General features: G+C 63.5%; 50 protein-coding genes and 2 pseudogenes. 32 read left to right on the top strand and 20 right to left on the bottom strand.

Annotation, left to right across the window (positions count from 1 at the left end):
* Window positions 1–514: 514 nt before the first annotated feature.
* The 3 genes from AWB68_RS21920 to AWB68_RS21910 form a co-directional block, all read right to left on the bottom strand.
* Window positions 515–2,125, bottom strand: coding sequence for a DHA2 family efflux MFS transporter permease subunit (locus AWB68_RS21920; protein WP_087646444.1), 1,611 nt, complete (start codon window positions 2,123–2,125; stop codon window positions 515–517).
* A gap of 73 nt (window positions 2,126–2,198) precedes the next feature.
* Window positions 2,199–2,987, bottom strand: coding sequence for an ABC transporter substrate-binding protein (locus AWB68_RS21915; RefSeq protein WP_200828757.1), 789 nt, complete (start codon window positions 2,985–2,987; stop codon window positions 2,199–2,201).
* A 36-nt stretch (window positions 2,988–3,023) separates the two neighbouring features.
* Window positions 3,024–4,178, bottom strand: a complete 1,155-nt coding sequence (locus tag AWB68_RS21910) for a methionine aminotransferase (protein WP_087646443.1) — start codon at window positions 4,176–4,178, stop codon at window positions 3,024–3,026.
* A 111-nt stretch (window positions 4,179–4,289) separates the two neighbouring features.
* Here AWB68_RS21910 and AWB68_RS21905 point away from each other — a divergent pair, with 111 nt between their 5' ends.
* Window positions 4,290–5,207, top strand: coding sequence for a LysR substrate-binding domain-containing protein (locus AWB68_RS21905; RefSeq protein WP_087646442.1), 918 nt, complete (start codon window positions 4,290–4,292; stop codon window positions 5,205–5,207).
* Window positions 5,208–5,242: 35 nt separating this feature from the next.
* On the opposite strand, the gene AWB68_RS21900 is transcribed toward AWB68_RS21905, so the two are convergent.
* Together AWB68_RS21900 and AWB68_RS46710 are read right to left on the bottom strand one after the other, a co-directional pair.
* A complete protein-coding gene (locus tag AWB68_RS21900; protein ID WP_087646441.1) occupies window positions 5,243–6,403 on the bottom strand; it encodes a branched-chain amino acid ABC transporter substrate-binding protein in 1,161 nt (386 codons plus the stop codon).
* A 15-nt stretch (window positions 6,404–6,418) separates the two neighbouring features.
* Complete coding sequence (locus AWB68_RS46710; RefSeq protein WP_125482997.1) at window positions 6,419–6,664, bottom strand: hypothetical protein; 246 nt, start codon at window positions 6,662–6,664, stop codon at window positions 6,419–6,421.
* 21 nt (window positions 6,665–6,685) lie between these two features.
* Between AWB68_RS46710 and AWB68_RS21895 the strand changes: the two genes are divergently transcribed.
* The 3 genes from AWB68_RS21895 to AWB68_RS21885 all read left to right on the top strand — a co-directional run bounded on the left by AWB68_RS21895 (window position 6,686) and on the right by AWB68_RS21885 (window position 9,146).
* Window positions 6,686–7,132 carry a MarR family winged helix-turn-helix transcriptional regulator gene (locus AWB68_RS21895; protein ID WP_087646440.1) on the top strand — a complete coding sequence of 149 codons (447 nt, stop codon included), beginning with the start codon at window positions 6,686–6,688 and terminating at the stop codon, window positions 7,130–7,132.
* Between the two features lie 104 nt (window positions 7,133–7,236).
* A complete protein-coding gene (locus AWB68_RS21890) occupies window positions 7,237–7,944 on the top strand; it encodes an SDR family oxidoreductase (protein WP_087646450.1) in 708 nt (235 codons plus the stop codon).
* 11 nt (window positions 7,945–7,955) lie between these two features.
* Window positions 7,956–9,146 carry a thiolase family protein gene (locus AWB68_RS21885; RefSeq protein WP_087646439.1) on the top strand — a complete coding sequence of 397 codons (1,191 nt, stop codon included), beginning with the start codon at window positions 7,956–7,958 and terminating at the stop codon, window positions 9,144–9,146.
* Between the two features lie 57 nt (window positions 9,147–9,203).
* Here the strand turns inward: AWB68_RS21885 and AWB68_RS21880 are convergent, their stop codons facing one another.
* The gene (locus AWB68_RS21880; protein WP_087646438.1) at window positions 9,204–9,617 is read right to left on the bottom strand and encodes a YciI family protein; all 414 of its coding nucleotides are present in this window, start codon (window positions 9,615–9,617) and stop codon (window positions 9,204–9,206) included.
* 195 nt (window positions 9,618–9,812) lie between these two features.
* Between AWB68_RS21880 and AWB68_RS21875 the strand changes: the two genes are divergently transcribed.
* The 8 genes from AWB68_RS21875 to AWB68_RS21840 all read left to right on the top strand — a co-directional run bounded on the left by AWB68_RS21875 (window position 9,813) and on the right by AWB68_RS21840 (window position 19,047).
* Window positions 9,813–10,838, top strand: coding sequence for a LacI family DNA-binding transcriptional regulator (locus AWB68_RS21875; protein ID WP_087646437.1), 1,026 nt, complete (start codon window positions 9,813–9,815; stop codon window positions 10,836–10,838).
* Between the two features lies 1 nt (window position 10,839).
* On the top strand, window positions 10,840–12,336 hold the full coding sequence (locus tag AWB68_RS21870) for a sugar ABC transporter ATP-binding protein (protein ID WP_087646436.1): 1,497 nt from the start codon (window positions 10,840–10,842) through the stop codon (window positions 12,334–12,336).
* The gene (locus tag AWB68_RS21865) at window positions 12,317–13,333 is read left to right on the top strand and encodes an ABC transporter permease (protein WP_087646435.1); all 1,017 of its coding nucleotides are present in this window, start codon (window positions 12,317–12,319) and stop codon (window positions 13,331–13,333) included. The genes AWB68_RS21870 and AWB68_RS21865 overlap by 20 nt, the downstream gene beginning before the upstream one ends.
* 904 nt (window positions 13,334–14,237) lie before the next feature.
* Window positions 14,238–15,200: a substrate-binding domain-containing protein gene (locus AWB68_RS21860; RefSeq protein ID WP_087646434.1), complete on the top strand. Its 963-nt coding sequence runs from the start codon at window positions 14,238–14,240 to the stop codon at window positions 15,198–15,200.
* A 70-nt stretch (window positions 15,201–15,270) separates the two neighbouring features.
* Window positions 15,271–16,332, top strand: a complete 1,062-nt coding sequence (locus AWB68_RS21855; RefSeq protein WP_087646433.1) for a sugar phosphate isomerase/epimerase family protein — start codon at window positions 15,271–15,273, stop codon at window positions 16,330–16,332.
* Window positions 16,329–17,471, top strand: coding sequence for a Gfo/Idh/MocA family protein (locus AWB68_RS21850; protein WP_235028445.1), 1,143 nt, complete (start codon window positions 16,329–16,331; stop codon window positions 17,469–17,471). The genes AWB68_RS21855 and AWB68_RS21850 overlap by 4 nt, the downstream gene beginning before the upstream one ends.
* A gap of 137 nt (window positions 17,472–17,608) precedes the next feature.
* Complete coding sequence (locus AWB68_RS21845) at window positions 17,609–17,905, top strand: type II toxin-antitoxin system RelE/ParE family toxin (protein WP_087646432.1); 297 nt, start codon at window positions 17,609–17,611, stop codon at window positions 17,903–17,905.
* Window positions 17,902–19,047 (top strand): HigA family addiction module antitoxin, encoded by a 1,146-nt coding sequence (locus AWB68_RS21840; RefSeq protein WP_235028444.1) that lies wholly within the window; start codon window positions 17,902–17,904, stop codon window positions 19,045–19,047. The genes AWB68_RS21845 and AWB68_RS21840 overlap by 4 nt, the downstream gene beginning before the upstream one ends.
* Window positions 19,048–19,140: 93 nt before the next feature.
* Here the strand turns inward: AWB68_RS21840 and gnd are convergent, their stop codons facing one another.
* On the bottom strand, window positions 19,141–20,547 hold the full coding sequence (gene gnd, locus AWB68_RS21835; RefSeq protein ID WP_087646431.1) for an NADP-dependent phosphogluconate dehydrogenase: 1,407 nt from the start codon (window positions 20,545–20,547) through the stop codon (window positions 19,141–19,143).
* A 312-nt stretch (window positions 20,548–20,859) separates the two neighbouring features.
* Here gnd and AWB68_RS21825 point away from each other — a divergent pair, with 312 nt between their 5' ends.
* The 14 genes from AWB68_RS21825 to AWB68_RS21760 all read left to right on the top strand — a co-directional run bounded on the left by AWB68_RS21825 (window position 20,860) and on the right by AWB68_RS21760 (window position 33,798).
* Window positions 20,860–21,201 (top strand): hypothetical protein, encoded by a 342-nt coding sequence (locus AWB68_RS21825; protein ID WP_087646429.1) that lies wholly within the window; start codon window positions 20,860–20,862, stop codon window positions 21,199–21,201.
* A gap of 35 nt (window positions 21,202–21,236) precedes the next feature.
* Entirely contained in the window at window positions 21,237–22,178 is a 942-nt protein-coding gene (gene panE, locus AWB68_RS21820) for a 2-dehydropantoate 2-reductase (RefSeq protein WP_087646428.1), read from the top strand.
* 86 nt (window positions 22,179–22,264) lie between these two features.
* A complete protein-coding gene (locus AWB68_RS21815; RefSeq protein ID WP_087646427.1) occupies window positions 22,265–22,831 on the top strand; it encodes a chromate transporter in 567 nt (188 codons plus the stop codon).
* Window positions 22,828–23,355: a chromate transporter gene (locus AWB68_RS21810; protein WP_087646426.1), complete on the top strand. Its 528-nt coding sequence runs from the start codon at window positions 22,828–22,830 to the stop codon at window positions 23,353–23,355. The genes AWB68_RS21815 and AWB68_RS21810 overlap by 4 nt, the downstream gene beginning before the upstream one ends.
* Before the next feature lie 82 nt (window positions 23,356–23,437).
* Entirely contained in the window at window positions 23,438–23,776 is a 339-nt protein-coding gene (locus AWB68_RS21805) for a thioredoxin family protein (protein ID WP_087646425.1), read from the top strand.
* 103 nt (window positions 23,777–23,879) lie between these two features.
* On the top strand, window positions 23,880–24,584 hold the full coding sequence (locus tag AWB68_RS21800; RefSeq protein ID WP_087646424.1) for a FadR/GntR family transcriptional regulator: 705 nt from the start codon (window positions 23,880–23,882) through the stop codon (window positions 24,582–24,584).
* A gap of 24 nt (window positions 24,585–24,608) precedes the next feature.
* Entirely contained in the window at window positions 24,609–25,511 is a 903-nt protein-coding gene (gene ltnD / locus AWB68_RS21795) for an L-threonate dehydrogenase (protein ID WP_087646423.1), read from the top strand.
* Window positions 25,511–26,800 carry a 3-oxo-tetronate kinase gene (gene otnK / locus AWB68_RS21790; protein ID WP_087646422.1) on the top strand — a complete coding sequence of 430 codons (1,290 nt, stop codon included), beginning with the start codon at window positions 25,511–25,513 and terminating at the stop codon, window positions 26,798–26,800. Before ltnD ends, otnK begins: the two co-directional genes overlap by 1 nt.
* A 2-nt stretch (window positions 26,801–26,802) precedes the next feature.
* Window positions 26,803–27,456, top strand: coding sequence for a 3-oxo-tetronate 4-phosphate decarboxylase (gene otnC, locus AWB68_RS21785; protein WP_200828758.1), 654 nt, complete (start codon window positions 26,803–26,805; stop codon window positions 27,454–27,456).
* Window positions 27,457–27,494: 38 nt separating this feature from the next.
* Entirely contained in the window at window positions 27,495–28,832 is a 1,338-nt protein-coding gene (locus AWB68_RS21780; protein ID WP_087646421.1) for an MFS transporter, read from the top strand.
* 21 nt (window positions 28,833–28,853) lie between these two features.
* On the top strand, window positions 28,854–29,651 hold the full coding sequence (gene otnI, locus AWB68_RS21775) for a 2-oxo-tetronate isomerase (RefSeq protein WP_087646420.1): 798 nt from the start codon (window positions 28,854–28,856) through the stop codon (window positions 29,649–29,651).
* Window positions 29,652–29,672: 21 nt separating this feature from the next.
* A complete protein-coding gene (gene denD, locus AWB68_RS21770; protein WP_087646419.1) occupies window positions 29,673–30,629 on the top strand; it encodes a D-erythronate dehydrogenase in 957 nt (318 codons plus the stop codon).
* A 269-nt stretch (window positions 30,630–30,898) separates the two neighbouring features.
* Window positions 30,899–31,978, top strand: a complete 1,080-nt coding sequence (locus AWB68_RS21765; RefSeq protein ID WP_087646446.1) for a DedA family protein/thiosulfate sulfurtransferase GlpE — start codon at window positions 30,899–30,901, stop codon at window positions 31,976–31,978.
* Between the two features lie 92 nt (window positions 31,979–32,070).
* A complete protein-coding gene (locus AWB68_RS21760; protein WP_374729595.1) occupies window positions 32,071–33,798 on the top strand; it encodes an FAD-dependent oxidoreductase in 1,728 nt (575 codons plus the stop codon).
* On the opposite strand, the gene AWB68_RS21755 is transcribed toward AWB68_RS21760, so the two are convergent.
* Genes AWB68_RS21755 through AWB68_RS21745 form a run of 3 tightly spaced genes read right to left on the bottom strand, consistent with a single transcriptional unit; the run spans window position 33,799 to window position 36,307 of the window.
* Window positions 33,799–34,194: a VOC family protein gene (locus AWB68_RS21755; RefSeq protein ID WP_087646417.1), complete on the bottom strand. Its 396-nt coding sequence runs from the start codon at window positions 34,192–34,194 to the stop codon at window positions 33,799–33,801. It abuts the gene before it with no gap.
* Between the two features lie 8 nt (window positions 34,195–34,202).
* Window positions 34,203–35,624: a heavy metal sensor histidine kinase gene (locus AWB68_RS21750; RefSeq protein WP_087646416.1), complete on the bottom strand. Its 1,422-nt coding sequence runs from the start codon at window positions 35,622–35,624 to the stop codon at window positions 34,203–34,205.
* A gap of 11 nt (window positions 35,625–35,635) precedes the next feature.
* On the bottom strand, window positions 35,636–36,307 hold the full coding sequence (locus AWB68_RS21745; RefSeq protein WP_087646415.1) for a heavy metal response regulator transcription factor: 672 nt from the start codon (window positions 36,305–36,307) through the stop codon (window positions 35,636–35,638).
* Window positions 36,308–37,145: 838 nt separating this feature from the next.
* On the opposite strand from AWB68_RS21745, the gene AWB68_RS21740 reads away from it, so the two are divergent.
* Genes AWB68_RS21740 through AWB68_RS21730 form a run of 3 tightly spaced genes read left to right on the top strand, consistent with a single transcriptional unit; the run spans window position 37,146 to window position 39,182 of the window.
* Window positions 37,146–37,739 carry a cytochrome b/b6 domain-containing protein gene (locus AWB68_RS21740; RefSeq protein WP_235028443.1) on the top strand — a complete coding sequence of 198 codons (594 nt, stop codon included), beginning with the start codon at window positions 37,146–37,148 and terminating at the stop codon, window positions 37,737–37,739.
* A gap of 3 nt (window positions 37,740–37,742) precedes the next feature.
* Window positions 37,743–38,525, top strand: a complete 783-nt coding sequence (locus tag AWB68_RS21735; protein WP_087646413.1) for a molybdopterin-dependent oxidoreductase — start codon at window positions 37,743–37,745, stop codon at window positions 38,523–38,525.
* A gap of 42 nt (window positions 38,526–38,567) precedes the next feature.
* Window positions 38,568–39,182: a hypothetical protein gene (locus tag AWB68_RS21730; protein WP_087646412.1), complete on the top strand. Its 615-nt coding sequence runs from the start codon at window positions 38,568–38,570 to the stop codon at window positions 39,180–39,182.
* A gap of 61 nt (window positions 39,183–39,243) precedes the next feature.
* Here the strand turns inward: AWB68_RS21730 and AWB68_RS21725 are convergent, their stop codons facing one another.
* The 3 genes from AWB68_RS21725 to AWB68_RS21715 all read right to left on the bottom strand — a co-directional run bounded on the left by AWB68_RS21725 (window position 39,244) and on the right by AWB68_RS21715 (window position 41,578).
* On the bottom strand, window positions 39,244–39,633 hold the full coding sequence (locus AWB68_RS21725; RefSeq protein ID WP_087646411.1) for a tautomerase family protein: 390 nt from the start codon (window positions 39,631–39,633) through the stop codon (window positions 39,244–39,246).
* Between the two features lie 52 nt (window positions 39,634–39,685).
* Window positions 39,686–40,102, bottom strand: a complete 417-nt coding sequence (locus AWB68_RS21720; RefSeq protein ID WP_087646410.1) for a MarR family winged helix-turn-helix transcriptional regulator — start codon at window positions 40,100–40,102, stop codon at window positions 39,686–39,688.
* Window positions 40,103–40,168: 66 nt separating this feature from the next.
* On the bottom strand, window positions 40,169–41,578 hold the full coding sequence (locus AWB68_RS21715; protein ID WP_087646445.1) for an aminotransferase-like domain-containing protein: 1,410 nt from the start codon (window positions 41,576–41,578) through the stop codon (window positions 40,169–40,171).
* 157 nt (window positions 41,579–41,735) lie between these two features.
* Between AWB68_RS21715 and AWB68_RS21710 the strand changes: the two genes are divergently transcribed.
* Entirely contained in the window at window positions 41,736–42,047 is a 312-nt protein-coding gene (locus AWB68_RS21710; protein ID WP_087646409.1) for a DUF2917 domain-containing protein, read from the top strand.
* A gap of 80 nt (window positions 42,048–42,127) precedes the next feature.
* Here AWB68_RS21710 and acnA read toward each other — a convergent pair whose 3' ends face one another.
* The 7 genes and pseudogenes from acnA to AWB68_RS21680 form a co-directional block, all read right to left on the bottom strand.
* Window positions 42,128–44,845: an aconitate hydratase AcnA gene (gene acnA, locus AWB68_RS21705; protein WP_087646408.1), complete on the bottom strand. Its 2,718-nt coding sequence runs from the start codon at window positions 44,843–44,845 to the stop codon at window positions 42,128–42,130.
* Window positions 44,846–44,918: 73 nt separating this feature from the next.
* A complete protein-coding gene (locus AWB68_RS21700; protein WP_087646407.1) occupies window positions 44,919–46,370 on the bottom strand; it encodes a bifunctional 2-methylcitrate dehydratase/aconitate hydratase in 1,452 nt (483 codons plus the stop codon).
* Between the two features lie 51 nt (window positions 46,371–46,421).
* The gene (locus AWB68_RS21695) at window positions 46,422–46,934 is read right to left on the bottom strand and encodes a hypothetical protein (protein ID WP_087646406.1); all 513 of its coding nucleotides are present in this window, start codon (window positions 46,932–46,934) and stop codon (window positions 46,422–46,424) included.
* A gap of 85 nt (window positions 46,935–47,019) precedes the next feature.
* The gene (gene prpC, locus AWB68_RS21690; protein ID WP_087646405.1) at window positions 47,020–48,195 is read right to left on the bottom strand and encodes a bifunctional 2-methylcitrate synthase/citrate synthase; all 1,176 of its coding nucleotides are present in this window, start codon (window positions 48,193–48,195) and stop codon (window positions 47,020–47,022) included.
* Window positions 48,196–48,245: 50 nt separating this feature from the next.
* Window positions 48,246–48,344 (bottom strand): annotated as a pseudogene (prpB, locus tag AWB68_RS46690) (methylisocitrate lyase); the annotation flags it as partial.
* 20 nt (window positions 48,345–48,364) lie between these two features.
* Window positions 48,365–49,387, bottom strand: coding sequence for an HpcH/HpaI aldolase/citrate lyase family protein (locus tag AWB68_RS21685; RefSeq protein ID WP_087646404.1), 1,023 nt, complete (start codon window positions 49,385–49,387; stop codon window positions 48,365–48,367).
* A gap of 144 nt (window positions 49,388–49,531) precedes the next feature.
* A complete protein-coding gene (locus AWB68_RS21680) occupies window positions 49,532–50,518 on the bottom strand; it encodes a malate dehydrogenase (RefSeq protein WP_087646403.1) in 987 nt (328 codons plus the stop codon).
* 577 nt (window positions 50,519–51,095) lie between these two features.
* Here AWB68_RS21680 and AWB68_RS21670 point away from each other — a divergent pair.
* Both AWB68_RS21670 and AWB68_RS21665 read left to right on the top strand, forming a co-directional pair.
* Window positions 51,096–51,881, top strand: coding sequence for a GntR family transcriptional regulator (locus tag AWB68_RS21670; protein ID WP_087646401.1), 786 nt, complete (start codon window positions 51,096–51,098; stop codon window positions 51,879–51,881).
* Window positions 51,882–52,048: 167 nt separating this feature from the next.
* Window positions 52,049–52,126: pseudogene (locus AWB68_RS21665) on the top strand (succinate dehydrogenase, cytochrome b556 subunit); the annotation flags it as partial.

Genomic DNA, 52,126 nt, shown 5'->3' with positions numbered 1-52,126 from the left:
AGTGGACCAGCAGTCATTCATCCGGCTTCGCGCTACGCGCTCACCCGTCAGGCAAACTGAAACCCGAAACCCATCGCTGAATCTACGTCCTACGTTCGTGTTGCCGCTTGCTTCAATTCACCACGATTGGCAAACCTGTCGTCGGGCACGAAGTGCCATGACGGATGAATGACTGCTGATCCACTCCCTGTCGCGGTGCGACGTGCGCGCCTTTTCTACATGCCAACAACGGTGAAACCCCGCTAACGACACTCCCCCGGTTGGACCACTCCGACATAACGGTCTGGCGGCGCATGGCAAGGATTTGCGTTGTGAAGCTGCTTTCTTTGCTTACTTTCTTTGCAGCAGCAAAGAAAGTGAGTCCCGCCCCGGACAGGGGCAGAGCAAATAAACCAAAAACAAAGCAAGTTCCATAGGAGCCTGAGCGCATCAAACGGTTGAAGCCCGACCCCAACCCCGACCCGAACCCCGACCCGAACCCCGACCCGAACCCCGACCCCAAGCGCCAGCGCCCCTAATGCGCTCCAGCGGCAGCGCCCCCGCCGCCCCCTCCCCGAGCCCGCTTGGTAATCCAGATCAACGGAATGATCGCCAGAAAAATCACCGCCGATGCAAAGAAGATATCGTTCAGGCCCATCATCGCAGCCTGCGTGCTGACCGTAAAATTGAACATCCCGCGCGCCTGCGCATCGTTGACGTTCAACACCGCCTGCGACATCCCCACCGACTGCGCGAACGCCGGGTTATAAACATTCGCCAACTCGGTCAGCCGCTCGTGATGCAGCGCGATCCGATCGTCCCACGCATTACCGAACAGCGACGTCCCCACCGCGCCGCAAAACACGCGCGCGAAATTCGACAGGCCGGCCGCCGCCGGTATCTTCGAAGGCGGCAACCCCGACAACACAATCGACGTAAGCGGCACGAAAAAAAGCGCCATCGGAATGCCTTGCAGCAGCGTCGGCAACACGAGATGCCAGGTGTCGATCTCGATCACATACTTCGAGCGCATATAGAACACGATCGCGAACCCGACAAACGCCATCGTCGCGATCACGCGCGCATCGCTGCGCGGCAGCACCTTGCCCATCACCGGCGCGAGGATCACCGCGAAAATGCCAAGCGGCGCCGTCACCAGCCCGGCATCCACCGACCGGTAGTTCAGGTACTGCTGCATCCATTGCGGCAACAACACGAGATTGCCGAAGAACACGCCATACGCAACCGATATCGCAACCGTCCCGCCGAAGAAATTGCGTCCGGCAAAGAGCCGCAAATCGACGACCGGGTTCGCATCGGTCAATTCCCACACGACGAAGAACGCGAACGCGATCACCGCGACAATGCCCAGCACCACGATCACCGGCGACGAGAACCAGTCGAGGTCGCGGCCCTTGTCGAGCATGACCTGCAAGGACGCCACCCACGCGACGAGCAACACGAGCCCGATGGTGTCGATCGGCGCCTTGCGCGTCGCCGATTCGCGCTTGCGGTAGATGATCCACGTGACCGCCGCCGCGAACAGGCCGACCGGAATGTTGATGTAGAAGATCCACGACCACGAATAACTGTCGGTGATCCAGCCGCCGAGCGCGGGACCGGCAATCGGGCCGACGGTTGCGGTCATCGCCCATAGCGAAAGCGCCATCGACGACTTTTCCTTCGGATACGAGCCGAGCAGGATCGCCTGCGAGAGCGGAATCAGCGGCCCGGCGACCGCGCCCTGCAACACGCGCGCAACCAGCAATACCGGCAGCGTGGGCGCGAGGCCGCACAGCCACGACGAGATCACGAACAGCAGGATGGCGCCGACAAACAGCTTGATCTGGCCGATGCGCTGGGTAAGCCAGCCGGTCAGCGGAATGGAGACGGCGTTCGAGGCGGCGAACACGGTGATGACCCACGTGCCTTCGTTGACCGAGACGCCGAGGTTGCCGGAAATCGTCGGAATCGCGACGTTCGCGATCGACGAATCCAGCACGTTCATGAAAGTGGCGAGTGCGACGGCGAACGTCGCGAGGACGAGCTGGCCGCCTTGCAGCGGAGCCGGCGGCGGCGCTTGCGCGCCGGCGGGACCTTGCGGTGCGGGCGTGGGCGCGGCGGCGGTCGGTGGCGGCGTGCTCATGCGTCGGTTCCGATGAGATCAAGCCGCCAGTGTGCCAGCGCCGATAAAACGCTGCACGGCACCGCGCCGCGATTTACTTCGCGGAGATGTCGATGTCGCCGAGATATTTCTTCGCGTACTTGTCGATCGTGCCGTCGGCCTTGACCTTGGCGATCGCGGCGTTGAGCTTCGCCTTCAGCGCGTCGTCGCCCTTGCGCACGCCGTATGCGATGCCGCTGCCGAGGATCTTGTCGTCGCGCACCGCTGCGCCGACGAAGCTGTACCCCTTGCCGTCCGGCTTCGACAGGAAACCCGTCTGTCCGGCGGGGGCCAGCACGAGCGTGCCGTCCAGACGCCCGGCGACGAGGTCGGTATAAGCCTGGTTCTGGTCCTGGTACGCGACGACGTTCACGCCTTCGTTGGCCCAGTGCGCCTTGGCGTAGGTTTCCTGGATCGACCCCTGCAACACGCCGACGCTCTTGCCTTTCAGCGATGCCGCCGTCGGCTGCAATCCGCTGCCCGTCTTGGCGATCAGTTGCGTCGGCACGCGATATACGACCGTCGTGAAATCGATCGCCTGGCGGCGCTGGTCGGTTGCGTTCATCGCGGAGTTGATCGCGTCGAACTTGCGGCCCTGCAGCGCGGGAATCAGGCCGTCGAACGAGGTCTCGACCCACTTGCAGGTCATCTGCGCCGCGACGCAGACGGCATTGCCGACGTCGATGTCGAGCCCTTGCAGTTCGTCCGTCGACGACTTCGACTCGAACGGCGGATACTGCGCTTCGAGGCCGAAGCGCAGGGTGTCGGCGGCGAAGGCGGCGGTGCTGCCGAACGAGCAGGCGAGTACCAGCATCGCTGCCAGCTTGTGATTCAGTTTGATCATCGTGGGTTTCCTTTCTTGAGCGTTGGAACGTGAGCGTCAGATCGAGCACAGGCGGCGCGCGCCTTCGAGCAGCGTATCGTCGTCCTTCGCGAAGGAGAGGCGGATCACGCGATTGTCGGTGCCGTCGGTGTAGAACGCCGACAGCGGAATCGTCGCCACCCGCGCCTCGCGGATCAGGCGCAGCACGAAGTCGCTGTCCGTTTCGTCGGAGAACGCGCCAAAGCGTGCAAGCATGAAGAAACTGCCGGCGCTCGGCAAGAGTTCAAAACGCGAACCCGCGAGCGCGTTCGCGAGCAGGTCGCGCTTGTTCTGATAGAAAGGCCCGAGGCCGAGATAGCTGGATTCGTCGGCGAGCGCTTCGGCGAATGCGATCTGCATCGGCGTGTCGGCGGAGAAGGTCATGAACTGGTGGACCTTGCGGATCTCGGCGGTCAGCGCGGCGGGGGCGAGGCAGAAGCCGACGCGCCACCCCGTCACGTGATACGACTTGCCGAACGACGACACGATCACGCTGCGCTCGGCCAGTTGCGGATGGCGCGCCATGCTGTGATGCAGCGCGCCGTCGAAGACGACGTGTTCATACACTTCGTCCGAAAGCACGATGATCTGCGTGTCGCGCGTGAGCGCCGTGAGACGCTCGACGTCGTGCGCCGTGAATGCGCTGCCGCTCGGGTTGTGCGGCGAGTTGATGAGGATCATCCGCGTGCGCGGCGTGATTTTCGCGGCGACTTCGTCCCAGTCGATGTGGAACGTCTCCGGCGACAGCTTGATCGCGACCGGCGTTGCGCCCTGCAACTGCACGATCGGCGCGTAGCTGTCGAACGACGGCTCGAAGTAGATCACCTCGTCGCCGGGATGCACGAGCGCGCTGATCGACGCATAGAGGCCTTCGCTCGCGCTCGCAACCACCGTGACTTCGGTGCCCGGATCGTACTTCGCGCCGTAGAGCTTCTCGGTCTTGACGGCGAGGGCTTCGCGCAGCGCGACGACGCCCGACATCGGCGAGTACTGGTTATGTCCCGCCCGCATGGCTCGCGACGCGGCTTCGACCAGCTTCGGATCGCACGCGAAATTCGGCGCGCCTTGCGACAGGTTCAGCGCGTGATGCTCTTCGGCAAGCTGGCCGATCACGGTAAAAATGGTGGTGCCGACGTTCGGCAGTTTCGATTGGGGAATCCAGGCACTTTTCACGACGGCGGCTCCAGAGGCGGTTTCGATGATTCAACCGCGGCAATAAGGCGCGGACAATCGAAAGTTTGTCATACTAGCCATGATTACCGATCATGACTAGGGACTTTCCCGATGAAACCGCTTCCGTCGCTCGACGTGCTCAAAACTTTCCTGGTCGTCGCTCAGAAGCTCAATTTCACGCGCGCCGCCGACGTCCTCAATCTCACGCAGGGCGCGGTCAGCCGGCAGATTTCGGGGCTGGAGTCGCATCTCGGCTACGCGCTGTTCGTGCGCCAGGCGCGCGGGCTCGCGCTGACGCCGAACGGCGCGATCCTGCTTGCGCCGTTGCAGCAGGCATTCGCGCAGATCACCGAGGCGCTCGAAAAGAGCGGCGCGCAGTCGGGCACGTTGCGCGTGAAATGCCCGACCTGCGCGATGCGCTGGGCGCTGCCGCGCGTGATCCGGTTGCAAAACGAGCGGCCGGAACTGGTGGTGGAGGTGACTGCGGCAGTGTCGCATGGCATCGAGTTCAATGCCGAGCAGTTCGATGCGGCGATCGTCTTCGGCAAGCCGGCCCTCAAGGGCGTGACGATCCATCATCTCTTCGACGAAGTCCTGACGCCGGTTTGCGCGCCCGGCCTGTGGAAGGGCAAGAAGGGCCGCGCCGCGACGCTCGACGATCTCGCCGACAAGACGCTCCTGCATCCCACCCGAGACCGCCGCGACTGGTTGCGCTGGCTCGACGCGTACGGCTATCGCGGCTTGCCGTCGGCGAAGGCGCAGCACTTCGACACGCTCGATCTGGCGATTTCGTCGGCGATGCAGGGGCTTGGCGTCGCGATCGGCGATCTTTCGCTGATCGAGGAGGATTTGCGGGCAAAGCGCGTGATCACACCGTTTTCGCTTTGCGTGCCGAGCGGCGCGGCCTACTACCTGATCTATCCGGAGCGGCCGGCGCCGTCGCCGGCGTTGCAGCAGTTCGCGCAGTGGCTCGAAGGGGAAGCCGCGCAAACGCGTTCGAAGCTGTCGGGGTACTTGCAGGCGGCTTGAAGGACAGTTCAAGCCGCGCAGCAAGACTCGAGCGCTTACATCCCGCTCTTCGTCACGACCGGCACCCACGCGCCGTTCTTCACCTGATACAGCGTCGACGAGGCATTCTTCAGCGCGCCTTTATCGTCGAATGCGATCGGCCCGGTGATGCCGTCGAACGATACCTTCTGAAGCGCCGGGCGATAGACCTTCGGATCGATCGAATTCGCCTTCTGCATCGCGTGGACTGCGGCCCACGCGGCGTCATAGCCGAACGGCGCATACGAAAGGATCGCGACGCCGTAGCGCTTCTTGAACTTCTCGTCGAACGCCTTGCCGTGCGGCAGCTTTTCCAGCGGACTGCCGTATTCCCACGCCTGCGCGCCTTCGGACGCTTCGCCCGCGAGCTTCAGGAAGTCGGCGTCCATCACGCCGCCGCCGCCCACGAACTGCGCGTTCATGCCGAGCTGCTTCATCCGTTTCGCGACCGCCGCCGCCTGCCGGTCGAGTCCGCCGAAGAACACCAGGTCCGCGTTCGTGGCCTTGATGCGCGTGAGCTGCGCGCTGAAGTCGACGGTCTGGTTGTCGCTGAACTCGCGCGCGACGATCGTGCCGCCCTTCGACTTCACCGCCTTCTCGAATTCGTCCGCCTCGCCCTGGCCGAAGGCCGTGCGGTCGTCGATGATCGCGATGCGCTTGGCCTTCGTCGTCGTGACGGCGTAGAGGCCGGCGTTGCCCGCGTTCTGGGCGTCGCTCGAAATCACCGTGAACACGTTGGCGAAACCTTGCGTAGTGATCGTCGGATTGGTCGCGGCCGGGTCGATCATCGGAATGCCGGCGTTTTCATACACGCGCGACGCCGGCAGCGTCGTGCCCGAGTTGAAATGGCCGACCACCACGGCCACGCCGTCGTCGACCAGCTTCTGGGCCGCCTGCACGCCGACGCGCGGGTCGGCCTGGTCGTCCTCGGCGGCGATCTCGAAGCGCGCGGTCTTGCCGCCGATCTTGATGTTCTTCGCGTTGGCTTCGTCGAGCGCGAGCTGCACGCCATTTTGCAGGTCCTTGCCGTAGCCCGCGTTCGCGCCGGTGAGCGGCGCGGCAAAGCCGACCTTGACGGCGAGGTCCTCCGCCGAGGCCGCGAGCGGCACAACGGCGAGCGTGCCGGCGGCACAGGCCAGCATCCAGGCAAGCGGTTTCAAGCTCGTACGAACACGCATGGTTTCCTCTCCTTTTTAGTTGGCAACCGACTGGAACACGACCGGCATCGCTGGCGCAAGCAGGGCTTGCACCGAGGCGGACGATTTTTTGCTCTCCAACCCGCGCGAAACCGGATGCCCGGCAGCTATGCGCAATTTAGAAAACCAAATTCGCCGCGTCTTGGTTGTTCGTCGCACGGCGAGTGCGGATTTCGGCATAGGCGACAAATCGTGCGATGGTGGCATCGACTGCAGGTTTCTGCCGCGCTTGACAAAGTGCATATGCACTACTATCCTCGTTGCATGACTTCCACTTCAATCTCGAACCCGAACTCGACGTATATCGACTGCAACTGCTTCGCGATCCGGCAAGCGGCGCGCTACGTGTCGCAGTTGTACGAGCGCCATCTCAGCGAAGCCGGACTGACCGCCGCGCAATTCACCATCGTCGCGGCGATCGGGCGCAGGCCGGGCGTGCAAATGGCCGATCTCGCCGACGCGATGGTCATGGACCGCACGACGCTCGTGCGCGCGCTGAAGCCGTTGCAGCGGGACGGCATCGTCGATGCGGCGCCAGAGTCGTCCAGCACGCGTGCGCACGGTTTGCGTCTGAGCGCCGCCGGCAAGGAAACGCTCGCGCGGGCCGCGTTGCACTGGCGGGCGGCGCAGGCGGAATTCGAGCAGAAGTTCGGGCAGGAGCGCGCCCGGGAACTGCGCAAGTCGTTGTTCGCGTTGACGACGACGGATTGAAAAGGAAAGCAAAACAGGACCCGTCATGCGTCGGGTCCATTTTTTTTGAGCGCTTGGGTGCATATGCACTTTAAAAGCGAACGAGCTGTTGAATGGAGAAACACATGCAGATCAAAGGCAAAGTCGTACTTGTCACCGGCGCCAATCGCGGTCTCGGCAAGCAATTCGCGAAGTCGCTGCTCGAAGCCGGCGCGTCAAAGGTTTATGCGGCTGCGCGCGATCCGAAGAGCGTGAAGCTCGCGGGCGTGGAAGCAATCCGCCTCGACGTGACGAATCCCGACGACATCGCCGCAGCCGCCGAGCGCTATACGGACGTGCAAGTGCTGATCAACAACGCAGGCGCGACGACGCGCGGCGCGCTGATCGATCCGGCCTCGACAAAGGGCGTGCGCGATCTCTTCGAAGTCAACGTGATCGGCCCGATGGCGCTGACGCAGGCGTTCGCACCGATCCTCAAGCGCAACGGCGGCGGCGCGGTGGTGAACATCCTGTCGGTGCTGAGCTGGGTCGCGTTGCCCTCGGGCGGCGCGTACAGCGTGTCGAAGTCGGCGGCGTGGGCCGTGACCAACGTGCAGCGCCAGGAATTGCGCGAGCAGGGCACGCTCGTGGTCGGCGTCCATCCCGGCTACATCGATACCGACATGACCGCTGGCGTCGATGCCCCGAAGACCACGCCCGAACACGTCGTGCGTCAGGTGCTGGAAGCGGTGGAAAAGGACCAGGAAGAAGTGCTCGTCGATGAAACCGGGCGCGCGGTGAAGGAGTCGCTTTCGACCGCCACTCCGCTCTATCTGACCGGCATTCCGCGCTAAGGGAGAAGCTCATGAAATCGCATGAAATCGTATTGTGTCATCCGGTGCGCACCGCGATCGGCGCGTTCAACGGCTCGTTCCGCGACGTCCCCGCGACCGCGCTCGGCGCGGCCGCTGTGCGTGAGACGCTGCGGCGCGCGGGTGGCATCGACCTGTCGGCGATCGATTCGGTCGTGCTCGGCAACGTCATCCAGGCGGGCAACCGCATGAATCCGGCGCGGCAGGCGTCGGTTGCGGGCGGCGTGCCGGTGGCGGTGCCGGCGCTCACCGTGAACCGCGTGTGCGGCTCGGGCGCGCAGGCAATCGCGAGCATCGCGACTGAGATCGCGGCGGGCATCGCGCAACTGGGCATCGCGGGCGGCATGGAGAACATGGACCGCGCGCCGTATCTGCTCGACGGCGGCCGCCACGGCTACCGGATGGGCAACGCGGAGATCCACGACAGCATGCTGCGCGACGGCCTCGTCGATGCGTTCTCCGGCGAGCATTCCGGCTGGCACACGGAAGACCTCGTCACGCAACTCGACATCACGCGCGAAGCGCAGGACCGCTGGGCCGAACGTTCGCAGCAGCGTTTCGCGACGGCGCAGGCGAACGGCTGGTTCGATGCGGAGATCGTCGGTATCGACGTGAAGGCGGGCAAGCAGACAATCGCGTTCGCACGCGACGAACAACCGCGCCCCGAGACGACGCTCGCGACGCTCGGCCGCTTGCGTCCGGCGTTCCGGCCCGACGGCACGATCACCGCGGGCAATGCGCCGGGGCTGAACAGCGGCGCGTCGGCGATGCTGGTTGCCGACCGGCGAGCCGCCGATGCGCGCGGCATCGAGCCGTTCGTGCGGCTCGTGGCGTTCGGCATCGCGGCGGTCGAGCCCGGCATGTTCGGCCTCGGACCGGTGCCTGCCGTGCAGCAGGTGCTGCAACGCGCGGGCTGGTCGCTCGCGGATGTGGAGCGCGTCGAGATCAACGAGGCGTTCGCGGCGGTGCCGATCGCGGTTGCGCGCAAGCTCGGCTTGCCGGAGGACATCGTGAACGTGGATGGCGGCGCGATTGCGCATGGTCATCCGATCGGCGCGACGGGCGCGGTGCTGACGACGCGCCTCGCCCATGCGATGCGCCGTGACGGCATACGGCGCGCGATCGTGACGCTGTGTATCGGCGGCGGGCAGGGGATCGCGCTGGCGCTGGAAACTTTGAACTAAGCGACGAAGCGACGCGGAGCCTGCCGACCGGCAGGCTCCGCGCCAAGAGTCAGCCGCTTACTTCTTGCACCGCTGCATTTCCTCGAACCCGGCGGCGGCCTTCTGCACGTCCTCCGGGAAGTCCGCCATCTCGTGCACCTGCCTCACCTCGATCACCTCATTGTCCGAACCCGGACAGCGCTTCGCCCACTCGATCGCCTCTTCGCGCGACTTCACCTGAATCATCCAGTACCCGCCGACCACTTCCTTCGCTTCGGCGAACGGCCCGTCGGTCACGCGCGGCTTGCCGCCTTCGAACGAAACGCGCGCGCCCGTCGATGGCGGATGCAGGCCGTCGAGCGCGAGCAGCACGCCGGCCTTTTGCAATTCCTCGTTGTACTTCATCATGGCGGCGACGGCTTCCGCGCTCGGCATGGCGTCGGGCTTGGCGGTCTCGTAGCCGTGCGGGATCATCAGCATCATGAATCTCATTTGAAAGCTCCTTTGGTTAGTCTTCCGGCGGGCGAACTATAGCGCTCCCGACAATACGACGGCCCGCACCTCGAGAAATCGACATGACCTGTCAAATTGCTTCTCCGCGTTTGTCCCTATCTGATTCCTGTTGCTAACGCAGCGCAGCACATCCAATAATGTAATCCATTACATTTTCGTCAGCGACAGGCCGCGATGACCGTCTCCGAGACAGCCCGCCCGATCGAGGAAGTGTCGATTGCCGATGTCGCCGAGAAAGCGGGCGTGTCGGTCGCGACCGTATCGCGCGTGCTCAACGGCCATACCAACGTGCGCCAGCCGACGCGCGAAAAAGTGCTCGCCGCCGTCGCGGAAAGCGGCTACCGGATCAACGAACTCGCGCGCAACTTGCGCACGGCCGAAAGCCGCCTGCTCCTCACGATGGTTCCCGACTTCGGCAACCCGTTCTACGCGGCGATCGTGCGCGGCATCGACAGCGTCGCGCGCCAGAACGGCTATTTCATGCTGCTGTGCGACACCGGCGCCGACCCCTTGCGCGAGCGCAGCTACTTCGACTTGCTGCGCGGCCGCCGTGCCGATGGCGCGATCTGTCTCGATCCCGCCGCCGTGCAGAAGGCGCTGGCCGAAGAGGCATCGGCGCTGCCGTGGGTCGCGTGCTGCGAGTTCGATCCGGCGGCGGGCGTGCCGTTCGTCGGCATCGACAACCACGCCGCTGCCGGCGATGTCGTGCGCTACCTGATCGGACGCGGGCATCGCAAGATTGCGCTGATCAACTCGGGCCACGGCTATCTGTACGGACGGCAGCGTTTCGAGGGCTATCGCGATGCGCTGCACGCAGCGGGCATCGCGCCGCATCCGGCCTGGCAGATCGACCTCGACAGCCTCGACTACACGGCGGGCGAAGAAGCGGCGCGGCAACTCGCATCGCTCGGCGACAACCGGCCAAGCGCGGTCTTCGCCGTCTCGGATACGTTGGCGATCGGCGTGATCAACGGCCTGCGCGGCGTCCAGTTGCGCGTGCCGGAAGACGTGGCGGTCGTCGGCTTTGACGACATCGCGGTCGCCGCGCACATCGATCCGCCGCTGACCACCGTCGCGCAGCCGATGCAGGAACTCGGCGAAACGGCCGCGCATCTGCTGCTCAGGCGCCTGCGCGAACCGAGGGTGCACGTGCCCGGCGTGCTGCTGCCGCACCAGCTGATCCTGCGAAGGAGCGCGTGACATGAGCCTGGCCGTGCACTTCGACGCAATCGAAAAGCAGTTTGGCCCGGTGCGCGTGCTGCACGGCGTGAGCTTCGATCTCGCACCCGGGCGCATCTATGGATTGCTCGGCGAGAACGGCGCGGGCAAGTCGACGCTGATGAAGATCCTCGCCGGCTACGAGCGCGCGAGCGCGGGCACGATGTCGGTCGGCGGCGTGCCGGCGGCGTTCACCAGTTCGCGCGAAGCCGAGAGCGCCGGCATCGTGCTGATCCACCAGGAGCTGAATCTCGCCGATCACTTGAGCATCGTGCAGAACATGTTCCTCGGGCACGAGAAGCGTCGCGGCTTCCTGCTCGACGAACCCGCGATGCGTGAAGCGGCGCGTGCGCGCCTGACCGATGTCGGCCTGCACAAGAATCCGGATACGAAGGTGCGCGACCTGATCGTCGCGGAGAAGCAACTGGTCGAGATCGCGAAGGCGATGCTGCGCGAAGCGCGCCTGCTCATCATGGACGAACCGACCGCGACGCTCACGCCCGCCGAAACGCAGCGTCTCTTCGCACTGATGGCGCGCCTGAAGGAAGACGGCGTGACGATCGTCTATATCTCGCACAAGCTCGACGAAGTGGAGCGCGTGACCGACGAAGTGATCGTGATGCGCGACGGCCGCTTCGTCACCCGCGCGCCGACCGCCGAACTCACGCGCCACCAGATGGCGAACCTGATGGTCGGCCGCGAAGTGTCGGACATGTTTCCGGCCAAGCCGGCGCTTGCCGCCGATGCGCCGGTCGCGTTGCAGGTGGAGGGCGTCAGTGTGCCCGGCTGGGCGCACAACGTGAGCTTCTCGGTGCGTGCGGGCGAGGTGTTCGGCTTCGCGGGACTCGTCGGCGCGGGGCGCACGGAACTGTTCGAATCGCTGATCGGCGTGCGGGCGCGCAGCGCGGGTCGCATCTCGCTCGACGGCAAGCCGCTGGGGGCGCGCCGGCCGCGCAATCCGCTCGACGCCATGAAGCACGGCATCACGTACCTGAGCGAAGACCGCAAGGGCCGCGGCCTGCACGTCGACATGGCGCTGAAGGACAACCTCACGATGATGACGCTCGAACGCTACGCGCATCCGTTCATCGACGGCGCCGCCGAACGCGAAGCGCTGAAAAAGGCGGTCGGCGATTTCGGCATTCGCACCGGCAATCTCGCGAGCCGCGCGCGCATGCTGTCGGGCGGCAACCAGCAGAAGCTCGCGCTTGCCAAGTTCCTGCATCCCGATCCGCGCGTGATCGTGCTCGACGAGCCGACGCGCGGCGTCGATGTCGGCGCGAAACGCGACATCTATTTCCTGATTCACCGGCTCGCCGCCGAAGGGCGCGCGGTGATCGTGATTTCCTCCGAACTGATCGAGCTGATCGGCTTGTGCCATCGCGTCGCGGTGATGCGCGCGGGCGAGCTGGTTGCGACGCTCGGCATCGAACACCTGACCGAAGAGAGGTTGATCGCGCATGCGACCGGCACACACTGAAGGCGCCGAACGAAGCGGCCGCATCGGCAGTTTCGCGCGGCGGTTGCACGGCATCGGGCCGCTCGTCGGGCTGATCGCGCTGTGCATCGGCGGCACGCTGCTCAACGGCGACTTCGCCACGTTCGACAACGCGATGAACGTGCTCACGCGAACCTCGTTCATCGGCATCATCGCGGTCGGCATGACGTTCGTGATCATCTCGGGCGGCATCGACTTGTCGGTCGGTTCGATGGCCGCGCTGATCGCGGGCACGATGATCTGGATGATGAACGGACTCAAGCAAGGCATGGGCGGGCATACGTTCGCGCCGCTCACGATCGTCGCGCTCGGCATCGTTCTAGCCCTTGTTTTAGGGGGTCTTTTCGGTCTTGCGCATGGTTTGCTCGTGACGAAGGGACGCATCGAACCGTTCATCGTGACGCTTGGCACGCTCGGCATGTTCCGCGCGTTATTGACATGGCTTGCCGATGGCGGCGCGCTCACGCTCGACAATTCGCTCGCCGATCTCTACGGCCCGGTTTATTACGCGAGTCTGTTCGGCGTGCCGGTGCCGATCTGGGTGTTCCTGATCGTCGCAGCGGGCGGCACGGTCGTGCTCAATCGCACGGTGTTTGGCCGGCACGTCCAGGCGATCGGCTCGAACGAGCAGGTGGCGCGCTATGCGGCGATTCGCGTCGATGCCGTGAAGATCGTGACCTACGTCTTGCTTGGACTGTGCGTGGGCGTTGCGACGGTGCTCTACGTGCCGCGCCTGGGCTCGGCCACTCCGACGACGGGCCTGCTCTGGGAACTCGAAGCGATCGCGGCGGTGGTCGTCGGCGGGACGGCGCTCAAGGGCGGCGAAGGGCGCGTGGTTGGCACCGTGATCGGCGCGGTTTTGCTGTCGGTGATCGGAAATATTCTGAACTTGACGAGCATCATCAGTGTGTATCTGAATGCGGCGGTGCAAGGCGCCGTGATCATTTTTGTGGCCTTTTTGCAGCGTAGCCGGCGGTGAGGTTTTTTCGTGTTTACACCGTCTGATGTTTTTGCGCTTCTACTGAACTTGTTTTGTTTTTGGTTTATTAGCTCTGCCCCTGTCCGGGGCGGGACTCACTTTCTTTGCTGCTGCAAAGAAAGTAAGCAAAGAAAGCAGCTTCCCCCCGCCAATCCTTGCCATGCGCCTCCAGACCGCTCCCTCGGAGTGGTCCAACCGGGGGAGTGTCGTTAGCGGGGTTTCATCGTTGTTGGCATGTAGAAAAGGCGCGCTCGTCGCACCGCTATACGAAGTGGACCAGCAGTCATTCATCCGGCTTCGCGCTACGCACTCACCCGTCAGGCAAAATTGAAACCCGAAACTCGTCGCCACATCTACATCCCGCGTTCGTGCTTGCCACATTCTTCAATTCACCGCTTAGCGAACCTGTCGTCGGGCACGAAGTGCCATGAGGGATGAATGACTGCTGTTCCCCTCCCTGTAGCGGTGCGATGTGCGCGCCTTTTCTACATGCCAACAACGATGAAACCCCGCTAAGGACACTCCCCCGGTTGGACCACTCCGAGGGAGCGGTCTGGCGGCGCACGGCAAGGATTGGCGGTGGAAAGCTGCTTTCTTTGCTTACTTTCTTTGCAGCAGCAAAGAAAGTGAGTCCCGCCCCGGACAGGGGCAGAGCAAATAGACCACGAAGAAAACAAGTTCCATAGGAGCCTGAGCGCATCAAACGGTTGAAGCCCGACCCGAACCCCAACCCCAAGCGCGAGCGATCACCCACCCCGCCCCGGACAGGGGCAAGAGCCAATAGACCGATAACAACACAAGTTCCATGGAAGCCTGAGTGCATCAGACGGTGTAAACAACAACACCCAACCTAATCCAACCCAACCGGCACGCGATGCGTGCTGAAAAAACCGGAGACATCACCATGAAAAAAATGTTTCGCGCGATTGGCGCCCTCACGCTCGCCACGAGCGCACTCACCGCGGCATCGTCCGCATTCGCCGCCGACAAGGTCATCCTCGGCGTCGCGATTCCCACGGCGACGCACGGCTTCACGGGTGGCATCGTCTGGTGGGCGAACGAGGCCAAGAAGGAACTCGAAAAGGCACATCCGGACCTGAAGGTCATCGTGAAGACGGCGGGCGGCGCGCCCGAGCAGGCAAACCAGTTGCAGGATCTCGTGACCGTCAACAAGATCAACGCGCTCGTGATCTTCCCGTTCGAATCGGCTTCGCTGACGCAGCCGGTCGCGCAGGTGAAGAAGAAGGGCGTGTACGTGACGGTGGTCGATCGTGGCCTCACCGACACCAGCGCGCAGGACGCCTACGTCGCCGGCGACAACACCGCGTTCGGCAAGCTCCCCGCCGAGTATCTCGCGAAGCAGATGGGCGGCAAGGGCAACATCGTCGCGCTGCGCGGCATTCCGACGACGCTCGACAACGAGCGCTGGGCCGCGTTCGAAGGCGTGATGAAGCAGTACCCCGACATCAAGATCCTCGACGCGAAGTACGCAAACTGGAACCGCGACGACGCGTTCAAGGTGATGCAGGACTACCTCACGCGCTTCAAGCACATCGACGCCGTGTGGGCCGCCGACGACGACATGATGGTCGGCGTGCTGAAGGCGATCGACCAGGCGAAGCGCACCGACATCAAGGAAGTGTTCGGCGGCGCGGGGTCGAAGGAGGCGGTCAAGCGCATCATCGATGGCGACGCGCGCGTGCAGGCCGACGTCTCGTACTCGCCGAAGTTCATCTACGACGCGATCAAGCTGACGGCCGAAGCGCGCCTGAAGGGCGAGAAGCTGCCGGCGACGACGATCATCCCGTCGGTGCTGATCACGAAGGACAACGCGAAGCAGTTCTACTATCCGAACTCGCCGTTCTGAGTTCGCCTGATTCGCGTGCGTTGCGTAGCGCGTTCTCAGCGAACGCGCGCCTGTTCATGGAGCAAGCGACATGAAAACCATCAAGGGTCCGGCGATCTTTCTCGCGCAGTTTCTCGGCGATGAAATGCCGTTCGATAACCTCGCGCATCTGGCCGCGTGGGCGAAAGGGCTGGGTTTCGAAGGCATCCAGGTGCCCGCCGATCCGCGCCTCATCGACCTCGAAAAAGCCGCCGCAAGCGATGCATATTGCGACGAGTTGCGGCAGACCGTGAGCGATGCGGGCGTGTGCATCACGGAGTTGTCGACGCATTTGCAGGGGCAGCTCGTCGCGGTGCATCCCGCTTACGACACGCTCTTCGACGGCTTCGCCGCGCCTCACGTGCGCGGCAATCCCGCTGCGCGCACCGAGTGGGCGATCGCGCAGATGAAGCATGCGGCGGCGGCCTCGCGGCGGCTCGGGCTGTCGGCGCATGTGTCGTTTTCCGGCGCGCTCGCGTGGCCGTATATGTATCCGTGGCCGCAGCGTCCGGCGGGTCTCGTCGAAGCGGCGTTCGAGGAACTTGCCGCGCGCTGGCGCCCGATTCTCGACGCGTTCGATGAAGCGGGCGTCGATGTCTGCTATGAGTTGCATCCGGGCGAAGACCTGCACGACGGCGTGACGTTCGAGCGCTTCCTGGAAGCGGTCGGCAATCATCCCCGCGCGAACATCCTCTTCGATCCGAGCCACTACGTGCTGCAACAACTCGACTACCTGCAGTTCATCGACATCTATCACGAGCGCATCAAGGCGTTTCATGTGAAGGACGCGGAGTTTCGTCCGACGGGCAGGCAGGGCGTGTATGGCGGCTATTCGGGATGGGTCGATCGCGCCGGGCGCTTCCGCTCGCTTGGCGACGGGCAGGTCGACTTCAAGGCGATTTTCTCGAAGATGGCGCAATACGATTTCCCCGGTTGGGCCGTGCTCGAATGGGAGTGCGCGCTGAAACATCCCGAGGACGGCGCGCGCGAAGGAGCGGTGTTCATCCGGGATCACATCATCCGCGTGGCGGAGCGCGCGTTCGACGACTTCGCGGGCAGCGGCGCGAGTCGCGAGCAACTGCGCGGCGTGCTCGGCATCGGAGCGAGAACATGAAGCGGCGTCTGCGGCTGGGGATGGTCGGTGGCGGCGAGGGCGCGTTCATCGGCGCGGTGCACCGGATCGCGGCGCGCATCGACGATCGCTTCGAGCTGGTTGCGGGGGCGTTGTCGTCCGATCCCGAACGCGCGGCGGCGAGTGCAGCGAGCATCGGCTTGCCGCGCAGCTATGCGGATTTTCGCGAGATGGCCGCGACGGAATCCGCACGCGATGACGGCATCGACGCCGTCGCGATCGTCACGCCGAATCATTTGCATGCGAAGGTCGCGACGGCGTTTCTCGAAGCCGGCATCCATGTGATCTGCGACAAGCCGCTCGCAGTGTCGCTCGATGAAGGCGAGGCGCTTGCCCGGCTCGCGCGCGAGAAAGGGCTCGTGTTCGCGGTCACGTACACGTACACGGGCTATCCGCTCGTGCGGCATGCGCGGGCGCTGGTCCAGCAAGGCGTGCTGGGCGATGTGCGGCTCGTCAACGTCGAATATGCGCAGGACTGGCTGTCGCTGCCGCTCGAACATCAGTCGAACCGGCAGGCCGCGTGGCGCACCGATCCGGCCTTGGCGGGACCGGCGGGCTGTCTCGGCGATATCGGCACCCATGCGTACCAACTCGCCGAATTCGTGACGGGGATGCGGCCGGCCGAAGTGTCGGCTGAAGTCTCGACGTTCGTGCCGAACCGCCCGATCGACGATCATGTCCAGGCGATGCTGCGCTACGCGAGCGGGGCGCGCGGCGTGCTGTGGGCGAGCCAGGTCGCGGCGGGGGAGGAGAACGCGCTGCGCCTGCGCGTGTATGGCACGAAGGCGGGCCTGAGCTTCGACCAGCAGAACCCGAACGAATTGTGGGTGACGCCGCTGGGTGGCGCGGCCGAGCGGATCACGCGCGGTCGCGTGCAAGGCGCGGAAGCGCTGCACGCGACGCGCGTGCCGGCGGGTCATCCGGAAGGGTATCTTGAGGCGTTTGCGCAGCTTTATGCGGATGCGGCGTCGCAGATCGAGGCTGCGATCAACGCCGATTCGCCGCCTGCGGAGAGCGCGTTGCTGACGAACGTGGGGGATGGCGTCGCCGGGCTGCGTTTCATCGATGCCGTGCTGCGGAGCAGCAGGGCGAATGGGACGTGGGTGAGGCTGGAAGCCTAGTCAGGTGCGAGCGGCAACTCAGCCGCCTTCATAAGTCGGCTTGCAGGGATCGCGGCTTGTACGCCCGCGATCCCTGCTATACAATTTACACTTAGTGTAAAGGTGTAAATTCGATAGTATGGACGTCAAGCAGATAAATGGAAATCGAGTACAGAAGCGCGATCTGCGAACGGCTGGAGGTTGACGGAGCATTCACCGGAGGTTATGCCGTTGCGATCGTGACGAAGTTTCGCATGCGAATTCAAGCCATTCGTGCAGCGGTTGACGAGCGAGCTTTTTACGAATTGAAGTCGCTTCACTTCGAGAAATTGAAAGGTGATCGCACAGGTCAGTACTCGATGCGTCTGAATGACCAGTGGCGTTTGATATTGGAATTCAAGAAGAACGCGTCCGGAAAGATTGTCGTCGTTATCGGGATCGAAGATTACCATTGAGTTTGATTTCTGAGGCCATCATGGGCAAGAGTGCTGCACAGGTGTTTCCGCCTGGCGAGTTTTTGAAGGAAGAGTTGGACGCGCGCGGGTGGTCGCAAGTGGAACTGGCGGAGATTATTGGACGGCCTTCGCGCGTAATCAGCGAAATCCTGGCCGGCAAGCGCGCCATCACACCGGAGACAGCGGTGGCGTTGGGTGACGCGTTTAGCACGGGCGCGGAATTCTGGATGAACCTTGAAAGTCAGTATCAGTTATCCAGGGTTCGGTCAGAACCGAACGCGGTCACGCGTCGCGCCAAGTTATACAGTCTGTATCCAGTAAGAGACATGATTAAGCGAGGTTGGATCGAATCATCGTCGAATCTTGACCTGCTCGAGTCTCAATTTCTGGATTACTTTGGAGTTTCATCATTCGACGATACGCCAAAGTTTGCCCATGCTGCTCGAAAGGCTTCATATGAGAACGTTTCGACTGCTCAGGTAGCATGGCTGATTCGAGCCGGAAAGATAGCGCGCGCCTTGTCTGCAGACAAGTTCAGTCAGTCGAGGCTTTCGAAGGCGATGGGTGAATTGCGCGGTTGTCTTGAGCTGGTTGACTCCGTGCACGCGGTGCCTGCGATTCTCGCCAAGGCGGGCGTCCGTATGGTCATCGTCGAAGCGCTGTCCGGTTCAAAGATTGATGGCGCGTGTTTCTGGCTGAATAAAGAGGCACCCGTTGTAGCGCTCGCGCTTAGATTCGATCGGGTTGATAATTTTTGGCATACGTTGCTTCATGAACTCGACCATGTGGCCCACGGGGAAGGACAAGCGACACCCATCGTGGAGGTCGACATGTTAGGTGAAGACGCGGCTGCGCTCTCTTCAATAGAAGCGCGAGCAAATCAGGCGGCGGCGGAATTCTCGGTTCCCGAGGCGGAACTCGAAGCATTTATCGCCCTTGTCGATCCTCTATTTACTGATCAGAAGATTGTCGGGTTTGCCAAGCGACTGCATGTGCATCCGGGGATCGTGGTGGGGCAATTACAGAAACGCAAGTTGGTCCCGTGGCAATATCACCGAAAATATCTGGAAAAAGTAAGAGAGCATATTGTTGGTAATGCCTTGACCGATGGTTTTGGTAACGCATTGCCGACCAGTCTTTAAATAACGCCGAAAGCCGTGACGAAAGTCGACGTCCGGCTGAATAAAAAAAGCGGTCTCACACCGAGACCGCCCTTTTCACCCTTCAGCAAACCCTCACGCCCAATCCGCGTGGAAGCTCCCCTTCTTGTCCACGCGCTCGAACGTATGCGCGCCAAAGAAATCCCGCTGCGCCTGCACCAGGTTCGCCGGCAGCCGTTCTGACCGATAGCTGTCGAAGTAAGCCACCGCCGACGAGAACGCCGGCACCGGCACGCCCGCCTTCACCGCCGCGACGACGACATCGCGCAACGCGTCCTGATACTTCGCCGCGATATCGCTGAAATACGGATCGAGCAGCAGGTTCGCGAGGCCGGCGTCCTTCGCATAGGCATCGGTGATCTTCTGCAGGAAGCGCGCACGGATGATGCAGCCCGCCCGGAAAATCTTCGCGATCTCGCCGTATTGCAGGTTCCATTTGTATTCGTCCGATGCGGCCCGCAATTGCGCGAACCCTTGCGCATACGAAACGATCTTGCTCAGATAAAGCGCGCGCCGGACGGATTCGATGAACGCCTGCCGATCGCCTTCGAACTTCGGCGTGGGCCCGCGCAGTTGCTTGCTCGCGGCCACGCGCTGATCCTTCAGCGACGACAGCACGCGCGCGAACACCGCTTCGGTGATAAGCGGCAGCGGCGCGCCGAGATCGAGCGCGTTCTGGCTCGTCCACTTGCCGGTGCCCTTCTGCGCGGCGCGATCGAGGATCACATCGACGAGGTCCTTGCCCGTCTCCTCGTCCTTCTTCGAGAAGATCTTCGACGTGATCTCGATCAGGTAGCTATCGAGTTCACCCTGATTCCACTCGACATAAACCCGCCCGAGTTCTTCGTTCGACAACCCCGCCACGCGCTTCATCACGTCATAGCTCTCGGCGATCAGTTGCATGTCGCCGTATTCGATGCCGTTGTGCACCATCTTCACGAAATGTCCGGCACCATCCGGGCCCATATAGGCGACGCAGGGGTCGCCGTCCGGCGCCTTGGCGGCGATCTCGGTGAGAATCGGGGCGACGAGATCGTAGGCTTCGCGCTGGCCGCCCGGCATGATCGACGGGCCTTTCAGCGCGCCTTCCTCGCCACCGGACACGCCCGTGCCGATGAAGTGCAGCCCCGATTTCGCGAGGTCCTGGTTGCGGCGGATGGTGTCGGTGAAATGCGTATTGCCGCCGTCGATCAGGATATCGCCCTTTTGCAGCAGCGGCCGCAGCGCGTCGATGGTCGCGTCGGTGCCTTGGCCCGCCTTCACCATCAGGAGAATGCGGCGCGGCGTCTCCAGCGACTCGACGAATTCTTCCAGCGTGAAGGCCGGCACGAGCTTCTTGTCGGGATGTTCGGCGATCAGTTCGTCGGTCTTTTCGCGGCTGCGGTTGTAGACCGAGACGGCGTGTCCGCGGCTTTCGATGTTCAGCGCCAGATTGCGGCCCATGACGGCGAGGCCGACGACGCCGATTGCTTGCTTGCTCATGCTGATCTCTCCGGATGACGGTCGCGCGGGCGGCGCATGGCGGCCAGCGCAACGGATGGAACGTGTCGCTTGGGGCAGCGCCCGTGCGGCAGTCGACTTCGGGTGGCGCGGCGCTCGCGCACTTCACGCATGCCTGGCGTCTGGACGAGGCCATGTCGCAAAAATCGAGTGCCGCGCACGAACGCAGACGGAGCCGAGATTACCACTTCGGCTCGCGTCTGGCTGACATGCCGCGCGCTCCCGCCTGCCGATCGAGCATGCCGCGCGCCGCCGGTCTAGAATGAACGCCCGCAACCCGTGCCCGGATTACGCATGGCGCCTGGCCGCAAGCCGCGTCGTCACCATTACTACGTCTACGTGATCGAACTGTCCGATGCGGTCTGGAACGAAGCGCGCTTTCGCCGGGCCAATCCGGAGCATGTCCTCGGCATGCCGTTCGTCTACGTCGGCATGACGGGCATCGATCCGGACGTGCGCTTCGACAAGCACAAGGCCGGCATCCAGTCGAACCGCTTCGTGCGCGACTACGGGCTGCGGCTTTTGCCGCGTCTCTACGAGGTCTACAACCCGATGCCGTATGAAGGCGCGCGCGAGATGGAAGTCGAACTGGCGATCGGTCTGCGGGAAGCGGGTTACGGCGTCTGGCAGGCGTAAACATGAATGCACGAATACACGTATAGGAGCGGGACATGCGGATTCTGGTGGTGGGCGCGGGTGCGATCGGCGGTTATTTCGGCGGGCGACTGCTCGACGCCGGCAGGGACGTGACCTTTCTCGTGCGCGAACGGCGCGCCGAGCGGCTCGCGCAATGCGGGCTGAAGCTGCGCAGCCCGCACGGCGACCTGGTGCTCGAATGCCCGCCGACTGTCCTTGCGAAGGAGGTTGCCGAGCCTTTCGATCTGATCTTGCTGAGTTGCAAGGCTTACGACCTGGAAGGCGCGATCGAATCGGTGAAGAACGCGGTCGGGCCGAATACGGTTGTGTTGCCGCTCCTGAACGGCATGCGCCATCTCGACGTGCTCGACGCGCATTTCGGCGCGGACAAGGTGCTCGGCGGCCAGTGCGTGATCGCGGCGACGCTCGATGCCGAAGGCGAGATCGTCCACCTGAACCAGCTCCATTCGATGACCATCGGTGAACGCGCGGGCGGCCGCTCGGCGCGCATCGAGGCGATTGCGGCCGAGTTCGCGGACGCCGGTTTCGACTTCCAGGTCAGCGACGACATCCTGCAGTCGATGTGGGAGAAGTGGGTGTTCCTCGCGACGCTCGCGGCCGGGACCTGCCTGATGCGTGCGCCGATCGGCGACATTCTCGCGGCGCCCGGCGGCGAGGCGCTGCTGCTCGGACTCTTCGACGAATGTTGCACGGTCGCGGCGGACCACGGCCATCGTCCGGGCGACGAGACCTCGGCGCGGGCGCATGCGACGTTCACGGAGAAGGGTTCGCTCCTGACGGCGTCGATGCTGCGAGACCTCGAGAACAACGCGGCGATCGAGGCGGACCATATCGTCGGCGACCTGCTGGCGCGGCGCGTGACGAAGCGCGAAGGGGCATCGGTGCTGGCGGCGGCTTACACGCATCTGAAAGCCTACGAGGCACGGCGCGCGCGCACCGGGCAGAAGGCGGGCTGACGGGTGCGGACGGCGGAAACCCGTTTGGAAAGCGCAAGGATTCCGCGTTACGCTTGCGGCTTTCCCGAGCCAGCCGCCGCCCCGCCATGCCGCCCGACGCCGTCCACCCACGCCCTCATGCCCACGTTCCCTCGGTCGCCCAGATCTTCACCGGTTTCCTGACGCTCGGCCTCACGGCGTTCGGCGGCGCGCTGCCGCTGGCGCGCCGCGAGATCGTCGAGCGCCGCAAGTGGCTCGCGCCCGACGAATTCACCGAACTGCTCGGCCTGTGCCAGTTCCTGCCGGGCGGCAACGTGATCAACCTGTCGGTTGCAATCGGCATGCGCTTTCGCGGCGTGCCCGGCGCGCTGGCGGGACTGCTCGGGCTGATCGTCGGGCCGTCGCTCATCGTGATCGCGCTGGGCGTGCTGTATCAACGCACCCATCAGGACCCGCACGTCGCGCATCTGTTCGCCGGGCTCGCGGCCGCAGCCGCCGGGCTGCTCGTTGCGATGGCCGTGAAAATCGCGTGGCCGTTGCGCAAGAAGCCGGAGATGGCGCTGATCGCCGTGCTGGCGTTTATCGCGATCGCGCTGCTGCGCTTCCCGCTCCTCCCGACGATGCTCGTCCTCACACCCGTTTCGATCCTGCTCGCGTGGAAGGTGCGCCGATGAACCACGATCTCGTCTCGCTCGCCGCGATCTTCAGCCAGTTGTCGCTGCTGGCGTTCGGCGGTGGCAACACGATCCTGCCCGAGATGCAGCGACAGGTCGTGGAAGTGCATCAGTGGATGTCGAAGGCCGATTTCTCCGCGCTCTTCGCGCTCGCGCAGGCGGCTCCCGGGCCGAACATGATGGTCGTGACGCTGATCGGCTGGCACGTGGCCGGCTGGCCGGGCGTGATCGTGACGTCGATTGCGAAGTTCGGGCCGTCGTCGCTCGTGACGGTCGCGGCGATGCACGCGTGGGAGCGCTTCAAGGACCGGCCGTGGCGCCGATACATACAAGCCGGTCTCGTGCCGATGACGGCCGGTCTCGTCGCGGCGAGCGCGGCGTTGATCGCGGAGGCGTCCGACCGGACATGGATGCTCGGCGCGATCACGGCGGTCGTCGCGGTGCTGGCGTACCGGACGAAGGTGCATCCGTTGTGGCTGCTCGCGGTGGGGAGCGTGGTCGGGCTGACGGGGTTCGGGCAGTGAGCGGTGCGCCGCCGCCGGGGCAGGCAAGCTTTGTGCACCTCTGCTGTAATGACGGGCACCACCGATCGAGGAAGCGAACGACATGGCAATGACCACCCGCTACGCGACATCCCAACCGCCGCGCGCCGACATCGACGACCTCACCGGCGCGACCGTCGTCGAGTTCGGCACCGACTGGTGCGGTTTCTGCCGCGCCGCCCAACCGCTGATCGCGCAGGCGTTTCACGATCATCCCGACGTGCGCCATCTGAAAATCGAGGACGGCAGCGGCCGCGCGCTCGGCCGTTCTTTCCGCGTGAAGCTCTGGCCGACACTCGTCTTCATGCTGAACGGCAAGGAAATCACGCGGGTCGTCAGACCGCGCGACGCGTCCGAAATACGCGACGCGCTCGCCCTCATCGACGAGCCGCTCGCCCGCTGACCGCACCCCGTAGCTAAAACGGAGTAAGGGTTACTTCGGATAGGTCGTTCGCGCTGAAAATTTGTATGATGACCTTATCACCTAACAAGCATCGGCGAGCTTCATGTTCGAGAAAATCCCGGTCCGGGCGCTGAGCGACACGGTCGCGCAGCAGCTACAGAAGCAAATCGAAAAAGGCAGCTTCGCCAAAAGCGGCAAGCTGCCGACCGAAGCAGTGCTCGCGCAGGAATTCGGCGTGAGCCGCACCGTGATCCGCGAGGCGATTTCGCGTCTCAAGAACGAGGGCATGGTCGAGCCGAAGCAGGGCAGCGGCGTGTTCGTCGTCGAGCGCGCGGGCATCCGGCCGCTGCGGATCGATTACGCCGAGGCCGTCGAGCCCGGCTCGGTCGTGCAGATTCTCGCGCTGCGGCGGGCGATCGAGGCCGAAGTGGCATCGGAAGCCGCGATGCGCCGCACCGACGCGCAAATGGCCGCCATCGACGCCGCGCTCGCGAAGATCGAGGCCGCCGTCGCGGATGGCGAAGACGGCGTGGCCGAAGACGTCGCGTTCCATCGCGCGATCGCGAATGCGACGGGCAACCCGTACTTCCTGAAAACGCTCACCTTTCTGAATCAGTATCTCGAAGCCGGCACGATCGTCACGCGCAAGAACGAGGCGCTGCGCGAAGACTTCTCGCGGCAGGTTCGCGAGGAGCACGCCGCGATTGCCGCCGCGATTCGCGCAGGCGACCCGATGGCCGCGCGCAACGCCGCCACGACCCATCTCTACAACGCCGCTCGCCGCCTGGCGGAAGCCGGCATCCGCTAACGCTTCACTCAGAAGAGAAACGACATGTCCAGAAATGTGGGAGTCATTGGCCTGGGCGCAATGGGCCTCGGCGTCGCGCGCTCGTTGCTGCGCGCGGGCTTCGCGGTCCATGCGTGCGACGTCCGCGCGCCAGTGCTCGACGCCTTCGCGGCGGAAGGCGGCATCGCGTGCGCGACGCCGGCGGAACTCGGCGGCAAATGCGACGTGGTCGTGACGCTCGTCGTCAATGCGGCGCAGACCGAGGCCGTGCTGTTCGGCACGGAGCAAAGCCCGGGCGCGGTTTCGTCGATGAAGCCGGGCAGCGTCGTGATCGCCTGTGCCACGGTTTCGCCGACCTTCGCCATCGATCTCGGCAAGCGCGTCGAAGCGGCGGGCCTGCAGATGATCGATGCGCCGGTCTCGGGCGGCGCGGCCCGTGCCGCATCGGGCGAGATGACGATGATGACCTCCGGCCCCGCCGCCGCCTACGCCGCCTGCGAAGACGTGCTCGGCGCGATCGCGGGCAAGGTCTACCGGCTCGGCGACGCGCACGGCGCGGGCTCGAAGGTCAAGATCATCAACCAGCTGCTCGCGGGCGTGCATATCGCCGCCGCCGCCGAGGCGATGGCGCTCGGCCTGCGCGAAGGCGTCGATCCCGATGCGCTCTACGACGTCATCACGCACAGCGCCGGCAATTCGTGGATGTTCGAGAACCGCGTGCCGCACATCCTGGCAGGCGACTACACGCCGCTTTCCGCCGTCGATATTTTCGTGAAGGACCTGGGCCTCGTGCTCGATACCGCGCGCACGTCGAAGTTTCCGCTGCCGCTCTCGGCGGCGGCGCACCAGATGTTCATGATGGCGTCGACGGCCGGACACGGCGGCGAGGACGATTCCGCCGTCATCAAGATTTTCCCGGGGATCGATGTGCCGAAAGGAGCGAAGTGATGACCCAAGTGACGACGCAAGCGCTGCTGGGCTGTATCGCCGACGACTTCACCGGCGCCACCGATCTCGCCAACATGCTGGTGCGCGGCGGCATGCGCACGGTGCAGACGATCGGCGTGCCCGCCGCCGGCACGCGGATCGAAGCCGATGCGCTGGTCGTCGCGCTGAAGTCGCGCACGATTCCCGCTGAGGAGGCGGTCGCGCAATCGCTCGCCGCGCTCGAATGGCTGCGCGCGCAGGGCTGCCGGCAGTTTCTCTTCAAATACTGCTCGACCTTCGATTCCACCGACAAAGGCAATATCGGCCCCGTCGCGGATGCGTTGCTCGATGCGCTGAAGGACGATTTCACGATTGCGTGTCCGGCGTTCCCGGAGAACGGTCGGACGATCTATCGCGGAAATCTGTTTGTCGGCGACGTGCTGCTGAACGAATCGGGCATGGAGAATCATCCGCTCACGCCGATGACCGACCCGAATCTCGTGCGCGTCCTGCAGCGTCAGACGAAATCGAAAGTCGGGCTGATTCGCTACGACGTCATCGCGAAGGGCGCGGATGCGGTGCGTGAAAAGATCGCGGCGCTGCGCGCCGAAGGCGTGCGGCTGGCGATCGCGGATGCCGTTTCCGACGCCGATCTTTACGTGCTCGGCGACGCGTGCGCTGCGCTGACGCTCATCACCGGCGGCTCGGGCATCGCGCTCGGCCTGCCGAAAAACTTCGGCCAACTTGCCGACGTCGAACACGCCGCCGACCTGCCGAAGATCGAAGGTCAGGCGGTCGTGCTGGCGGGCAGCGCCTCGAAGGCGACCAATGCGCAGGTCGCGGAATGGCGCGCCAGCAAGCCGGGTTTTCGGGTCGATCCGATGGCGCTCTCGCGCGGCGAGCCGGTCGTCGAACAGGCGATCGCGTTCGCGAAAGAGCATGCCGGCCAGCCCGTGCTGATCTATGCCACCTCCTCGCCCGATGAAGTCAAGGCGGTGCAGAAGGAACTGGGCGTCGAGAAGGCGGGACATCTGGTCGAAGAGGCGCTGGCATCGATCGCACGCGGACTGCGCGATCTCGGCGTGCGCAAGTTCGTCGTCGCGGGCGGCGAGACGTCCGGCGCAGTCGTACAGGCGCTCGACGTCAAGTCGCTGCGCATCGGACCGCAGATCGATCCGGGCGTGCCCGCGACGCAATCCATCGGCGCAAGCAGCGACGAAGCGCCGCTCGCGCTTGCGCTGAAATCGGGCAATTTCGGCACGACGGACTTCTTCGCGAAGGCGCTGAAATCGCTCGACGGAACCGCGTGACGATGACGATGGCGATGACAAACGACGAAAACCGCATCCGCGAGGAAATCTGCGTGACGGGTGCGAGCCTGTACCAGCGCGGTTACACGGTCGGCAGCGCGGGCAACATCAGCGCGCGCCTGTCCGATGGCTGGCTGATCACGCCGACCGATGTCTGCCTCGGCCGCCTCGACCCGGCCGAAATCGCGAAAGTCGATCGTGCGGGCAATCACGTTTCCGGTGGCCGGCCGTCGAAGACCCTGGCGCTGCATCGCCGGATCTACGAGAACAACGCCGATGCGCACGGTGTCGTCCATACGCATTCGACGCACCTCGTCGCGCTGACGCTCGCGGGCGTCTGGCGCGACACCGATGTGCTGCCGCCGATCACGCCGTACTACGTGATGAAGGTCGGCCACATACCGCTGATTCGCTATCGGCGGCCGGGCGATCCGGCCGTCGCGGAAGAAGTGGCGGCGCTCGCGTCGAAGGTGCGCGGCGTCTTGCTGGAACGGCTCGGGCCGGTCGTCTGGGAGCGATCGGTATCACAGGCGTCTTACGCGCTTGAAGAGCTGGAAGAAACCGCGCGGCTGTGGTTGCTGACCACGCCGCGCCCCGAGCCGCTCGAAGAAGCGGCCATCGAGGATTTGCGCGCGACGTTCAACGCGCGCTGGTAGTAACACGCCACACGACATTCCCTCCTGGAGACTAGTAAATGAGCCTTGACCAAGCGCTGCCGGGCGGCACGCGCGTATCCGCCAGCGCGCTGCCGGACGCCGAAGAAACGAAACGCACCTACGCCAAGGTGTTCTGGCGCATCGTGCCGTTCCTGATGCTTTGCTACGTGGTCGCGTATCTCGACCGCGTGAACGTGGGCTTTGCGAAGCTGCAGATGTCGCAGGACCTCGCGTTCAGCGAAACCGTGTTCGGCCTTGGCGCCGGCATCTTCTTCCTCGGCTATTTCCTGTTCGAATTGCCGAGCAACATGCTGATGCACAAGATCGGCGCGCGCATCTGGATCGCGCGGATCATGATTACCTGGGGCATCCTCTCGGCGTGCTTCGTGTTCGTCAAGACGCCGACGCAGTTCTACGTGCTGCGTTTCCTGCTCGGTCTGGCCGAAGCCGGCTTTTACCCCGGCGTGATCCTGTACCTGACGTACTGGTTCCCGTCGCACCGGCGCGCGAAGATCGTCGCGGTGTTCATGTCGGCGATTCCGGTGTCGGGGATCTTCGGCAATCCGCTGTCGGGCTGGATCATGCAGAGCTTCACCGATCACAAGGGCCTCGCCGGCTGGCAGTGGATGTTCCTGATCGAAGCGATTCCGGCGATCCTGGTCGGCATTGCAACCATCCTTTATCTCGACAACAACATCCGCAGCGCGAAGTGGCTGAGCGAGCGCGAAAAGTGCCTGCTGGAAGACGAAATCGCCGCGCAACCGCAACACGCGGGCGACGGCAAGAAGCATTCGCTGCGCGCGGTATTCGCCGACAAGCGCATGTGGTGGATGTCGCTGATCTACTTCGCGTTCGTGACCGGCCAGTACGGCCTGACGTTCTGGATGCCGACCTTCATCAAGTCGACGGGCGTCTCCGGCGCGTTCAACATCGGTTTGCTCAGCGCGATTCCGTTCCTCGTGGCGATCGTCGTGATGAACGTGCTCGGCCATAGCGCGGACAAGCATCGCGAGCGCCGCTGGCATCTGATCGTGCCGGCGCTGGCCGCGGCGATCGGCTTTTCGATCGCGGCTTCGTTCGCGGGCAACACGGTGGTATCGATCATCGCGCTGTCGCTCGCGGCGGCTGGCGTGCTGACCTGCGCGCCGCTCTTCTGGTCGCTGCCGACGGCGTTCATGTCGGGCGCTGCCGCCGCCGCCGGGATCGCGATCATCAATTCGATCGGCAATCTCGCCGGCTTCGCCAGCCCGTATATGATCGGCTATCTGAAGGACCTGACGCACAGCACCGCCACCGGCATGTACGTGCTCGCCGCGATGCTCGTGATCGGGTCGATCGCCGTGTACTTCACGCCCGCGAAACTCGTCAATCGCTGAACCCATCAAGGAGTCGATGCAATGCCCCGCTTTGCCGCCAATCTCTCGATGATGTACAACGAGCACGCGTTCCTCGACCGTTTCGCCGCCGCGGCGAAGGACGGTTTCAAGGCCGTCGAGTTCCTGTTCCCCTACGATTTCCCCGCCGCCGACATCAAGGCGCGCCTCGACGAGCACGGCCTGACGCAGGCGCTGTTCAACGCGCCGCCCGGCGACTGGGCGGCGGGCGAGCGCGGCATCGCGTCGCTGCCGGGACGCGAGGACGAGTTCCGCCGCGCGCTCGATAAAGCGCTGGAATACACGGCCGCGCTCGGCAACACGAAGCTGCATGTGATGGCCGGATTGATCGCGCCCGGGCAGTCGCGCGAGCAGCATCGCGCGGTCTACCTGAAGAACCTGGAAGTGGCGGCGAGCGCGGCGAAACCGGCAGGCGTGACGATCGTCATCGAGCCGATCAACACGCGCGACATTCCCGGCTTCTTCCTGAATCGCCAGGACGACGCGCAGTCGGTCTGCGACGAAGTCGGCGCGCCGAACCTGCAAGTGCAGTTCGACTGCTATCACTGCCAGATCGTCGAAGGCGACCTCGCGGTGAAACTCAAGCGCGACATGAAGCGGCCGAACGCGGGCGTCGGCCATATCCAGATCGCGGGCGTGCCGGAGCGGCATGAACCCGATATCGGGGAACTCAACTATCCGTATCTGTTCGACCTGATCGATTCGCTCGGCTACGACGGCTGGATCGGCTGCGAATATCGTCCGCGTGCGGCGACGTCCGCTGGCCTCGGCTGGCTCAAACCGTATCTGCAACGTGCATAACCTGCGTGCGTGAACAAGACCATGAAAATCCTGATTACCGGCGGCGCCGGATTCCTTGGACAGCGCCTCGCGCGCCGTCTCCTCGATCGCAACGAACTGAACGGCCAGCCGGTCACCGAACTGGTGTTGCTCGACGTCGTGGGCGCGAACGATTTCAGCGATAAGCGCGTGCGCGTCGAAACCGGCGACATCGCCGATCGCAGTGTGCTCGAGCGCGTGATCGATACCGATACGCAAGCCATCTTCCATCTCGCCGCGATCGTGAGCGGGCAGGCGGAAGCGGATTTCGACCTCGGCATGCGCATCAACCTCGATGCGTCGCGCCTGCTGCTCGAAGTGTGCCGCGCGCTCGGCCACGCGCCGCGCGTGCTGTTCACGAGCTCGGTGGCGGTCTATGGCGGCGTGCTGCCGGAGATCGTGCAGGACGACACCGCGCTCAATCCGCAATCGTCGTATGGAACGCAGAAAGCAATCGCCGAATTGCTGCTCTCCGATTACGCACGACGCGGTTTCGTCGACGGCCGCGTGCTGCGCCTGCCGACCATCAGCGTGCGTCCGGGCAAGCCAAACGCGGCGGCTTCGTCGTTTGCGAGCGGTATCATCCGCGAGCCGCTGAACGGCGAGCGCGCCGTGTGCCCGGTCGATGGCGAAACGCGCCTTTGGCTGCTGTCGCCGAAAAGCGCGATTGAAGCGCTGATCGCCGGCCTCGAAATCGATCGTGCAGCGCTCGGCAATCGGCCAGTGGTGAACTTGCCGGGCCTGTCGGTGAGCGTGAACGAGATGGTCGAGGCGCTGCGCGAAGTAGCGGGCGAAGAGGCCGTCGCGCGCATCGACTGGCAGCGCGACGAGCGCGTCGAGAAGATCGTCGGAAGCTGGCCCGGCGCGTGGGACACGACCCGCGCGACACAGCTCGGCCTGCAAGGCGACAAGACCTTCGCCGACGTGATCCGCGCCTATCTCGCCGACGAGCGTGGCTGAACATCCGAGCGCGCGTCGCTTAAGGCTCGTCAGGCATTAAGCATTCACTCCACACGGCGCCGCAACTCTTGCGGCGCCGGCCTTCGGGCGCGGTCCAAGGTGCCTTGCCGCAATCCGCGCTACACTCATCTCTTTAATGTGACGAAGCCGGTTCGGCACCGGCCTGCATCGGCGCGTGAAGTCAGACCGCGCTCTCGCGCACATCGCAAAAAGCCCCTTCGTCACCCTCGATTTACGCCACTTCACCTCGTGTGCGGGAGACTTCCATGTTGCTGCATGACCTTGTCGATCGGTTTGGCCCGGCGATCGTCTTCGTCAACGTTCTGGGCGCGGCCCTCGGGCTGCCCGTGCCCGCCTTGCCGACGCTGATCGTCGTCGGTGCATCCGTCGAGGTGATGTCGCTGCGCGGCACCGGCGTGATGCTGCCGCTTCTCGGCATGCTGTGTCTTGCGGTTGCGGGCGGCGTGCTCGGCGATCTCGTCTGGTTCCAGGGCGGCCGGCGCTATGGCGACCGCACGCTCAAGACCATCTGCAAGCTCTCGCTCTCGCGCGATACGTGCGTGAAGAAAACCGAGCGCTTCTTCGGCCGCTGGGGTGTGCGCGTGCTGCTCGTCGCGAAGTTCATTCCGGGGCTGTCGCTGGTGTCGGTGCCGCTCGCGGGCGCGATGGGCGTGCGCCTGCGCAGCTTCATCGCGCACGACGGCGCCGGCATCGCGCTGTGGGCGGCGGTCGGGCTCGCGCTTGGCGTGGTGTTCGCGGCGGAACTGGAGATGCTGTTCGCGCTGATCGCGCGACTCGGCCGGCAGGCGATCATGGTCGTGGCGGTGCTGCTCGCGGCGTACATCGCGTATCGCTGGTGGCGCCGTCGTGCGCTGATGGCGACGCTCGAAAAGGCGCGCCTCACCGTCGAGGAACTCTACGCGCTGATGGAAGACAAGCCGCTGCCGACGATCTTCGACATCCGTTCGCGCGAGAAGCGCATGCTCGATCCGTTCACGATTCCGGGCTCCGTGTTCGCGGACGAACGCGAACTTCAGAAGATCATCTTGGAGTACGACCCGGCGCAGAAGATCGTCATCTATTGCTCGTGCCCGAACGAAGTTTCGGCCGCCTGGATGGCGAAGACCTTGCGCAACGCGGGTTTCAGAGACGTCGTGCCGCTCACCGGCGGCCTCGACGCGTGGCGTCTCGCCGGCTTCGAGGTCGCACCGCTTACTGAATTTGGCGGCGACCCCGTGATGACCGCGGAAGTCAGCGAGATGGCCGCGATGTGCCCGTGGCCCGTCAAAGCCTCGTCAGGTTCCGCATCCCTGCAAGAAGCTGGTTTTCCACATGGAGATCGCGCATGAGTACAGGTACGGGCGGTGAGCCGTCACGCGAACTTTACCCCGGTGTGATGACCTGGGATTCTCGCGACACGCCACAGGAAGATCCCAACGTGATGCCGACCGGGACGAACTCCGCGCCCGGCAGCGCGGGCGAGGACGCGCCGTTTTCCCCGCTCGAAACGCGCGCGCACCAGATGTTTCCGAAGCTCACCGATGCCGAAATCATGCGCATGCGCCGCTTCGGCACGATCGAGCAATGGAAGGCCGGCGAGAGCATGTTCAGGATGGGCGATGTCGGGCGCGGCATGGTCGTCGTGCTGGAGGGCCACGTGCGGATCAACCGGCGCGACGCGATCGGCAACGTGCACCTGATCATCGACCAGCCGCCGGGCCAGTTCCTTGCGGAGATCGCGCAGCTTTCGGGCAAGCCATGTCTCGTCGACGGCTACGCGCTCGATCACGTGGAAGGCATCGTGATTCCGCCCGAGCGGCTGCGGGCGCTGCTCGTCGCCGAAGCGGAACTCGGCGAGAAGATCATGCGCGCGCTGATCCTGCGGCGCGTCGGCCTGATCGAGAAAGGCAGCGGGCCGGTGCTGCTCGGCAAGTCCGACGACGGCAAGCTCGTCGCGCTGCAAGGCTTCCTGCGCCGCAACGGCTATCCGCATACCGTGATCGACGCGTGCGCCGATCCCGACGCGATCGCGCTCTTGGAGCGCATCTCGGCGTCGAAGGCCGATTTCCCGCTCGTGATCTGCCCGGACGGCACGGTGCTGCGCGCGCCCGATGAAAACCAGGTCGCGTCGCAGCTCGGCTGGCTGCCGGAATTCGACCCGGCGCATATCTACGATGTCGCGGTCGTCGGCGCGGGGCCGGCCGGACTCGCGACGGCGGTGTACGCGGCATCCGAAGGGCTGTCGGTGGTCGTGTTCGATTGCCGCGCGCCCGGCGGTCAGGCGGGGGCAAGCTCGCGCATCGAAAACTATCTCGGCTTTCCGACCGGCATCTCCGGCCAGGCGCTCGCCGGCCGCGCGTTCGTGCAGGCGCAGAAATTCGGCGCGCACATCGCGATTCCCAGCGAGATCAAGGCGCTGCACTGCGACCGCGCGCCGATCCAGGTCGAACTCATGAACGGCGCGCTCGTGTCGTCGCGCACGGTCGTGATCGCGACCGGCGCCGCGTACCGGCGGCCCACGATCGAAGGGCTCGAACGCTTCGAGGGGCGCGGCACGTATTACTGGGCGTCGCCGGTCGAGGCCAAGCTGTGCAAGGACTCGGAAGTGGTGCTCGTCGGCGGCGGCAATTCGGCCGGGCAGGGCGCCGTCTACCTCGCGTCGCATTGCGCGCACGTGCATGTGCTGATTCGCGGCAGGGGGCTCGCGTCGAGCATGTCACGCTATCTCATCGACCGGCTCGCTTCGTTGCCGAACGTGACCTTGCATGCGCGCACGGAGATCACGTCGCTCGATGGCGACGAGCGCGGGCTGACGGCGGTGAACTGCAAGACGCCAGACGGCCCGCTTGCGTTTCCGGTGCGGCATCTGTTTCTCTTCACCGGCGCCGATCCGAATACCGCGTGGCTCTCCGGCTGCAATGTGAACGTCGACGGCAAGGGCTTCGTGCTGACCGGACCCGAGGCCCATGAAGGCCAGCCGCCGGGCGCACCCGCGCTCGAAACCAGCGTGCCGGGCGTGTTCGCGATCGGCGACGTGCGCTCCGCATCGACGAAACGCGTGGCCGCCGCGGTCGGCGAGGGCGCGGCCGTGGTCGCGCAGATTCACGGGTTGCTCGCGCTGGGTCAGGAACGAGCGCTCGATGCGGTGTGCGCCGCGCGGCGTGCCTGATTACGCGCGTGCGTGGCAGACCGCTTCCACGCGATTGCCGGCGGGATCGAAGAGAAAGGCGGCGTAATAGTGCGGATGGTAGTCCGACCGAAGGCCGGGCGCGCCGCCGCAGCGCCCGCCGTGTTCGAGCCCGGCCTGATGGAACGCATTGACCGCCGCGCGCGACGCCGCCTTGAAACACCAGTGCCGTTTGTTCTCGCCGATGGCGCCGGCGTCTTCGTACACGGCGAGATACGTCGATGCGGTGTCGTTCGCGTCGCAGCGCTCGCCATAGCCCAAAGCGCCTTCGATGTCATACACCTTGGCTGCGCCGAGCGCGCGCATGATCGCGTCGTAGAAGGGACGCGCAGCGTCGAGATCGGGCACGCCGATGGAAACGTGGTCGAGTAGTTGCATCGTCGCGGCTACGGGTTGAGGGTCGTATTGGCGTCGGAGTTGGCAAAGCGTAACGTGAATTCTATCCATCCGTCGCGCGTGCACGTAGCCGACGCATGTCCGCCGTGCAGGTGCATGATGGCCTGCACGATCGCGAGCCCGAGTCCGCTCGATTCCGTGAATTCACTGCGCGCCGCATCGCCGCGATAGAAGCGGTCGAAGAGGCGCGCCAGCACGTCGGCCGCGATCGGCTCGCCTTGATTGCCGATGACGATACTCGCGCCTTCCGCGTCCGCGCGGCCCGACAGGCGCACGACGGTGCCCGGCGTCGCATAACGCACCGCGTTGACGACGACATTGCCGATCGCCCGCCGGCACATGATTGCATGTGCAACCATTTCGCCTTCGGCGGCAACTTCGAACGTGATCTGCCGTTCGTCGGCGATGCCTTCGAAGTAGGTTCGTATCGTCTCCAGCTCCTCGCGGATGACGAGGCGCGTGCGCTCGATCTGCTGCGCTTCGTGATCGGCTTGCGCGAGAAAGAGGATGTTCTGCGCGATCCGCCCGAGCCGTTCCAGCTCTTCGAGATTCGATTCAAGCACGCTGCGATATTCGGCGGCGCTGCGCGTGTGCGCGAGCGTGACCTGCGTCTGGCCGATCAACACGCCGATCGGCGTGCGCACTTCGTGCGCGAGGTCCGCGGAGAATTGCAGCAATCGTTGATAGCCCGTCGCGAGGCGATCGAGCATTGCGTTGAACGACTCCGCGAGACTCTGGAGTTCGGCCGGCGCGTTCGCGACATCGAGCCGTGCCGACATCCGGTCCGGCGTGATCTCGGCGGCTTTGGCGGCCATCGCCCTTGCCGGCCTCAGTCCGCGGCTCGACACCCAGTACGCGAGCAGCACCGTCACCAGCACCGCGCCGATCACCGTGATCCACACGCGCACCAGGTAGGCGGAGAGCACGCGTGCTTCCTGCGTCATCGTGTGCGCGGCGATGATCTCGACCATTTCGCCGCTCGCGCCGATCCGTGCCTGCGCGGCGACCCAGCGCATGCTCACGCCGTCGGCGCTCTTGCCTTCGTAGAGCGCGTCGAGCGTGACCGGACTCGTGACCGGCACGGGCGTGAGCGGCGGCAACGGCCTGTGTTCCGGATTGACGTTGATGAACGGCGCGACGCCGGCGCGGCGAAAGATGATGACGTCCTGCCGGTCGCCGAGCATCGTTTCGAAGAGACGCGGGCGCGATTCGATCTGCGTGATCGTGTACATGTCATGCAGGAGCGATCGAAAGTGTTCGACGCGACCGATCAGTTGATAGTCCGCCCGCGTGGACAGCGCGGAATTCGTGGCGTCATAGAGCGACGCGCCGACCATCCCGACGACCACGCACACGATCAGCGCAAAGAGGCCGGTGATGCGAACGGCGAGCGAGCGCGAGGGCGCTCTCATGCGCTCCGTCTTCAAGGATTCTCCCCGAACGAATAGCCGATGCTGCGCACGGTGTGAATCAGCTTGATATCGAACGGCTGGTCGATCTTCGCGCGCAGCCGCTTGATGGCGACGTCGACCACGTTCGTGTCGCTGTCGAAATTCATGTCCCACACTTCCGATGCGATCAGCGTGCGCGAGAGCGCTTCGCCCTGTCGCTTGCAAAAGAGATGCAGCAGCGCGAATTCCTTGTTGGTGAGCGCGATGTCGAGGCCTTGGCGCGTGACTTTCCGGCGTAGCACGTCGACGTGCAGGTCGGCGACCTGGAACACATCTGCCTCGCGTACCACGCCGCGACGCAGCAGCGTGCGGATGCGCAGCACGAGTTCGGTGAACGAAAACGGCTTGACGAGATAGTCGTCGGCGCCGAGTTCGAGACCGTGGATGCGGTCGGTCACGTGATCGCGTGCCGTGAGGAAGATGACGGGCAGGTCACGCTTCGCGCGCAACGCCGACATGATTTGCCAGCCGTCGATGCCGGGGAGCATGACGTCGAGGACGATCAGTTCGTACGGGTGCGCGAGTGCCTGGTGCAGACCGTCGGTGCCGTTGCGGACGAGGTCTACCTGGTAGCCGGACTCGGTCAGGCCTTTCTTCAGGTAGTCGCCGGTCTTGCGGTCGTCTTCGATTACTAGAATGGTCATGGGTCGGTTTTGGGTTACACCCGTTTGATGTTTTTGCGCTTCTATGGAACTTGTTTTGTTTTTGGTTTATTAGCTCTGCCCCTGTCCGGGGCGGGACTCACTTTCTTTGCTGCTGCAAAGAAAGTAAGCAAAGAAAGCAGCTTCACACCGCCAATCCTTGCCATGCGCCTCCAGACCGCTCGCTCGGAGTGGTCCAACCGGGGGAGTGTCCTTAGCGGGGTTTCATCGTTGTTGGCATGTAGAAAAGGTACGGGCGTCGCACCGCTATACGAAGTGGACCAGCAGTCATGCATCCGGCCTCGCGCTACGCGCTCACCCGTCAGGCAAAACAGAAACCCATCGCTACGTTGCTCGTTCGTGCTTGCTGCATACTTCAAATAACCACTGCTTTGTAGACCTGTCGTCGGGCACGAAGTGCCAAGACGGATGAATGACTGCTGGTCCACTTCGTGTGGCGGTGCGACGCGCGCGCCTTGTCTACATGCCAACAACGCTGAAACCCCGCTAACGACACTCCCCCGGTTGAACCACTCCGTTTCAAGCGCGAGTGAACACGGGTTAGGGCTGGCGGTGGAAAGCTGCTTTCTTTGCTTACTTTCTTTGCAGCAGCAAAGAAAGTGAGTCCCGCCCCGGACAGGGGCAGAGCAAATAAACCGCAAAGAAAACAAGTTCCATGGAAGCGCAAAAACATCAAACGGCGTACACCCCCCATTCTAGCGAGCCCAGCGAGCGCATTCATGACAAAAAAGTCATCGAGCAGTCATGCGTTCATCAGAGTCGCGTCGCTAAAATTTCCTCCAGATCGCACCTCCGCAATTCAACCTACGAAGAGGCAAGCTTGGGTCAGCAAACCGTCCAGCCCGGCTGGGTTCGCATCACGCACTGGATCAACGCGCTCGCCGTCGTCGTGATGGTGACGAGCGGCTGGCAGATCTACGATGCGTCGCCAATCTTCAAATCGTTCACGTTTCCCGCGAGCATCACGCTCGGCGGCTGGCTCGGCGGCGCGCTTCAATGGCACTTCGCGGCGATGTGGCTGCTGGTCGCGAACTTCACCGTGTATATCGCCTTGAATGTCGCGACCGGCCGCTTTCGCCGCAAGCTGTGGCCCGTGAGCCCGAAGCGCGTGATCGCCGATGCGCTGGCCGCGTTGCGCGGCAAGCTCTCCCACGATGATCTCGCGCAGTACAACGCGGTGCAGAAATTCGCCTATCTCGCCGTGATCGCCGACATCGTGATCGTGATTCTGTCGGGGCTTGCGGTGTGGAAATCGGTGCAGTTTCCGCTGCTGCGCACGCTGATGGGCGGTTACGACTCGGCGCGCGTCGTGCACTTCCTCGCGATGAGTTTTCTCGTGGCCTTCTTCGTGCTGCATGTCGTGATGGTGGCGCTCGTGCCGCGCTCGCTGCTGCTGATGATTCGGGGACGTTGATTCATGTCGATTCGCAAGATTTTCTCGGGCGGCTCCGGTCTCGATGCCGATTCGATCATCAAGGATGCCCGCAAGGAATTGAAGGCGCCCGCGCGGCGTCTCTTCGGCAAGCGCATCCTGACGCTCGGCGGTCTCGCCATGCTGTCGGGCTGCGATCTCACCAGCGATAAATCCGTCAACGCGATGCTGCGCAAGATGTCGTCGTTCAACGACGACGCGCAGGCCTTGCTCTTCGATCCGAACAAGCTCGCGCCGACGTATCCCGAGTCGATGATCACGCGGCCATTTCCGTTCAATGCGTTCTATGACATCGATGAAGTGCCGGAGGTCGATGCTTCGACGTATCGGTTGCAGGTCGGCGGTCTTGCCCGGGGCAAGCGCGTCTGGACGCTCGAAGAACTGCGTGCGCTGCCGCAGGAAAGCCAGGTTACGCGACATATCTGCATCGAGGGATGGAGCGCGATCGGCAAATGGGGCGGCGTGCGGTTCGCCGATTTCCTCGCGCGCTCGGGCGCCGACACGACGGCGAAGTACGTCGCCTTCCGTTGCGCCGACAACTACTTCACCAGCATCGACATGCCGACCGCGCTGCACGCGCAAACGCTTCTGACGCTGACGTACGACGGTCAGGTCCTGCCGCCGAAGTACGGCTTCCCGATGAAGCTGCGCATGCCGACCAAGCTCGGCTACAAGAATCCGAAGCACATCATTGCCATCACCGTGACGAACGAATATCCCGGCGGTTACTGGGAGAACCAGGGCTATAACTGGTTCGGCGGGTCCTGAGCCGGTTCGTCGCTTTCCGTTGTTCCTTTGAAGGAGACTTGAATGTCATTGAAAATCAGATTCGGCGTCGGGCTTGCCACGCTCGTCATCGCTTCGGCTGCATTTGCGCAGACGCCCGCCGCCAAGCCCACGCGCATTCGCGGTGAAATCGTGTCGCTCACCGGCGACACGCTTACCGTGCATCGCCGCAGCGGCGATACCGTCACGATCGACGTCAAATCGGGCGTGCCGGTATCGGCGGTGAAGAACATCAAGCTCGCCGATATCAAGCCCGGCTCGTTCGTGGGCACGGCTGCGACGACCGGCACCGACGGCAAGCTGACCGCCACCGAAGTGCTCGTGTTCCCGGAAGCCGCGCGCGGCACCGGCGAAGGTCATTACGCGTGGGACCTCGGTCCGAACAGTTCGATGACGAACGCGAACGTGGATAGCGTCGTGGAAGGCACGAGCGGGCGCGACCTCAAGCTGTCGTACAAGGGCGGCAGCAATTCGGTGACCGTGCCCGAGAACGTGCCGGTCGTGACGTTCGCGCCGGCAGCCCGCAGCGATCTGATCTCGGGTAAGAAAGTGTTCGTGGTCGCGAGCCCGGTGAGCGGCACGCAGTTCGTCGCGCAACGCGTGCTGGTCGAGAAGGACGGCGTCGTTCCGCCGATGTAACTCTCGCTGTTGTTTGCGTGAAGGCGCCCGCCGGTTTCCCGCCTGGCGGGCGCTTTCACGTTCAATGGTGATAGCGGTATTCCTGGGTGTATCCGCCGTATCCATACGACGCGGCTTTCACATCCTGTACGTAGATGTAGCTCTCCTCGTGCAAGTCGCCGAGGATGCGCTCGAAGCCCTCGAACGCTTCCTTGATGTAGCGTGCCTTTTCGTCCTTCGTATTCGTTTCGTCGGTGATCTTGATGTCGAAGTAGAAGCTGTTCTTGTTCTGCTCGCTCAGCAAATGTCCGCCGACAACCCAGCTGTCGCGATCCACGAAGTCGATCGCGATGGCCGTGACGTCGCGCTTCTTGCCGAGGATGCGCGTAGTGAGATCGAGTAGCAGGCCGGAAATCTCGCGGACCAGTTCGGGCGACTTCCTGGCACTGACTTTCACGTTGAGAATAGGCATGGCGTTCCCTTTCGGTTGATAGTTAGCAATGCAACTATACGGGCAAAAAAAATCAGTCGAGGAGCGAGCGAATATTTTTCATCTTCGAGACGGAGTCTTCGAAATGAGCGCCGCCGAGCTTCCTCTTCAAGCGTTTCGTCACTTCCGCGCTTGCGGCGTTCAGTCCGTCCTTCATCGATTCGCCGAGCGCCGTTGCATGAATGGCGGACTCGCGGCCGTCACGATCCGTCGACCAGCGCTCGATCAATGCCAGCTTCTGCAAACCGTCGAGCGAACGCGTGGCGGTGGGACGCGAGATGGCGAGTCCGCTCGCGAGTTCGCTTTGCAGCAAACCCGGCTTGTCGAGAATCGCCCGCAGCATGAAAGCCTGCGACGGCGTCAAGCCGAACGGCTTGAACGCCTTCGTCCATTCGCGCTCAAGAACGCGAGCCAGCGCGGTGGTGTTGAAGTAGAGGCATTGATCGAACATGGGAGCAGTTTAGGATAAACAAGTTTGCTATGCAACTAGTTTAAGTGGACCTCAGCGCAATTCAGGCTAACCGCCCGCACGCTCCCCCATCGCCTCGAAAAACCGCATCGCGCGCCGATCGCCGGTATGCGCTGTATTAATGCGCACCCACGCGCACGCCTCCCCGTTCGGCCGGTAATAATTCCCCGGCGCGAGCGTCACGTCGAACTTCAGCGCTTCGTCGACGAGCACCGTCGAATCGTCGATGCCCGGAACCTTGGCCCACACGAAATTGCCGCCGCTCGGTTCATCGAAGACATCCCATCCGCACGCTTCCAGTTGCTGGACGGCGCCCGAAAGCGCATCGCGCACGCGCCGGCGCATGCGCTCCAGATACTTGCGGTAGGTGCCCCGCTCCAGAAGATTCGCCGCGACGGCTTCGCTGAAGCGCGTGCCGCCGAGACTCGTCAGCACCTTCACGTCGACGAGATTTTTCACGAGGTCCGCGTTCGCCGCGAGATAGCCGATCCTGAGCGACGACGACAGCGTCTTCGACAACCCGCCGATATAAATCACGCGATCCAGTTGATCGAGCGACGCGAGCCGTTGCGTCGGCACGGCCTGGAAGTCGGCATAGATATCGTCCTCGACGATGGAGAAACCGTACTGCTGCGCGAGTTGCAGCAGCCGGAACGCGACCTGCGGCGCAACGTTCGTCGCGGTCGGGTTCTGGAAAACGGTGTTGATGAAGAAAAGCTTCGGTTGATGCAGCTTCAGCAATGCCTCGGCGGCGTCGACGTCCGGCCCGTTTGCGAGCCGCGGCACGCCGACGAGCTTCACGCCCTGCAGCTTCAGCAGCCCAAACAGGTTGTAGTAGCCGGGATCCTCGACGAACACGGTGTCGCCCGCCTTCAGCATGTACCGGACGACGAGATCGAGCGCCTGGCTCGCGCCGCTCGTCGTCATCACGTTTTTCAGGTCGGTGTCGATGCCGAGCAATTGCATCCGCATCTGCACCTGATGGCGCAGGGTCGCGTCGCCGTAGGGCATCGCGTAGTCGATCACGCTGCTCACGTCCACGCGTGACGCATGGCGGATCGCCTGCGTGATGCCCTCGACGTCGCGCCACGACTCGGGGATGAACCCGCTCGAAAGCTTGAGCGTTTCGCCCGGATAGTTGAACTGCTGCAGGATCTGGCTCGATTCCTCTTCGGCCAGGCGCGGATCGCAGCCGCCGTGCGAGCGGTTCGCCTCATCGACGTGGCCGGCGACATAAAACCCCGATCCGTGTTTCGGCTGGATCAACCCAAGCGACGCGAGCCGGTCATACGCCTCGATCACGGGGAAACGGCTGATTCTCTGGTCGGCGGCGAGTTGCCGGATCGACGGCAGCTTCGCGCCCGCCAGCACGCGCCGCGCGCGGATCTGCGATTCGATCTGGTTGACGAGCTGATCGGTCAACGGCACGCCGGTTTGCGCGTCGATTTCGAGCTTCATCGTGCTCATTTTGTCCCTTCATTCCCGGTAAGTGTTCACCCGGATTTTCTGAACAGTTCGGTCAAACTGTTCGCTACTGTGCATTCACTCCATTCGACAGTATCTCAATAATGTCGTCAAGCGTTCCTTTTCGCGACGCGCACTCAGGAGCAGCAAAATGCGTGAAATCCGGACTTACGAACTCGATCGGCGCGATGTTCCGACTGGCTGGTTCATCGACCGTCCTCAAACCCTCAAGGTCACGCACGGCCAGCTTTGGGTCACGGTGGAAGGCGAGGCGGGCGACTTCTGGCTGAAGGCGGGCGACTCGATTGAATTGCAGCCGTACGCGACCATCTGGGTCAGCGCGACGCAGGACGGCGGCCGTTTCTCGATGGCGTCGGTGTCCGCACCCAGCAAGCACTGGGTCGAGCGCGCGGTCGCGTGGTTCGCGCGGCGACCGGCGGGCGCGCGAGTCATGGCGTCGTAGGCGAAAAAAAACCCGGCCGTGGCCGGGTTCATTGTTCCCGCGCTCTTCGAGCGCGGTCACCTGCAAAGCTTCAAATCGAATTACGCTGCCAGCAGCGAGCGCAGCACGAACGGCAGAATCCCGCCGTGCTTGTAGTAATCGACTTCGATCGGCGTATCGATACGCAGCAGCACGGCCACGCGCTGCTCGCTGCCGTCCTTGCGGCGGATCACGAGCGTCACTTCTTGCTGCGGCTTGATATTGTCGGTGAGATCTTCGATATCGAACGTCTCGTCGCCGGTGATGCCGAGCGTCTGCACGCTGTCCACACCCTTGAACTGCAGCGGCAGCACGCCCATGCCGACCAGGTTCGAGCGGTGAATCCGCTCGAAGCTGCGCGCGACCACGGCCTTCACGCCGAGCAGTTGCGTGCCCTTCGCGGCCCAGTCGCGTGACGAACCCGTGCCGTATTCCTCGCCCGCGAACACGATGGTCGGCGTGCCTTCGTCGATGTACTTCATCGCGGCATCGTAGATCGACAGTTGTTCGCCGCTCGGCTGGTGAATCGTCAGGCCGCCTTCGACGCGCGCGCCATCTTCCTTCGGCGGGATCATCAGGTTCTTGATGCGCACGTTCGCGAACGTGCCGCGCATCATGACGTCGTGGTTGCCGCGACGCGAGCCGTAGCTGTTGAAGTCGGCCTTCTGCACGCCGTTCGCCTTCAGCCACACGCCAGCCGGCGAGCTTTCCTTGATCGAGCCAGCCGGGCTGATGTGATCGGTCGTGACCGAGTCACCGAAGATGCCAAGCGGGCGCGCGTTCTTCACGGCCGGAATGCTGTCGGCCGGCTGCATCGAGAAATTCTTGCCGAAGAACGGCGGTTCCGCGATGTAGGTCGACTTCGGCCAGTCGTAGACCTGACCGGTTTCGCCCGCGATCTTGCTCCACAGGTCGCCTTCCTTCGTAAGCTGCGCGTAGTTCGCGCGGAACGCGTCGGCGTCGAGGGCGAACTTGAGGAGCGCGTGCACTTCCTCGCTCGTCGGCCAGATGTCGCCGAGGTAGATGTCGCGGCCTTCCTTGCCCTTGCCGACCGGCTCGGTCATCAGGTCGCGCGTGATGTTGCCCGCGATCGCATAAGCGACGACGAGCGGCGGCGATGCCAGGAAGTTCGCGCGGATGTTCGGGTGAATCCGCGCTTCGAAGTTGCGGTTGCCCGACAGCACGGCTGCCGCGACGATGTCATTCTTTGTGATCGCGTCGTTCAGTTCCGGCGTCAGGTCGCCCGCGTTGCCGATACAGGTCGTGCAGCCGTAGGCGGCGAGCGTGAAGCCGAGCTGGTCGAGATAGGGCATGAGGCCCGTCTTCGTCAGGTACTCGGTCACGATGCGCGATCCGGGCGCCAGCGAGGTCTTGATGTGCGGCGCCACGGTAAGACCGGCTTCGACCGCCTTCTTCGCGAGCAGGCCGGCCGCGAGCAGCACGCTCGGGTTCGACGTGTTCGTGCACGACGTGATCGCGGCGATCAGGATGTCGCCGTTCTTCACGTTGACGCCGTTGGTCGTCGTGTATTGCGCGTCCAGGTCCGCGCTCTTCTTCGCGAAGCCGTTTTCGCCGACCGGCTTCGAGAACAGGTCGGTGAACGTGCTCTTGACGTTGCCGATTTCGATCCGGTCTTGCGGACGCTTCGGGCCGGCCAGCGACGGCGCGACCGTGCTCAGGTCGAGCGTCAGCGTCTTCGTGAAGTCGATATCGCCTGCCTTCGGAATGCCGAACAGGTTCTGCGCCTTGAAGTAGTTCTCGAAGGCCGAGATTTCTGCGTCAGTGCGGCCCGTGCCCCTGAAGTAGTCGATGGTCTTTTCGTCGACGGGGAAGAAGCCCATCGTTGCGCCGTATTCCGGCGCCATGTTGCCGATCGTCGCGCGGTCCGGTAGCGAGAGCGTTGCCGTGCCTTCGCCGAAGAACTCGACGAACTTGCCGACGACCTTCTCCTTGCGCAGCATTTCGGTGACGGTCAAGACGAGGTCGGTCGCCGTCACGCCTTCGCGCAGCTTGCCCTTCAGCTCGACGCCGACCACGTCCGGCGTGAGGAAATACACCGGCTGGCCGAGCATGCCCGCTTCCGCTTCGATACCGCCCACGCCCCAGCCCACCACGCCGATGCCGTTGATCATCGTCGTGTGACTGTCGGTGCCGACGAGCGTGTCCGGGTAGTACACGGTGTCGCCGTTATCCGACTTCTTGTGCACGCCGCGCGCGAGATATTCGAGGTTCACCTGGTGCACGATGCCCACGCCCGGCGGCACGACCTTGAACGTGTCGAATGCCTGCATGCCCCACTTCATGAACTGGTAGCGCTCGTTGTTGCGCTGGAATTCCAGCTTCATGTTCAGGTCGAGCGCGTTCGGCTCGCGGAAATGGTCGATCTGCACCGAATGGTCGACCACCAGATCGACCGGCACGAGCGGCTCGATCGCCTTCGGGTCCTTGCCCGCGCGCAGCGCGACGCCGCGCATCGCGGCGATGTCGGCGAGAAGCGGCACGCCGGTAAAGTCCTGCAGCACCACGCGCGAGACGACGAACGGAATTTCGTCCGTGCGCGACGCGTTCGGCTTCCAGTTGGCGAGCTGCTGGATATGCTCTTCGGCGATCTTCTTGCCGTCATAGTTGCGCAACACCGATTCCAGCACGATGCGGATCGACACCGGCAGGCGCTCGATCTTGACGTTGAGCGCCTTGCCAAGCTGCGGCAGCGAGTAGAACTTGCCTTTGCCGGAACCGCTGTCGAATTCCTTGAGCGTTTTGTGGAGATTGTGGGCCATGATTTTTTTCCGTGGGTATTAAACGAGGAAATACCTTCGATGCAACGTTTCTGCTTGATGGACTAGATCACGACTAGATCACGTACAGATCGACGTATTCATTGACCGGCATTGTTTCGAGCTTTGCCTGATCGAGCGATACCGCGAGGATCGCCTGTTGCTGCTTTTGCGGGAAGCGGCGCGCGAGGTTCGTCCTGAACTTCTCGACGAGCAGCGGAATTCCATCCGCGCGCCGGCGCTTGTGTCCAATCGGATATTCGACCACGACCTCGTCGAACGTCGAGCCATCGTTGAATTCGACGGTCAGCGCGTTCGCTATCGAGCGCTTCTCCGGATCGAAATAATCCTTCGTGAATTGCGGGTCTTCGACGCATTCCATCCTGGCGCGCAACACGTCGATGCGCGGGTCCTGCGCGACCGAGTCTTCGTAATCGGCGGCGGTCAGGCGGCCGAAGATCAGCGGCACGGCGATCATGTACTGGATGCAATGATCGCGGTCGGCAGGATTGTCGAGCGGCCCTTTTTTATCGATGATGCGAATCGCCGCTTCGTGCGTGCGAATCGTGATCTTTTTGATGTCTTCGACGCGCTTGCCTGCCCTGGCAAGTTGCGCGTGCAGCGTCATGGCCGCTTCCACTGCCGTCTGCGAGTGGAATTCGGCCGGGAACGAAATCTTGAACAGCACGTTCTCCATCACATACGAGCCGTACGGACGCTGGAACTGGAACGCGTTGCCCTTGAAAAGGACATCGTAAAAGCCCCAGGTTTTCGCGGTCAACACCGACGGATAGCCCATCTCGCCGGTCTTCGCGATCAGTGCGAGGCGCACCGCGCGCGAGGTTGCATCGCCCGCTGCCCACGACTTGCGCGAGCCCGTGTTCGGCGCGTGACGATAGGTGCGCAGCGAATGACCATCGACCAACGCGAGCGACACCGCATTGATGAGTTCATCGCGCGTCAATCCGATCAACTGTCCGACCACGGCGGTCGAAGCGAGCTTCACGAGCAAAACGTGATCGAGCCCGACTTTGTTGAACGAATTTTCGAGCGCGATGCAACCCTGAATTTCGTGCGCCTTGACCATGCCGGTCAGGACGTCCTTCATCGTCAGCGGCTTCTTGCCGGCTGCGATGGCGTTGCGCGACAACCAGTCGGCGGTCGCGAGAATGCCGCCCAGATTGTCCGACGGATGGCCCCACTCGGCGGCGAGCCAGGTGTCGTTGAAGTCGAGCCAGCGGATCATCGCGCCGATGTTGAACGCGGCCTGAACCGGGTCGAGCTGGAATGGGGTGCCCGGCACCCTGGCGCCGTTGGGGACGATCGTGCCCGGCACGATGGGTCCCATCAGCTTGGTGCAGGCAGGATAGGAAAGCGCCTCGAGTCCGCAACCGAGCGTATCGATCAGGCAGTTGCGCGCCGTATCGAGCGCGAGCGTGCTGTCGACCTCGTAGTTGAGCACGTAGTCGACTATGTCTACGAGAACCTTGTCCGGATCAGGCCGGACGTTGGAAATCGGTGCGGACATCGAGGTTTCCTGATTTGAGTACGAACCAAGTACGAACCAACTAAACGATGCTTACTTCACGTCCTTGATCAGTGCGTTCGACTGCGTCGGAGCAGGCGCGCCCGTAGCCATCGCCTGCGTCACGCATTCGTCGGCGAGACGCGATTCGTCCTTGTCCGAGAACAACATTGCCTTCGTGGGGATCACGACCAGGTCCATCCCGGTCGCGAGGTCGTGGAAGCGGTCGGCGCCGGTCGTCGTGTCCTGGCGCGGCAGGCGGTAGTCCTTCTGCGCCCAGTGCACCGTGACGACTGCATCACGCTTCATGTCGCCTTTCAGATAGAAAGCAAGACCTTCCTTGCACGACCACTTTTCCGAGCCTTCCGGAATCGGGTCGGTCTTCGCGGCAGCCGCCGCTTCTGTCGTCGGCTTGCGCTTGATCAGGCGCTTGGCCGGCGCGGGACGCTTGGCCGTGGCCTTGGGGGTGGTAGCGGCATCGGTTGTCGCGGCGAACGCGTCGGTCGTGACGATCATGCTGGTGGTTGCCAGGGTGCCGACGAGTGCAGCGATCAGAAGTTTGTTCATCAGTGAAACCTTTCAAATTCGTGAGTGGTGATGGCGAGGGCCGCGCGGTTGGGCCGTGTCCGTGCCGTCCCGAACGCGCAACTCGCTATTTTCGCTTATTTAGCGGAAGAAACCTCAAATTCTCGGGGCCGGTGTAATTCGCGCTCGGCCGGATGATCTTGTTGTCGATGCGTTGTTCGATGATGTGCGCGCTCCAGCCCGCCGTGCGCGAAATCACGAAGAGCGGCGTGAACATCGCGGTCGGCACGCCCATCATGTGATATGACACCGCGCTGAACCAGTCGAGGTTCGGGAACATTTTCTTCGCGTCCCACATCACGGTTTCGAGGCGCTCGGCGATGTCGAAGAGCTTCAGGTCGCCCGCTTCCTTCGACAGCTTCTTCGCGACTTCCTTGATCACCTTGTTGCGCGGATCGGAGATCGTGTACACCGGATGGCCAAAGCCGATCACGACTTCCTTGTTCTCGACCCGGCGGCGGATATCGCTTTCGGCTTCATCGGGCGTCTCATAGCGCGACTGAATCTCGAACGCGGCTTCGTTGGCGCCGCCGTGCTTCGGACCGCGCAGCGCGCCGATCGCGCCGGTGATCGCCGAATAGAGGTCGGAACCCGTGCCCGCGATCACGCGGCCGGTGAACGTCGACGCGTTGAATTCGTGCTCGGCGTAGAGATTCAGCGAGGTGTGCATCGCCTCGACCCACGCCTTCGACGGCTCCACGCCATGCAGCAGATGCAGGAAGTGCCCGCCGATGGAGTCGTCGTCGGTTTCGGTTTCGATGCGGCGGCCGTTATGCGAATAGTGATACCAATAGAGCAGCACCGAGCCGAGCGAAGCCATCAGGCGGTCGGCGATATCCTTCGCGCCCGCGATATGGTGATCCTCTTTCTCCGGCAGCAACGTTCCGAGCACCGATACGCCGGTGCGCATCACATCCATCGGATGCGCTGAAGCGGGAATCCATTCGAGCGCCGCTTTCAGGTTCGCGGGCAGCCCGCGCAACGCCTTGAGCTTGGTCTTGTACGCTTTCAGCTCGGCCGCGTTGGGCAATTTGCCGTGCACCAGCAGATACGCGATTTCCTCGAATTCACATGAACTTGCGACATCGAGTATGTCGTAGCCGCGATAGTGCAGGTCGTTGCCCGTCTTGCCGACGGTGCAAAGCGCGGTGTTCCCCGCCGTCACGCCCGACAGCGCAACCGACTTCTTCGGCTTGAACCCGCCTGCCGCAGCCGGCGTTTCAGTTGTCCCAGTGTCGCTCATCGCACTACGTCTCCTGGTTCCATGCAACGTAATTGCCGCTGTGTCACACGCTACTTGTTCTGGCTGAACAGCGCATCGAGGTTCTGCTCGTACTCGTGATAGCCGATGCTGTCGTAAAGTTCATTACGCGTTTGCATCGTATCGACGACGGCGGAAGTGATCGTCATGTTCAGCTTCCTCTCTGAGACACTTCGGCGGGTTCGTCAGGGCCGAAGAGCGCCGCGGCGCCTTCCGGCAATGCCTGACCCGTGGCGTGCGCGCGGCGCAGCACCGACCAGTAATAGCGATAGCTCGCGCGATCGTGCAGCGTATCCTGGTAGCGTGTCGGGCCCCACTGCGCGGTCTGGGCCGCGAGCAGGATCGCAGCGGCGACATGGATTTCCTCAGCGCGTGGCGAAAAGGCCGCGACGATCGGCTTCACCTGATCCGGGTGAATGCTCCACATCCGCGTGTAGCCGAATTCGTTGCGCGCACGCTCGGCATCGCTCGCGACGACGCCCATGTCGCGCACTTCCGTCGATACGTTGTGCGACGCCACCTTGCCATGCGCATGGCACGCCGCCGCGATCTCCAGCTTCGCACGCCGCACGAGCGGATGATCGAACTGGCCGGGCGAGCGCATCGCGGTATCGGGGATCGCGCCGTTGTGCGCGGAGACGAAGTCCATGAGGCCAAAACTCAGCGCTTCGACGCCCGGCAGCGCGGCAAGTTCGAAAACTTCCTCGAGCGCGCCGTGCGTTTCGATCAGCAGATGGCAGGGAATGGGTTTCGCGATGCCGAATTCGCAGCGCGACGCCTCGACGAACGCGACCATTTCGGTGGCGTCGAAGACGCTGCGGATTTTCGGCAGCGTGATGTAGGCGGGTGCTTGCTTCGCGTTGCGCAAGATGATGCGCACGTCGTCGCGCCAGGCGCGGTTGTGGAAGTCGTGAATGCGAACGCCGACGCGGCCGAAGCGGTCGTCATCGCCGCCGATCAGCGACGCCACGAGTTCCGCATGCGCCGTTTCCAGACCGACTTGCGCGCCGTCTTCGCAATCGAGCGTGATATCGAACACCGGCCCGAGTTGCGCCTGCAACGCGAGCGATTTCTTCATCAGCTTTTCGCTGCCGGCATAGTGGTCGCACGGCGGCAAGACCGCGGGTTGCACTTCGCCGTCAAACAGCACTTCGGCGGGGGTGAGAGCGTGCATCGTCGGCGTCGGGTCGGATGGGAGAAAGGAAAGGGTGCCGATTCGAACGCGCTCGACATGCCTCAAGCGCGTTCGGATCGGCCGCGAACGCCTCGCGGCGCTCGCGTACGCGAGGAACCGTGAACCACGGCTCCTCAGCGAACCTTACTTGCCGAGCAGGTGCGCGACACCGTCGCGCTCTTCCAGCAACTCGTTCAGCGTGCCGTCCATCTTTTCACGCGAGAACGCATCGATTTCCAGGCCTTCGACGCGCTTGTACTCGCCGTTTTCGCAGGTCACCGGCACGCCGTACATGATGCCTTCGGGGATGCCATACGAACCGTCCGACGGAATGCCCATCGTGACCCACTTGCCGTTCGTGCCGAGCACCCAGTCACGCACGTGGTCGATCGCCGCGTTCGCCGCCGATGCCGCCGACGACAGGCCACGTGCCTCGATGATCGCCGCGCCGCGCTTGCCGACGGTCGGGATGAACGTGTTGCGGTTCCATTCGTCGTCGTTGATCAGCTTCGTGAGCGACTCGCCATCGACGGTGGCGAAGCGGAAATCCGGGTACATCGTCGGCGAGTGGTTGCCCCACACGGCGAGCTTTTCGATCGACGCGACCGGCTTGCCCGACTTCGCGGCCAGTTGTGACAGCGCGCGGTTGTGGTCGAGGCGCAGCATGGCGGTGAAGTTCTTCTGCGGCAGGTCCGGCGCCGAGTTCATCGCGATGTACGCGTTCGTGTTGGCCGGGTTGCCGACCACCAGCACCTTCACGTCGCGGCTCGCGACGTCGTTCAGCGCCTTGCCCTGAACGGTGAAGATCTCGGCGTTGGCCGACAGCAGGTCCTTGCGCTCCATGCCCTTCGAGCGCGGACGCGCACCGACCAGCAGCGCGACGTCGGCGTCCTTGAACGCGACTTTCGGGTCGTCGGTGACGACGACGCCCGTGAGCAGCGGAAACGCACAGTCTTCCAGTTCCATCACGACGCCCTTCACGGCGCCTTGCGCTTGCGGCAGGTCGAGCAGTTGGAGGATCACCGGCTGGTCTTTGCCGAGCAGATCGCCGTTGGCGATGCGGAACAGCAGCGAGTAGCTGATTTGACCTGCGGCGCCGGTGACGGTAACGCGCTTTGCGGACTTAGCCATTGAAAACTCTCCTGAACGGTGCGTGAGACGCTAGGGAAAACGCCATTTTATGCGCGTTACGCGAAGCGTTGATGAAGCATGTCGGCCGTGCTCTCCGGAATCATGCTGGAACGCCGTGCAATCACATCACGCTTATCGCGCGAGCGCCAACGGACATTCGACCTGCATGAAGCGCGGCGGCGCGGCTGCCATGCCAAGAATCTTTCTTCTGAGCGTGAAGTATGCACGGACGGCGCCGCCGGGTCTCGTCGCGCAGGAGGCGTTTTCGAGGGGGCGCGGGACGTTGCAAGGCAGTGCACAGGCAGCGGCGGGCGGATCGAAAGCCGTTCGGCGTGAGGCGATAAGCGGCGGGGCGTGCCTCGTGGCATAGTGCGCGTGGTGCGTCGACCGAAAAGCCGGCCGAAGCGCTTGGGGCCGACATTTCCACCGGCCCCGCAATGACCCGCAAACCCTTGCTCGCCAAGGAGTGTAGGATTCACGGGACGTAAAGTCAACAGTATCTTATGTCTTATATAAGACATAGGAATCGACGGGAAATGTCTGGACGCCGCGCAGGCGTTTATGATGAAATGCGCGCATGAATTCAAACCCGGCGACGACGACCCCCACGAGCGGCGCTGGTGCGACGGAAGTCGCACCAGCTTCGTCGCCGACATTCAGTCCGCTTTACCAGCAGATCAAGGCGCTCATCACGCAGGGGCTCGAGTCGGGCGAATGGAAGCCTGGCGAGATCATCCCGAGCGAAGTCGAACTGGCGGCGCGCTACAAGGTGAGCCAGGGCACGGTGCGCAAGGCGATCGACGAACTCGCCGCCGACAACCTGCTCGTGCGCCGTCAGGGCAAGGGCACCTTCGTTGCGACGCACAATGAAGACCGCGTGCAGTTCCGCTTCCTGCGCCTGCTGCCTGATGATGGCGATGTCCATCCCCACGTGAGCCGCCTGCTCGAATGCAAGCGCCTGCGCGCACCCGCCGAAATCGCGCGCCAGCTCGATCTGAAGCCTGCCGATCCGGTCGTTCTTATCAAGCGCTTGTTGCAGTTTGACGGCGAAACCACCGTCTTCGATGAAATCTGGCTGCCGGGCGCGGTATTTCGCGGCCTGACGGCAGAGCGTCTTGCCGAGTACAAAGGTCCGCTCTACGCGATGTTCGAGACGGAGTTCGGCACGCGCATGATTCGTGCGACTGAGAAAGTCCGCGCGATCGCAGCCGATCCTTCCGTGGCCGAATTGCTCAATGTGGCCGAGGGTTTTCCATTGCTGTCCGTTGAACGCGTGTCCTATACCTATGGTGACCGTCCGGTCGAAGTGCGTCGCGGATGGTATGTCACGACTGGCTACTATTACCAGAACGACTTGAGCTGAAGCAGGTGATGAACGAGCAGCGCGCCGGACCGTGACGATGCGCATGTCTCTCGCGAACGCGTTTGTATCGCGCATGGAAAAGGAATCTTATGCGGCGTTTCGCTGCAGCGCGATATAAAAAGGCGCTAAAATCGCGGATTAGTGTGATAACAAAGTTGGGGTCTAGCATGGCTGAAGCCGTAAAAAAACCAAGGCCCGAGTTCCGTAACATCGGGATCGGTCAACTCGCGAAGTATCGCCTGCCG

Origin of the sequence: Caballeronia choica (assembly GCF_001544535.1) — a bacterium.
In the GTDB taxonomy this organism is placed as follows: Bacteria; Pseudomonadota; Gammaproteobacteria; order Burkholderiales; family Burkholderiaceae; genus Caballeronia; species Caballeronia choica.
Note: the sequence above shows the minus strand (reverse complement) of the source record. Positions and strands in the feature narration are given on the sequence as shown.

Bases quoted from the DNA above. Each gene is read 5' to 3' on its own strand.
- AWB68_RS21920 (WP_087646444.1), bottom strand. From the start codon at position 2,125: ATGAGCACGCCGCCACCGACCGCCGCCGCGCCCACGCCCGCACCGCAA.
- AWB68_RS21915 (WP_200828757.1), bottom strand. From the start codon at position 2,987: ATGATCAAACTGAATCACAAGCTGGCAGCGATGCTGGTACTCGCCTGC.
- AWB68_RS21905 (WP_087646442.1), top strand. From the start codon at position 4,290: ATGAAACCGCTTCCGTCGCTCGACGTGCTCAAAACTTTCCTGGTCGTC.
- AWB68_RS21900 (WP_087646441.1), bottom strand. From the start codon at position 6,403: ATGCGTGTTCGTACGAGCTTGAAACCGCTTGCCTGGATGCTGGCCTGT.
- AWB68_RS46710 (WP_125482997.1), bottom strand. From the start codon at position 6,664: ATGCACTTTGTCAAGCGCGGCAGAAACCTGCAGTCGATGCCACCATCG.
- AWB68_RS21895 (WP_087646440.1), top strand. From the start codon at position 6,686: ATGACTTCCACTTCAATCTCGAACCCGAACTCGACGTATATCGACTGC.
- AWB68_RS21890 (WP_087646450.1), top strand. From the start codon at position 7,237: ATGCAGATCAAAGGCAAAGTCGTACTTGTCACCGGCGCCAATCGCGGT.
- AWB68_RS21885 (WP_087646439.1), top strand. From the start codon at position 7,956: ATGAAATCGCATGAAATCGTATTGTGTCATCCGGTGCGCACCGCGATC.
- AWB68_RS21880 (WP_087646438.1), bottom strand. From the start codon at position 9,617: ATGAGATTCATGATGCTGATGATCCCGCACGGCTACGAGACCGCCAAG.
- AWB68_RS21875 (WP_087646437.1), top strand. From the start codon at position 9,813: ATGACCGTCTCCGAGACAGCCCGCCCGATCGAGGAAGTGTCGATTGCC.
- AWB68_RS21870 (WP_087646436.1), top strand. From the start codon at position 10,840: ATGAGCCTGGCCGTGCACTTCGACGCAATCGAAAAGCAGTTTGGCCCG.
- AWB68_RS21865 (WP_087646435.1), top strand. From the start codon at position 12,317: ATGCGACCGGCACACACTGAAGGCGCCGAACGAAGCGGCCGCATCGGC.
- AWB68_RS21860 (WP_087646434.1), top strand. From the start codon at position 14,238: ATGAAAAAAATGTTTCGCGCGATTGGCGCCCTCACGCTCGCCACGAGC.
- AWB68_RS21855 (WP_087646433.1), top strand. From the start codon at position 15,271: ATGAAAACCATCAAGGGTCCGGCGATCTTTCTCGCGCAGTTTCTCGGC.
- AWB68_RS21850 (WP_235028445.1), top strand. From the start codon at position 16,329: ATGAAGCGGCGTCTGCGGCTGGGGATGGTCGGTGGCGGCGAGGGCGCG.
- AWB68_RS21845 (WP_087646432.1), top strand. From the start codon at position 17,609: ATGGAAATCGAGTACAGAAGCGCGATCTGCGAACGGCTGGAGGTTGAC.
- gnd (WP_087646431.1), bottom strand. From the start codon at position 20,547: ATGAGCAAGCAAGCAATCGGCGTCGTCGGCCTCGCCGTCATGGGCCGC.
- AWB68_RS21825 (WP_087646429.1), top strand. From the start codon at position 20,860: ATGGCGCCTGGCCGCAAGCCGCGTCGTCACCATTACTACGTCTACGTG.
- panE (WP_087646428.1), top strand. From the start codon at position 21,237: ATGCGGATTCTGGTGGTGGGCGCGGGTGCGATCGGCGGTTATTTCGGC.
- AWB68_RS21815 (WP_087646427.1), top strand. From the start codon at position 22,265: ATGCCGCCCGACGCCGTCCACCCACGCCCTCATGCCCACGTTCCCTCG.
- AWB68_RS21810 (WP_087646426.1), top strand. From the start codon at position 22,828: ATGAACCACGATCTCGTCTCGCTCGCCGCGATCTTCAGCCAGTTGTCG.
- AWB68_RS21805 (WP_087646425.1), top strand. From the start codon at position 23,438: ATGGCAATGACCACCCGCTACGCGACATCCCAACCGCCGCGCGCCGAC.
- AWB68_RS21800 (WP_087646424.1), top strand. From the start codon at position 23,880: ATGTTCGAGAAAATCCCGGTCCGGGCGCTGAGCGACACGGTCGCGCAG.
- ltnD (WP_087646423.1), top strand. From the start codon at position 24,609: ATGTCCAGAAATGTGGGAGTCATTGGCCTGGGCGCAATGGGCCTCGGC.
- otnK (WP_087646422.1), top strand. From the start codon at position 25,511: ATGACCCAAGTGACGACGCAAGCGCTGCTGGGCTGTATCGCCGACGAC.
- otnC (WP_200828758.1), top strand. From the start codon at position 26,803: ATGACGATGGCGATGACAAACGACGAAAACCGCATCCGCGAGGAAATC.
- AWB68_RS21780 (WP_087646421.1), top strand. From the start codon at position 27,495: ATGAGCCTTGACCAAGCGCTGCCGGGCGGCACGCGCGTATCCGCCAGC.
- otnI (WP_087646420.1), top strand. From the start codon at position 28,854: ATGCCCCGCTTTGCCGCCAATCTCTCGATGATGTACAACGAGCACGCG.
- denD (WP_087646419.1), top strand. From the start codon at position 29,673: ATGAAAATCCTGATTACCGGCGGCGCCGGATTCCTTGGACAGCGCCTC.
- AWB68_RS21760 (WP_374729595.1), top strand. From the start codon at position 32,071: ATGCCGACCGGGACGAACTCCGCGCCCGGCAGCGCGGGCGAGGACGCG.
- AWB68_RS21755 (WP_087646417.1), bottom strand. From the start codon at position 34,194: ATGCAACTACTCGACCACGTTTCCATCGGCGTGCCCGATCTCGACGCT.
- AWB68_RS21750 (WP_087646416.1), bottom strand. From the start codon at position 35,624: ATGAGAGCGCCCTCGCGCTCGCTCGCCGTTCGCATCACCGGCCTCTTT.
- AWB68_RS21745 (WP_087646415.1), bottom strand. From the start codon at position 36,307: ATGACCATTCTAGTAATCGAAGACGACCGCAAGACCGGCGACTACCTG.
- AWB68_RS21735 (WP_087646413.1), top strand. From the start codon at position 37,743: ATGTCGATTCGCAAGATTTTCTCGGGCGGCTCCGGTCTCGATGCCGAT.
- AWB68_RS21730 (WP_087646412.1), top strand. From the start codon at position 38,568: ATGTCATTGAAAATCAGATTCGGCGTCGGGCTTGCCACGCTCGTCATC.
- AWB68_RS21725 (WP_087646411.1), bottom strand. From the start codon at position 39,633: ATGCCTATTCTCAACGTGAAAGTCAGTGCCAGGAAGTCGCCCGAACTG.
- AWB68_RS21720 (WP_087646410.1), bottom strand. From the start codon at position 40,102: ATGTTCGATCAATGCCTCTACTTCAACACCACCGCGCTGGCTCGCGTT.
- AWB68_RS21715 (WP_087646445.1), bottom strand. From the start codon at position 41,578: ATGAAGCTCGAAATCGACGCGCAAACCGGCGTGCCGTTGACCGATCAG.
- AWB68_RS21710 (WP_087646409.1), top strand. From the start codon at position 41,736: ATGCGTGAAATCCGGACTTACGAACTCGATCGGCGCGATGTTCCGACT.
- acnA (WP_087646408.1), bottom strand. From the start codon at position 44,845: ATGGCCCACAATCTCCACAAAACGCTCAAGGAATTCGACAGCGGTTCC.
- AWB68_RS21700 (WP_087646407.1), bottom strand. From the start codon at position 46,370: ATGTCCGCACCGATTTCCAACGTCCGGCCTGATCCGGACAAGGTTCTC.
- AWB68_RS21695 (WP_087646406.1), bottom strand. From the start codon at position 46,934: ATGAACAAACTTCTGATCGCTGCACTCGTCGGCACCCTGGCAACCACC.
- prpC (WP_087646405.1), bottom strand. From the start codon at position 48,195: ATGAGCGACACTGGGACAACTGAAACGCCGGCTGCGGCAGGCGGGTTC.
- AWB68_RS21685 (WP_087646404.1), bottom strand. From the start codon at position 49,387: ATGCACGCTCTCACCCCCGCCGAAGTGCTGTTTGACGGCGAAGTGCAA.
- AWB68_RS21680 (WP_087646403.1), bottom strand. From the start codon at position 50,518: ATGGCTAAGTCCGCAAAGCGCGTTACCGTCACCGGCGCCGCAGGTCAA.
- AWB68_RS21670 (WP_087646401.1), top strand. From the start codon at position 51,096: ATGAATTCAAACCCGGCGACGACGACCCCCACGAGCGGCGCTGGTGCG.